The sequence below is a fragment of the Paenibacillus sp. FSL H7-0331 genome (assembly GCF_001956045.1).
On record NZ_MRTH01000001.1, the window covers coordinates 115343 to 173013 of the forward strand.

Below are 57671 nucleotides of genomic sequence, written 5' to 3' on the forward strand. Positions count from 1 at the left end.
CTTCACACGTTTCTCTCAGCCCCTCATCCGCTACAGGCTGAACGATCTGCTGGTTGAACGTTCAAGACCTTGCCCGTGTGGTTCCCTTATGACAGGTATAGAAGCTGTAGAGGGCCGCTGTGACGATTTATTTTATTTGCCTCATGCGGTAGATCAGGAGCTTGTTCCCGTATTTCCCGATCTGATTACTAGAACAATCATGGGTGCTGCTCCCACTGCCGTCGCTTATCATATTGTGCAGCTTGCTCCCGACCGGATCGAGCTTTCGCTGGAATTCGCTGTCGACACTTCTACCACGATGGATTTCATATATTCGACCGTTCAACTAGCATTAGAAACCTTATTTATCCGGATGAATTGCAAGAAACCGAACATCCACATGACTCCCTACGAGACCATAGTACCTGGAACAAGAAAATTACGCCGGGTGGAAAGGAGATTCTCCGTTGAATCCAGCCATTCAAATCTATAATCACGAAACCATTCATCAGCTGCAATGGCCCGACACTGAGCAAGGAGGTTATGCTAAACGGTATCTACTCCCAATACTAAGTCATTCTCCTACAGCTTTCATAGAAAATGTGACAACGAAGCTTTGGGTTCTCCTTATCGATAATATCGTAATTCCCTTTACTGTTAATGATCAGGAATACGATAATTGCTATGTGTGCTCACCTTATACTCACTATGTCACCTATGCCAAGCAAGAGCTTGCCTTGCTGCAGCAGCCTGTAATTGAGACGATTCTGGCAGCCCTATTGAATACAGTAGGTTTTGGATTACGATTAGGACGGATCAATCAAACAGTCCATATGAACAATTGGCTTCTATCTACTAATTTGTACGTAAATTTGACCAGCCTCCAGCTTACGGCTATTGTCGATTATATGAGTAAACGTTTCCCGACTCATTCACTAGCCTGGCGTTCACTGAACCCTACAACAACTTCTGCACAATTAGAATCATTAGCAAAGCAGGGCTGTAGAATGATCCCAAGCCGGCAAATCTATCTGTTGCCTACGGATCAAATGGGTGGCTTACCCTCCAAGGCACGATGGCTCATCAAACGCGATTATAGCTTAATCGAAAAAAATGGATACGAATTGATAAGTCCGGATGAACTCAAAAAAGCCGATATGTCCAGACTGAGAGATCTGTACAATGCACTTTATCTGGATAAATATTCACGCTGCAACCCTTGGTTTAGCGAACGTTTTCTGGATTTGGTCAGACAAGAACAATTATTAAACCTGTATGCACTTCGGCATATCGAGTCGGGACGCATCGATGCGGTGCTTGGTTATTTTAACCGCGAGGGGATTATGACGACTCCCGTCTTTGGTTACGACACGCAGTTGCCTCAAGCTACAGGACTGTACAGGATGCTCTCAGCCGTGCTTATTCGATTGGCTCTGGAACATGGCTATCTGCTGCATGAAAGCTCTGGAGCGGCTCAGTTTAAGCGTAACAGAGGCGCAACTGCCGACATTGAGTACACGGCAATCTATGATCAGCATCTCCCAGGCTATCGGCGTTGGGGCTGGTCCCTGCTCGGTAGTGTGCTTAATAGAATTGGTGTCCCTATCATGAAAAAGTATAAATTTTAAAGGAAGGGGTCTAGAGCTATGAACACCTCAATCCATTCACCTGCTGACCATCCCTCCTCGATTCCTTCGTCTGAGCCTGTTATCCTGGTAACCGGTGCTTCGAGCGGCTTTGGCCTATTAATCTCAATCACTATGGCCAAAAAGGGTTATCGTGTCATTGCTTCCATGCGGGACCTGAGCAACCAAAGCCAGTTGATGGAACAAGCAAGAGCAGCCAAAGTAGAACTGCTGATTGACTGTGTACAATTGGATGTAACTGACCATAGGACAATATCAGAGGTGATTAACGAGACTATGGAGCGCTATGGCCGAATCGATATTCTCGTCAACAATGCTGGTTTGGCGATAGGTGGTTTTATTGAGGAGGTGCCTATCGAGGCTTGGCGGCAGCAAATGGACATTAATTATTTTGGCTTGGTCGCCGTTACCAAAGCTGTACTGCCCTATATGCGCCAGCAGCGAAGTGGGCATATTTTTAATATTAGCAGTGTGAGCGGGCGTGTCGGTTTTCCAGGGTATGCCCCCTATGTTGCCTCCAAATTTGCCGTTGAGGGTTTCAGTGAGGCACTCCGTCTGGAAATGCAGCCCTTCGGCGTGCAAGTCGTACTTATTGAACCCGGGGCGTATCCAACAAGTATTTGGAAAAAAGGCTTCGATTCGATACACACTTCTCCCCATTCACCCTATCAGGATCAGTTGGACGCCGTGCTGAATTATTCCAAAAGTACTCTCAATAATGGTGCCGATCCTCAAGATATTGCTGATGCCATTGCTCGGATTTCGAGATTGCGTCGTCCCAAACTACGTTATGCAATGGGAAAAGGAGTCCATTTCTTGCTGTTCAGTAAAGTACTGCTCCCCTGGAACTGGATTGAGTCATTCATGCTAAAGTTACTGAAAATAAGAAAAGCTCCTGACCGGAGCCTATAGGGGGAAGAAACACAAAAAAATGACTTCGATCAACTCGAAGTCATTTTGCACGATAACCTTATTTATCGTTATTGTTTTTCCCACGGTTACGTAAGAAAGTCGGAATATCCAATTGATCACTTGAAGGTTGGGAACCAAATGGACGTAAATTGTTAACACGGTTATCAACGGGTTCGGATGCCTGCGAAGACATTCCCGAAGGCTTACGCACAGGAGGCTGTGCCGTTGCTTTATGCTCAAAACCTGTTGCAATTACAGTTACCATAATTTCTTCCTTGTACTTCTCGTCAATCACGGCACCAAAAATCATATTGACTTCCAAATCCGCAGCTGAGGCTACAATATCCGCAGCTTCATTAACCTCGTACAAGGAAAGATTGGCTCCACCCGTAATATTCATCAGAACCCCACGCGCACCTTCAATCGATGTTTCGAGCAAGGGACTTTGAATCGCCTTTTTGGCAGCTTCAGCTGCACGATTCTCACCTGTTGCCACACCGATTCCCATCAAAGCAGACCCACGCTCCGTCATGATCGTCTTGACATCCGCAAAGTCCAGATTGATCAGCCCCGGTACAGCAATCAAATCCGAAATCCCTTGAACACCCTGACGCAGCACATTGTCAGCCTCACGGAACGCTTCGAGCATCGGTGTTTTTTTGTCTACAATTTCCAGCAATCTATCGTTAGGAATAACGATCAGGGTATCAACCTTTTCTTTAAGAGCAGCAATTCCTTGCTCAGCCTGAGCTGCACGCTTTCTACCTTCAAAAGTAAAAGGACGTGTAACTACGCCTACCGTCAGCGCACCGCATTCTTTGGCTATTTCGGCGATTACGGGTGCAGCACCTGTTCCCGTTCCTCCGCCCATACCCGCAGTTACGAACACCATATCGGCGCCTTTCAGTGTATTCATTACATGTTCTCTTGATTCCTCAGCCGCTTTCTTGCCAACATCCGGATTAGCCCCCGCGCCCAAACCGCGTGTCAGTTTATCGCCGATTTGCAGCTTGTGATCGGATTTGGAATATTGAAGTGCTTGCGCGTCGGTGTTTACCGTAATAAACTCTACACCCTTGACTCCGTTTTCAATCATTCGGTTAACGGCATTACTTCCTCCACCGCCAACACCAATTACTTTTATTTTTGCAAGCTGGTCCATGTCCATATCAAATTCAAACATAGCTGTTATTTTCCTCCTCATTGAGCTTCACTAGCTCGAAATCCCATCTAAATAAATTCGCTCAGCCAATTTTTGAAACGCTCCATAACCGAAGGTTTGTTCTCATTATTGCTAGCTGCAGCTGGTTTTTTAGTTACGGATTTCTTAGCCGAGCCTGCCGATTGTTTCGTAGTTCTCAAATATTTGCAGGCATATTGTATGATTCCTACGCCGCTAGTGTAAGAAGGATCACGAACGCCGATAAAATCAGGCACGGCAATACGTACGGAAGTAGCTAGCTCAGATTGAGCAATCGCCAACATACCCGGCATCGAGAGTGTTCCGCCCGTAAGCACATAACCTCCTGGTAACTCCATATACCCAAGACGTTGTACCTCTAAACCAATTAAATGAAAAATTTCTTGAACACGAGGCTCAACGATATTTGCCAAGTCAATTTGGGAAAACTCCTTGTCCACATTGCTTCCAATCCGATTTACCTTAAATACTTGATCAGCAGCTGCATCCTCGATGACAGCACAGCCAAATTTAAGCTTAATTTTCTCGGCAATATCCGCTTGTGTCCGCAGACCTATGGAAATATCATTCGTTATATACTCACCGCCGATAGGCAAGGTCGAAGTAGCTACCAAATTGTTTTGTTCAAAAATAGCAATCGTCGTTTGTCCCGCTCCAATATCTACGAGCACGGTACCGACTGCTTTTTCGTCTCTGGATAAAGACAGGTGACCTGCAGCCAAAGACATCAGGATAAGTCCGGAAACCTTTACTCCGGATTTTTCAACTACACGAAGTAAATTATGTATAGCTGTCTTCGCTCCAGTAATGATGGTTGCTTGTACTTCCAAACGAACACCAATCATACTGCGTGGATCATGAATTTCATCTAGACCATCAACCAAGTATTGATTAGGAACGACGCCAATAATTTCCCTTTCAGGAGCTAAAGGAATGACTTTGGCTGCTTGAATCACACGCTCGATATCTTCGTCTCCAATTTCGCGATCTTCATTGGATACGGCTACAACGCCGTGACTGGTTTGTAAAGAAATATGACTCCCGGAAATCCCAACGTAAACCTCTGTTATTTGAATACCTACCATTCGTTCTGCATGATCGATCGCATTGCGAATCGATTGAACGGTTTGGTCAATATCGACAATGGCTCCTTTGCGAATACCTTCCGAGTCGGCTGATCCAACTCCTATTATATTAATGGCGCCGTTAACGACTTCGCCAATAATAGCACGAACTTTGGATGTACCGATGTCCAAACTAACAATGATGTCATTGCTGCTCAACCCCTTGGCACCTCCTGTGGCTTAAAATTGATTTGAGCTTCATTTTTTTGAGTTTGATTTGATAATTAATTGTAAATTAACGAAATGAAATCTTCTGTACTTATTCAACACGATTGGGATTTTCCCTCTTTTTCAAAAAAAATTCATTAGTTAGATTGATAGAGTATAAAAATACCCACAAAGATCATTCTATCATTAATCGTTCAGAATGAGTAGAGTGAATAGAAGCATTTTCTCTTATTTTCTTACCCTTAAGTCCTATTTGCTGGCTTTAAGGACGTTTTTGTGTGTCTTTAGGTACATCTTTTTTTGAATCATTTGGAGCAGGTGTAATGGATTGCGTTTTTTTGTCGGTTTTACTTGTATCTTTACCTGCTGCTGCTTTGGAACCTGACTTCGAAGCGTCTGCTGGCGTATCAAACGGTGCATGAGTATCAGCTTCGAGAAGCTTGAGTACGCCTGTATTGATTTTATTTTCCTTTAGATTTGCAATGTAGGAGTCTAAATATTGAAGCTTGTCCGGTAAATAACTAATAACCGTAATCACTTCAAATTTGGAACGCGTATACATTTTAATTCGATCTGGATAGGATTCTGTAGGATCTGGTTTAATTTCAGAAATATCCGCTAAATAAGATGGATCCAAGCTGGCAATAACCTGACAGAGCTTGAGCTTCAGAGGGTCACTATCAGCCCACCCTGAAAGAATCGGCTTATCCAGAACAAAGTTCGTTTGCGTACTAATACTGACCACACTGCCATCCGCCAAAATAGCCTGAGGTTGATTGTTTGGATCAAACTGATAGGCGACCTTGGGAAATTCATGAACCTGTATATGAATTAGTCCGGGAAAATGCTTACTCACCTCTGCCGACTCTACCATTTTTAAAGCTCTGACCTGCTTCGCAATAGTGGCAGAGGATTGTGAAAAAAAGTGATCGCCGTTCTTAACAGTAATAGCTTGTCCAATAGCTTCGGGAGCTAAAAGCTCCTGCCCTTCTATTTCGATTTTGGTGATTTTGCTCAAGGAGGACTGGAAAAACAAGACGCAGAGCAACGTTATAAAAAACAGGAATAAAAACACCAGCAGCCTTTTACTGCCTCGGCCTCGTACCTTAGGCTTCTTGATGACAGGTAATCTTTCTTCTGCTTGCAAAGGGTAACCTCCTAAGGACTTTCCTGTGGGAAAGCCTACTTCGTAAGCATAATCTTGGTTTTCCTTCAGGAAAACTAACTTCGTAGGCATTCTTTCAATTTTATCCGAAATCCTATGAGAGGACATGCTTTCACTATGTAAACCGCCGAACATCTCCGTTCTGCTAACAGAAGAGGGATATTTCAGCGGCAATGGTCATAATAATCATAGACAGTGATTATTCCGTTGGTACAGGTGTTGTTCGAAGAATGTTGGCACCCAGAGAGCTCAACATATGCTCAATCCGATCATAGCCTCTATCAATATGATGAATCTGTTCAATGATCGTAGTTCCATGAGCGGCCAGGCCTGCTATAACGAGCGCTGCTCCAGCCCGTAAGTCGGTAGCTTCTACAGTAGCTCCATATAATCTCGGTACACCCCGAATAAATGCTGAATTCCAATCAACCCGAATATCAGCTCCCATGCGAGCCAGTTCAGCCACATGCTTGAATCTTCCTTCAAAAACAGTTTCCTTGAGGATACTTAAACCATCTGCCAATGAAAGCAGCACCATAATCTGTGATTGCAGGTCTGTCGGAAATGCAGGATAGGGGGATGTAATAATTCGCTCTATCGATTTGGATCTTGCGAGACAGCTTACGTTCATTATATCACCGTTAATCGTGATTTGAACACCTGCACGCTTTAGTACGTGGATGGCTGATGTTAAATGTGCAGGGCATACATTTTCCAATGTGATGTTTCCCCGCGTGACAGCAGCAGCAATCATAAGGGTTCCGGCTACGATTCGGTCGGGAATAATACGATAAGTACATGGGGTCAGCACCGATACCCCTTCAATCGTGATCGTGTCAGTGCCAGCGCCTATAATCTGGGCACCCATGGCGTTCAGGAAATTTTGCAGATCCTGAATCTCCGGTTCTCTGGCCGCATTGGAAATGGTCGTCATGCCCTTGGCCATAGCTGCAGCCATCATAATGTTTTCTGTTGCTCCGACACTTGGAAAGTCAAGTGCGATCTCAGCGCCTATTAACTCTTTTGCCGTACAAATGATGGTATTCCCGCCAGTTTCCTCAATCGTTGCTCCTAAAGCGGCAAGTCCCCGCAGGTGTAAATCTATTTTTCTTTCTCCTATGGCACATCCACCTGGCTGATAGACTTGAACACGACCAAAGCGTGCCAATAAAGGGCCCATCAAAAAAATCGAAGATCTCATCTGGCTCATCTGGCTTTCCGGGATGTGATAGGATTGTGCTGTGGATGAATTTACGGTTACCGTATCACCTTGATGCTCCGTACGACAGCCCAGTGCGCGAAGAATGCTCAGCATGACCTGTATATCTGACAAATCGGGTACGTTCAATATGCTAAACGTTCCTTCTGCCATCATGCCTGCTGCTAATATGGGCAGCGCCGCATTTTTCGCACCATGAATTTTGATGGCTCCCGACAGAGGTCTCCCACCTTCGATAACCAACTTTTCCAAAGTCCCACCTCCGATTTACCGCTCCCCCACCACCAGAACCTCGGTAACCAGCTTTACGCCATAAGCTTCCATGACGCACTGCTGAACATGTTCGATGAGGGTGAGCACGTCATGAGCTGTCGCTTGCCCCGTGTTGACAATGAAATTGGCATGCAGCGGTGAAACCTCGGCTCCACCGATCTTGAATCCCTTGAGACCCGCCTCTTCAATCAATCTCGCTGCAAATTGCCCAGGTGGATTGCGGAACACACTGCCTGCACATGCCAGTTGCAGCGGTTGTGTACGTAAGCGGCGTTCCTTGTAAGAAGCCATCGCTTCTGCAATCTCCTTGCGATCCCCTGACTTCAGTCCGAATACGGCTTCAATGATAATACCCGGCTGATGATGCAAGAGTGAATGTCGATAGGTGTATTCAAAATCGGCCATCTGCATGGTGACCAGCTCTCCTGTCGAAAGCAGCACTTCAGCTCTTAAAAGTATGCGTGACACATCAGATCCGTGAGCTCCGGCGTTCATATAAATGGCGCCTCCCACTGTCCCTGGAATGCCTCCAGCGAACTCCAACCCGGTCAAACCTTCCTTGCCGGCCATGACGGACAGCTTGATAAATGAATAAGCCGCTCCGGCATAAACCGTCTCACCCTCAAACCGCAATGTCTCCAGAGCGGGACCCAGCTTAATAACAACGCCGCGAATCCCTTTGTCGGCAATGAGCACATTGGAGCCGCGACCGAGAATGGTCCAGGGAATCTGATGGGCATGCATCAGCTTCACGGCATCAATTAGCTGCTCACGGTTGCGGGGGATTAGCAGAATATCGGCTGGCCCTCCGATTTTCCAAGTGGTATGAGGGGCAAGGGGCTCGTTCAAAAAACATTTACCGAACGCACCGCTTTGCAATAACGAAATGACCTGTTGCATGGGAAAACCTCCTTCACAGAACTCCGGGCTTCGCAGGTAACGGCTAGCTGCCGCATTCGCAAAGAACAATTCAGTAAGCACCTCTGAACCCTATATAGGCTTGCGCTAGCTGTTTGCCGCTTCACCGAGTGTCTGTCACGGTTATAGTGTAGTTTATGTAAGATCGGATAGAGTGTGACAAATGCCCAGATCGTTTTGTCAATCTGTAGCATGAGCGGCCTTCTTGATGAGTTTAATAATAGCGTCGGTCCCATTAATATGCTTCGCTTCTTTAGCTTTTTCTACATATTTCTCTTGATTTAAATGGAGAAGCTCAATACTCTGGATTAATGTATCAGCGGTTAATTGCTCTTCAAACAAAATTTCACCGTACCCCATAGATTGAAACGAGCCTGCATTTAAAATTTGATCTCCCCGGCTTGCTTGCTTTGTCAATGGGATGAGCAGCATCGGTTTTTCCAATGCCAAAAATTCAAATATGGAGGTAGCTCCTGCCCGGGATACGACCAGATTCGTCATGGCGAGCACATCTGGCAGATCCTCATTCAGATATTCAAACTGCCTGTAGCCTCTTCTGCCTTGGAAAGCCTCATCCACATGGCCTTTACCGCACAGATGAACGATCTGATAGCTCTGAAGCAGCACATCCAGTGCAGCTCGAACAACACTATTGATTCTCTGAGCTCCCAGACTTCCTCCCATGACAAGAAGAATCGGTTTTAGCTGATGAAAGTCGCACAGCTGCAGGCCCTTCATCGCATTGCCAAGTAAAATATGCTCACGAATCGGTAAGCCCGTACAAATCGCTTTGTTCCCTTTAATATGCTTGAGAGACTCTGGAAACGTCACACATACCTGATCAGCAAAAGGCAGCGAAATTTTGTTGGCAAGACCGGGTGTCATATCTGATTCATGAATAATAATAGGAATCCGGTTCAGCTTACTGGCCAATATGACAGGAACGGAAACGAACCCACCCTTGGAGAAAACAACGTCAGGTTTCAACTTTCGTAAAAGCCTATAAGCTTGACCAACCCCACGAATAACATTAAACGGGTCCTTCATATTTTTGAAATCAAAATATCTGCGCAGCTTGCCGGATGCAATCGGATGAAAAGGGATTCCCTCTTGACCGATAATTTCCCGCTCAATTCCCTGCTGCGAGCCGATATATTGAATATCCCAGCCCTGCAGCTTCAGCTTCGCGATAATAGCCAAATTGGGCGTCACATGGCCAGCTGAACCGCCTCCGGTGAATACAATTTTCTTCATAGCTTTCACTCACCTCGCATAGCGGGAAATATTAAGTAAGATACCAATGGAGGTCAGCATCAGTGTCAAGGATGAGCCTCCGGCGCTGATCAACGGCAAGGTAATACCAGTTACCGGAAACATCCCGATCACAACGCCAATATTGATGATCACCTGGATAGCAATCATTCCGACGATGCCCGTTGCAAGCAGGCTTCCAAACATGTCTGGAGCCGTAATCGCAGTACGCATTCCACGCCACAGAAGCAGCAAAAACAAGATCAGCACACAACCGCCACCTATGAAACCAAGCTCCTCAGCAATAATTGAGAAAATAAAATCGGTTTGCGGCTCCGGCAAGTAACTATATTTTTGCCTACTCATGCCAAGTCCGAGTCCTACAAAGCCTCCAGGCCCTATAGCATATAAGGATTGAATCGCCTGATATCCTGCCCCAAGCGGATCCGCCCACGGATCCAGAAATGCTGTAATCCGCTGCAAGCGGTAAGGAGCAGCGATAATAAGTCCAACGAAGCCAACAAGCCCAGCCATGCCCAAGTAGGACAAATGCAGCAATCGGGCACCTGACGCATAAATAATGAGCAGCGCTGCACCCATCAGCACGACTCCGGTTCCAAGATCCGGCTGCAGCATAATAAGCCCAAACGCCAAACCGACCAAGCCTAGTGGGGGCAAAAGTCCTTCCGTGAACAAGGCAATCTTATTTTGCCGATCGGTCAACAGCTTGGACAAGAATAAAATCATACCCATTTTCATAAACTCAGATGGCTGAATACCAAAGGAGCCAATCCCCAGCCAGCTTCGCGCGCCTCCCCGAACAACACCTACACCGGGTATTAATACCGCAGCCAGCATCACAAAGCACATGATCAGAATCAAACGGGCATGCTTTTTCCACAGTCCATAATCAACGTTCATCGTGAACAACATCGCCACAACACCGAGAACAGCGAACAAGAGCTGCCTTTTTAAATAATAGTACCAGTCACCGAATTCATGAAATGCCAGCACAGCGCTGGCACTGTAAACCATTACCACGCCAATTGTCAATAGAATCAACGTGCACATAAGCATTAGCATATCCGGAGCAGACCGCGATTTCACCATAAGTGCCACCTCTTACCCAGTAAAATGGTAGGGTAGGCTTGTATACCACCCTACTTTACAGGGTATGCACAGACTGCTTAAACATGCTTCCTCGCTCTTCATAGGAAGTAAACATATCCCAACTGGCGCATGCGGGTGATAGCAGCACAACATCTCCTGGCTTCGCCATGGCTGCTGCCTCGCGTACGGCTTCCGCAATAGCATCCTTCGCTTGCTTGCCAGTATCGACTATTTTGATCCGACTCATGCCTGCCAGCTTGGCAATTTCCACAATTTTATACTTCGTCTCTCCAATTGCGACTAATCCCTTTACCCGCTCCTGGAAAATCTGAAACAGTTCCATATAATCAGAGCCCCGATCCAACCCACCAGCTATTAGAATGACGTCCTGTTCAAAGGACTCAATGGTCCGGATCGTAGCTGTAGAATTCGTTGCCTTCGAATTGTTATAAAAAAGCACCTCATTGTGCGTTGCCACATGCTCCAGACGATGCTCTACGCCACGGAAATTTCTAAGCTCTTCTGCAATGACAGCAAACGGTACATCGAGTGTCAATGCTGCACATGCGGCAGCAAGAGCATTTTCCACATTAAAGCTGCCCGGAATGCCGATGTCCTTCACCGCAATGATCGGATGAACGATTCCATTACGATCACGATAAACAATATGCTTGTCCTCTGACCCCTTCGATTCATTGTGCAGATTCGTTACTTCTTGCTCAACCGCACCGTGTGCCTGTACATAGACACCATAATCCAGCTTCTCTGTCATGGAAAAGAGCAGCACCGATGCTTTCACCTCAGAAGCCAAACGGCGGCAAATCGGATCATCCCAATTCAATATGGCTGTATCCTCTGCAGTCTGATTAGCGAAAAGCTTGGCTTTGGATGCGATATAATCTTCCATCGAGCCATGATAGTCAAGGTGCGTTTCGTATACATTTAATAAACAAGCGATCTTCGGATGAAAATCCTGTGTACCCTTTAGCTGAAAGCTGCTTAGCTCTACGACCATATGGTTATCCGGCTCTGCCTCAAGTGCGGCTTCAGTCAAAGCACGCCCAATATTGCCTGCTACAATCGGCTTTAAGCCCGCTTTCTCCAGCATAAGGCCGATCCATGTCGTAGTCGTCGTTTTACCGTTAGAGCCTGTTATGCAGATCATAGGTGCCGTACATACCTGGTAAGCAACCTCAACCTCTGTAACAACCTCAATTCCAAGCTGTTCAGCCTTTTTCATTGGTTCTATCGTATAGGGAATGCCCGGATTTTTGACAATCAGTCTCACATCCTTATGGATCAAGGACTCGGGATGACCTCCGCAAATAACAGAAATACCCAGAGCCGTTAATTCATCGGCCTCAGGGCACTGGTCACGCTCTTTTTTATCATTGACAGTCACAATAGCTCCAAGCTCATGAAACAGCTTGGCAACAGCTACGCCGCTAAGCGCCAAGCCAAGAATTACTACCTGCTGATTACGATATGCCTGCGGATGCTTCATTTGCTATAACACCTCATTTATATAAAGTCCAATTGCTGCCAATACAATGCCAACTGTCCAAAATGTAACGACTACCCGCCACTCTGACCAGCCAACCAATTCAAAATGGTGATGGATCGGACTCATTTTGAATACGCGTTTTCCCCTTGTTTTAAAGGAAACGACTTGAATAATAACGGACAGCACCTCGACTACGAATACGCCGCCGACCACTATTAACAAAATCTCCGATTTCGTCAGCACTGCCACAAGCGCTAATCCACCTCCGATACCCAGTGACCCGGAATCCCCCATGAACACTTTCGCAGGATGTGTATTAAATACAAGGAAGCCTAGTACCGCTCCAACCATTGCAGCGCAAAAAATCGCCACATCCGGCAGTGTACTGTTCATGGCTATAATGGCATAAGCACCAAATGCCACTGCACTGGTTCCTGCAAGCAGCCCGTCAAGACCGTCGGTGAAATTCACCGCATTGGATGTTCCAAGCATCATCACTGCCACGAATGGGAAGTAGAGCCAGCCCATTGAGATTGTATAATGAAGAAATGGAATTCGAACATCCGTGCTGAACCCCAGCTTGTAGAGCAGGATACAGACAATTACAGATACAATCAATTGTCCAAGCAGCTTTTGTCTGGCAGTGAGTCCCAACGAACGTTTCAAAATAATTTTTATATAATCGTCCATAAATCCAACCAATCCATACCCTAACGTGGCGACCAGCAGGATGACCATCTCCGTGCTAGTGTCAGCAAAACGCAATACCGCTAACGAGAGCGCCAGCAAAATAATAATGCCGCCCATTGTCGGTGTTCCGGCTTTTTTCAGATGTCCCTGAGGACCATCTGTCCGAATTTGCTGACCGAATTTCAGCCTCTTTAATAAAGGTATGCATAATGGCCCCAAAATGACGGCAAGTAAAAAAGATGCCCCCAATGTAATCATGACCACGTTAAAATCCACAACCATTACTCCTTCCCACCCTCCGAGTGGAGGGCTCCATAGGGCCTTGCCCTCTGGACACCTTTTTTCATATAAACTAGATAACATAGAGCTGTCGCTCTTTGAACTCACTGCTTCATTGCATAGAGCTGCGCTCTTTGGACTCACATTTTTTGCTGCCGCAAAGGGGGATTACCCTCCCAAACCCTCCCTATAAGGAGGGCTCCAAAGGGCGCTGCCCTCTGGACTCCCTTGCCGTATGAAGACTGCTCTGTTCTCGGGCCGCTTTGTTCCTATGGAACACGCTTGACTTGGGAGTTGGATTTACGATATTGGCAGACTTTACTTTATTCGGATCGCTTTCGTCCCTTCGGGACACGCTTAACTATTGGAGTTAACCTTGTTCAGAAAGCTCTTAGCTGTGAGTATCATTGTTCATATGCGCCTTTAGAAGATTACTATGTTTATTAACCAATGTAAAGCGTATTCCGTAGAAACGAAAGTCTCTACACCTATCTAATGAACGTGAAGTAGTTTTAACCCCTTTTAATGTGTGATCGACCCCTACTCTCCAACCCAAGCGTGTCCCGCAGGGACGAAAAGCGCTCCGAGAACACCGATGTCTCTGTTTCATCGCACCCCTATCTCCCATCCCAAGCGTGTCCCGCAGGGACGAAAGCGCCCCGAGAACACAACAGTTCGCGTACCAACCAGGGGAGTCCAGAGGGCCAAGCCCTTTGGGGCCCTCCCTACAAGGGAGGGTTTGGGAGGGTTAAATAATCCACGATTTGTTCCAGCTTCATTCCCCTAGACCCTTTTACAAGCACGACATCGTTCGGTGTGGCGTAGTTTGCAATTGCATGTGCGAGCTGGCTTTTATCGTCAAAATGCGTTACACCTTCGGGGTTATAGACACGGGCAGCTTGCTCCGCTACATGCTTGGTCAATGTCCCATACGTAAAAACACGATCTATTTTGTTGGGGTCAAGCATTTGACCTATTTCCCGATGAAATTCAACCTCTCGTTCACCAAGCTCCAACATGTCGCCCAAGACAACGATTTTATGAGTGTAGCCCTGAAGCTCTTGTAGTAAATGAAGAGCCGCCTTCATCGAAGACGGACTTGCATTATAAGCATCATTCAAAACTGTCAGTCCTAACGGAGTTTTCGTAAGCTCGATACGCATTCCCGTCATTACGCTTGCTCGCAAGCCTTCGGCAATAACAGCATGCGGAATATCAAAGTACATACCGACCGCTAGCGCAGCAAGTGCATTTACCACATTATGCGAGCCAAGCACGGGAATGTAAAAATCGATGTCTAATCCGCTAATCTGAAAGTGAGTTCCAGTCGCATCCATGAGGACACGCTCAGGTGTAAAATCATTTTCTGGCCGAGTTCCGAAGGTGACTGTGTTGAAATCTAATCCTTGCTCCGTGCCACGATGCTGCGCCCATTCTGGTAAAACCGCTTCGATCAGCGGATCATCACCGTTATATATCAACGTGCCCCCTGTCTGCAAGCCTGCTACGATTTCCGTCTTTGCTCTCGCGATTTCTTCTCGAGTACCCAGTTGCAGCAGATGAGCTTCGCCGATGTTTGTAATAATAGCAATTTCCGGTTCGGCAAGCTCAGACAAGAACTGGATTTCACCACGATTACTCATCCCCATTTCGAGTACAACGATTTCGGTATCCTCCTCTAACTGAAGAAGAGTGAAGGGTAACCCGATATGATTGTTATAATTACCAATCGTTTTGTGCACCTTATACGTAGTCGCCAAAACGGATGCCGTCATATCCTTTGTCGTTGTCTTTCCATTGCTTCCAGTAATCCCCACGATTCGCACATTCAACTGCGAGAGATAGGATTTTGCCAGTGTTTGCAGAGCTGCCAATGTATCGTCAACAAAAATTAATGGAACGCCAACTGGAGGATGCTCGTGATCATTTTGCCATAACGATGCAACCGCCCCTTGGCTCATAGCCTCTTCAACAAATCGATGTCCATCGAAAGACTCACCTATTAAAGGCACATAGAGATTACCCAACTGAATGGTGCGGGTATCTTTGGAAACCCCGCTAATCTGCATATCAATTATGCTGATGTCGCTGCTAGCAATACCTTCACACATCGCTGCGATCTGGGAGTAAGTACGTTTAATCATGGCTTCTTCCCCTTATCGCTTCTTTGGCAACCAGGCGATCATCAAAATCATGCTTGATCCCGTTAATATCCTGATAGGTTTCATGACCCTTGCCCGCTATCAATACAACATCTCCTGGAACAGCGTTGGCAATCGCAAGATCAATAGCAGCTCTGCGGTCAGCTATAAGCTGATAGCGTTCGCCTGGAAAATCAACTTCCAGAAGCCCTGGTACAATATCTAGCAAAATACTTTGCGGATCTTCCTTACGCGGGTTATCAGAGGTCACATATAAATAATCACTGTACCGGGCAGCAACTTTGCCCATAACAGGTCGTTTAAGGCGATCCCGATCACCGCCACAGCCGAAGACGCAATGAATCTGACCTTCTACAAATTGGGAGATGGTAGATAGTGCATTTTCCAAACCATCCGGTGTATGGGCGTAATCAACAAGAACCAGAAAGTCCTGCCCCTCATCCACAACTTCCATCCGCCCTTCAACAACAGCAATCGATTCCAGACTCTGCTTGATAGCTTCCAGTGAAATACCTTCTAGCAGTGCTGCTGTTATAGCAGCCAAACAATTATACACATTGAATTCACCAACAAGTGGAGTATGCAAATCAACGGTTCCAAGAAATGTCGTACAGCGGAAACGAGTCCCTTTGGAAGTGATTTCAATGGCATCAGCCCGTACATCCGCGTTCTGCTTGATCCCATAGGTTATGATTTGTGCAGCAGTCAGCTTGATGAAATCCTCACTTGCCGAATCATCGGCGTTAAGCACCGCGTAACGCTGCTCTTCCGGAGCCGCCGAAAACGCATTGCCAAGTCCCGAGAATAACAACCCCTTTGATGCCTTGTAGCTTTCCATGGATCCGTGATAGTCCAGATGATCCTGGGTTAAGTTCGTGAATATCGCAGTTCGAAAGCTGGTGCCCTTCACCCTTCCCAAATCAAGACCCTGGGAAGTTACCTCCATGATGCAGAACTCGGTATCCACTGCCTGCATCTCAGCCATAATACGCTGCAGATTCAAGGACTCCTGTGTATTCGTTCCATTATTGGGTATCGTCCTGTCACCTATTTTTACTTCAATGTTGCTCATGAGTCCAGTCGAATGTCCTTGACTGCTCAAGATTTTTTCCAACAGGTAGGTAGTCGTGGTTTTACCATTCGTGCCTGTTATACCGATGACTTTCATATTGCGGCTTGGATATCCATAATAATGATTGGCGATTAATGCCATGGCGTAACGTGAATCCTTAACAATCAGCTTAGGGATATCGACATCGACATCATGCTCAACAACCAAAGCAACCGCTCCTTGCTGAGCGGCCTTGGCTGCAAAAAGATGTCCATCATCAACTAAACCTCGAATGCAGAAAAATAAATCACCCGGCTGTACCCGCCGGGAATCCATTTGTAAGCCGCTGAATACCGTTTCTTCATCACCGTCAATACGGCTAACCGCAAGCTGCGAAGCCAGTTCGTTCAGCTGCATGAGCTTCCCTCCATTTTTTACACATGGTATCTATTATGGACAAAAAAAGTGCTGCTGAAAAGCCTCTTTTTTAAATTGTCGTTATTTAATTACTTACTTGAGGAGGAGGGGCAGTTTCCGATAAATAAATGCGGATCGTAGAGCCTTGCTCCAGCTTGGCACCTGCCTTCGGAACCTGATTGACCACATAGGAGCCAACCCCTGATTTGGCAAGCAGGAAGTTCGAATTCAGATTTTCATATATATCCGTAATGCTCATTCCAATAACATTGGGAACCTCAACCAAACGGGTATCGCCATATACGTATTTCTTCTCCATTTGGTCCTTTCGCTCAGGCACCTGCATATAACGAAGAGTGTCCTCCATAATACTTTTGACAAGAGGAGCTGCTATCAAGCCACCGAACTGAAGTCCTTGCGGATTATCCACGGCGGCATAAACAACAATTTTGGGATCATCGGCGGGTGCAAACCCTATAAAAGAAACGATATGATCCGTTGCGGAATAACGGCCATTAACAACCTTTTGAGCTGTTCCGGTTTTCCCGCCAACCCGATAGCCTTCAATAAATGCATTGCGTCCGGTTCCGTTTGCAACCACACTTTCCAGTGTTTCTCTAACCTGCTTGGAGGTCGCCTCCGATATAACCTGCCTGACCAGCTGCGGTTGTACCTGATCAATCATTTGACTGCTGCCCGGCTGATACCAGCCTCTCGCAACAAATGGTTTGAAAAGCTTCCCCCCATTGATCGCTGCCGAAACCGCTGTAATCTGTTGAATTGGAGTTACCGATACCCCTTGGCCAAATGCTGTCGTAGCTAATTCGACCGGGCCGACACGCGACATTTTGAACATAATTCCATTCTCTTCGCCACCAAGATCAATCCCGGTTTTGGTACCAAAGCCGAACTTCGAAATATAATCGAACAGCTTTTCCTTACCAAGCCTCTGGCCCATTACAACAAAACCCGGATTGCATGAGTTTTCTACGACTTGCAAGAAGGTCTCGCTCCCGTGACCGCCCCGTTTCCAGCATCGCAATCTCGCACCGGCAACCTCAATGTAGCCAGGATCATAAAAAGATTCGTTCAAATTAACCTTTTTCTCTTCTAAAGCAGCTGCCAATGTAATAATTTTGAAAGTCGAGCCAGGCTCATAAGTCATCCAGATCGGCAGATTACGGTCATAGCTCTCTTTGGGAAACTCACGAAAGCTGCCGGGGTCGTAACCGGGTCTTCCTCCCATCGCCAGGATTTCACCGTTATTCGGATCCATCACGATAGCAATTGCATGCTCCGCCTGATATTTCACCATGGCCTGATCAAGCTCGCGCTCCAGTACGGATTGAATATGGCTATCCACAGTCAGCTGCAGATTCATCCCATCGCGTGGTTTCACATAAGCGTCTGTTGAATTTGGCATTTGCCTGCCTGCTGCATCAGCCAAAAATGATATGCTTCCACCCAATCCGGTCAAAGGTTTATCATATTTTAATTCTATGCCCGTTAGACCTTGATTATCAATGCCGGTAAACCCAAGAATATGTGCGGCAAGTTGTCCAAAAGGATAGTACCGCTTATTGTCCTCTGCAACCACGATACCCGGAAGATTCAGAGAACGAATTTCCTGAGCCTTTTCCTGAGTAATCTTCCGGCCTCCCGGTTGGATACGTACAATTAATTGCCTTTGTGTAATCTGTTTAAGCAGCGCCTCCTCGTTCAGCTGAAGCGTAGAGGCAAGCTGGGCTGCTACAGACTTGGCATCTTTGATTTGTGCCGGAATGGCCATTACCGTTGGTGAACTGATATTATAGGCAAGCTGTACCCCGTTTCGGTCCAGAATCTCACCCCGTTTGGCTGCAAAAGGAATATTGCGGCGCCACGAATCCTCAGCTTTTCCGGATAACTCCGGTCCTAACCATATTTGAACAAAACCAAGCCTTATGATTAAAGCTATGAACAAAAAAGTGCCAATAATAAGTGCCACAAATAGTCGACGACGAACCGTAGTTTGAGTTGCTTTCATGACTGTCCGTTCCCCTCCTGAAATAAATCTGGGACTGCTTCATATCCAGATTATTCAGGACAAACCGTGGTTAGAACAAGCCTACCTCGCTGGAGGGTCGTTTTTTTTGGCAGAACCTTCATTAATCTTGGTCGATTCTGCCGTTTTGACGGGATTATTGGGTTTGACTGATGTTACCTTCTTATCCGTCTTTGCTGGCGTAGTAGCAGCTGGTGCAGCAGGAGCTTCCGCATCAGAAGACGGGCCCTGCAGCAGTTCGCTGTATGGCTTAAGCTGCAAAACAAGCTGCCTGGCATCACTGTCTCCAGCTAACGATTGAGATGAAACATAGCCCTCGCCTACGGATTGACACTTCACTTTAATAAATGTACATACTTCCAGAGCATCCCGTAACGATTTGCCTGTCAAGTCTGGAATTGGCAGCTCGCCGCCTTCTTGCAGTACCACATAAATTCGTTGAGCAGAGCTGATATCGGTCCCGACCGGTGGTGATTGTGCGATAACTTTACTGCCTTTTCCAATGCTTTCGACGATTACACCAAATTTATTCATCACATTTTTAGATTTCTCAACGGTTTGGCCAGATAGATCGGGCATCAACATATCTTCAACCTTCTCCGCTGCTTTCATTTGCTGGGTATTGGAAGGCACGCCCAAATAACGCAGGGTCTGCGAGACAATTTCTTTAAAAGCTGGAGGTGCTACCTCACTGCCCCGATGATAATCGCCTCCGAGATCCGGTTCATCCGCAATAATCGTTACAAGAATTTTCGGATTTTCCACAGGCGCATACCCTATAAAGGATACAACCCACTTGCCATCCGCATAGCCTTTACCGCCAGGTTCAACCTTGTTGGCTGTTCCCGTTTTTCCTGCGACACGATATCCCTCGATAAAAGCATTACGTCCTGTTCCGATAGCCTGATCGCTAACCACCTGCTCCAGATATTCGCTTACCTGCTTGGCAGTTCGCTCGGACACAACCTGCCGAATCACTGTTGGCTCGAAGGTCTGAATCACTTCCTTGGTCTTCGGGTTCACAATGTCTTTCACTACATGCGGTACCATCAGCTTACCGCCATTGGCAATCGCTGCATATGCCGATGTTTGTTGTATCGCAGTTGTCGTCAAACGTCCTTGACCATAAGTAGCCGTTGCATAATCAGAAGGGTATTTCATCGCTACGATACCAGGAACCTCCCCTGGAAGATCAATCCCTGTTTTAGCTCCAAAGCCAAAATCTTTGATATATTTCTCAAGCTTTTCCTTACCTAGCTTCTCATAGCCAAGCTTAACAAAAGCGACATTACTTGAGCGCTTTAATCCATCCAGATATGAAATTTGCCCCCATCCGACAATATTATGGTCATGTAGGATCCGCCCTGGCACTTGAATAGCCCCCGACTGATACTTATCTTCGGGAAAGAACAAGTTTTCTTCAACGGCTGCAGCCAATGTGACAATCTTAAAGGTCGAGCCTGGCTCGTATTGAGAGGCCACTGTATTATTGATAAAATCACTTTGGTTTTTGTTGTCCCAGTATTTGTTGGGATTAAAATCAGGAGTACTCGCCATCCCCAAAACTTCCATCGTTTGCGGATCAACGGCTATTGCCGTCAAGCTTTTAGGGTGATACTTGGCATTCACTTTCTCGAGCGCGCTTTCAATATAGAACTGGATATTTTTGTCGATGGTGAGTCTAACGTTGCTGCCATCCACAGCAGGCTGGTAATTAACCTTGGCATCCGGAAGTTCGACTCCGGTTCGATCCTTTTCATAGCTCCTGTTTCCGGGAATACCTTTAAGAAAGCTGTCAAAGCGAGACTCCAGTCCTGTTAAAGCTTTACCCTCTTTATCCGTATAACCAAGCACATGAGAGGCAAGCTTGCCGCCTGGATAAAACCGTTTTTGTTCCTTTTGCAGATAGATCCCGACATTCTTTACGTTTGTCTGATTTTTGAGCGTCTCCACAAAGGTTTTAACCTGTTCGGCAACCTCTGTATCAATTTTCCAGCCCTCATTGCGAATTTCTACTTGTGTCATCAGGGTCATCTGTTGTGTCTTTTCATCAAGCCTTTTTTTGTTTAGCAGCGTTCGAATCTTTTCTTCTAAAACCGATATAGCTGCCGGATCATCCGATGTTTTTAACAAACCTGCCAAGCCTTTAACGACACTCTGCTCCAATTGGTATTTTTGAATAATAATCGGGTTCAAAGCAATCGTATAGGCAGGAGAATCCTCGGCAAGTACCTTGTCATTGCGATCCACAATCGCTCCTCTGACAGGGCGAAGCACATCCTCCTTGGCCCATCTCTCCTGGGCTGATGTCAGTAAACCGGCACCCTGCACGACCTGAACCCAATATAATCTGCCTACTATTGCAACAAAAAAGAGGGTGAACAACCCTCCAATGAGTAATGATCTGAGCTTTACTTTTTTTGTCATTTCGACTCCTCTCTCCCATTCATATCATAGATGATTAAGGGGCGATATCCGTCGTTTTTTGATTCACTGCAGTCGCATTAGATGGAGCTTTTGGTTCTTTAAGGGACACTTTGCTAATCTGTTTGTCTTCAGGTGGGACCAAACCAACTTTGGTAGCTTCAGTTCTTAGACGATCCGGACTCGATAAAGCTTCCACTTTATGCTTTAACACACTATTCTCCGCCTGCAGCTTTTGAATGTCGGTCTCGAACTTCAAAATCTTTGTGTTCATTTCATAGATTTGCGCATAGCGCCAAATAATCAGGCTAGCCACCGCTACGCAGACTAATACAGTGAATAAATAGAGAAGCTTCTCCTGAACCGGAAGTGATCTATTCCGGTAAACGACCCTCTTGGTTTCCTTAACTGTAACCTTTTCTTTCTGTGCGGGACGTGGTTGAGTTGCCGAACTTCCGTGCATGTATGCAGGCATTGAGATATTTCCTCCTTCACTAAGTAAAGTATTTGATATAGAAAACCTCTATCGAGGCCCATTCGACGTAAATTTGAGCAGCAGCTTTTTCATGTTAACCCTGGCTATGTAGTTTTTCAGCGATTCTTAGCTTGGCTGAACGCGATCTGGAGTTTTCATCCAGTTCTTCAACACTAGCTTCTATAGGCTTACGGTTAATAAGCTTCACAATCCCTTTGGTACCGCACACACATATCGGAAAATCACCTGGACATGTACAACGCTCGACATATTTGGCAAAGGTTTGTTTGCAAATTCGATCTTCCAGCGAATGGAAGGTGATGACTGCCACTCTACCTTCAGGCGCCAAGCAGCGAATCGATTGCTCCAACGCTTCTTCAAACACACCCAGTTCATCGTTAACAGCTATACGCAAGGCCTGAAAGCTGCGTTTGGCTGGATGAGGTCCATTACGTCTTGCTGCTGCAGGGATACCTTCCTTTATTAGCTCAACAAGCTGACCCGTCGAATCAATAGGACCTTTAGCTCGTGCCGCAACAATCTTTCCGGCAATACGCCTTGCAAATTTTTCTTCTCCGTATTCAAACAAAATACGGATGATTTCCTGCTCTGGCCAGTCATTAACAATCTCTCTTGCAGTCAATTTCGCAGTACGGTCCATTCTCATGTCCAGCTCAGCATCATGGTTGTAGCTGAAGCCTCGTTCTGCTTCATCCAGTTGGGGAGATGAAACGCCCAGATCAAACAAAATCCCGTCAACCTGCGGCTGGCCGCTTTTCATAACTCGAGAATCGAGCTTCAGCTGTTCCTCCAAAAAACGAAAATTACTTCGCACAAGCTTGACCCTATCCATCAGAGGCGCAAGTCTTTCTTTGGCATTATCCAAGGCTGCATCATCCTGGTCAAAAGCGATCAATAACCCTTCGCTGCTCAAACGAGAAGCAATTTCGTAGCTATGTCCAGCACCGCCTAGTGTGCAATCCACATAAATGCCATCTGGCTTAATATTCAATCCTTCTACAGCTTCTTGCTTCAATACAGTAATATGATGAAACATCGTTACCCTCCTAAGAGTTTTGCTTGGCAAAACTTTCTTCGTAAGCGTTACTGAGTTTTGCGCAGCAAAACATACTTCGTAAGCGTTACTGAGTTTAGCTAACAAAACTTACTCCGTAAGCATTACTGAGTTTTGCATAACAAAACTTCGTAAACATGGTTTGTTTTCAATGGCTAGAGATCGAAGTTAAAATCAACAAGCTTTTCGGCTATTTCGTTGAAGGAATCGCTCGATTGCTGGAAATAGTTTACCCATATTGGCTTGCTCCAAATCTCAACACGATTGGAAACACCGATAACGACGCAATCTTTATCCAATTTGGCATATTCAACAAGGTTATTTGGCAAATTAATTCTGCCCTGCTTATCCAATTCACATTCTCCGGCACCGGAGAAAAAGAACCGACTAAAGGCACGGGCGTCCGACTTCATGAGTGACAAAGATTTCAGCTTTTGCTCAAGCACCACCCATTCTTCCATAGGGTATACAAATAAGCATTGATCCAAGCCTCGAGTGACAATGAAGGTTGTTCCAAGGGATTCGCGAAATTTAGCTGGCACAATGATACGACCCTTTTCATCGATGCTGTGCTGAAATTCGCCCATGAACATATACCTTCACCCCTTTTCACCACTTTACCCCACTTCCCACCACTTTGTATAGTTTAATTCTCTAGAAAAAAGAAAAATCCTGCTTATTAGCAGGATGACCATAAATTTTTTTATTTATGATTTATCTTCTACAGTGCTATCCTGTGACAAATCAGGCTGCACTTCCCCATTTTCTTCTGTAAGCTTTTTACGAATTTCCATCATTTTTTTCTTTCTGGAGCGCCTCACAACGACAATCGGGAGAAGAATCAAAAAGAGAACAAGGGCAACAGGCAGCACCGCGGCTGCAGCAACAATGAGCCATTCAAAAACAACCGTCAGAACGACAGCACTTTCATTTAGTGCGGAAGCCATTCGTTGGAACAACGGTCCGCGGTCATTAGCCTGAATAACGGCGGCTGATCCCAGCTTCTGGGCAAGCCTGACTTCAATCGTTGAGTACGATACATTTTGCTCCAGGTATCTCATCCGGCCCTTAATGCGTTCAATTTCCTCCTGAACTTTGCCCAGCTCATTGGAAAATGCCAATAACTCGTCGGTTTTCGATGCCTTTTCCATAAATGCGATCAATCGGCTCTCTACCACCTGCTTGGCCTTCAGTCTGGAGGTCAGATCGACGAATTCCTCGGAAACATCTTGTCCCTGCATATTTTTTTTCGCAGACGGATTAATTGTTTCCAACTGCTTCATTAAGGATTGAAAGCCGTTCGCAGGTACCTTGATGATGAACATTCCGCTTTTTTCATAATTATTTTCATTCTCATTGAATTGCAAAATGTAACCGCCCGCCTGGCTCACTGCGGACTCGATCTTTGCCTGTGCTTCCTCATATTTATCAACCTGCATCGTTATATTCGCTTTGTAAATAATTTTCCGTTCGACTGCGATGTCACCCAAGGCATTTCCGTTGAAGCTGTCGGCTGGTTTAGCTGTACTCGCTTTTTCCTTTGCCGCCGAGTTCGTGTCCATCATGGCTGGTGCCGCCGCGTCACCTGCAGGTTGAGCTGCAAGCATATCCGATTTTTGTTCCGTCAAAGCGCTCGAAGCAGCTCCCGGTGCGGAAGCGGTGGATTCGCCTTTCTCTCTGGCAGCCGAGCAGCCGCTCAGCAGAACAACCAGAAGTGCAGCCAGGATCCAGTGTTTGGCCCTCATCTTCTTCAAGCTCTTGTCTTGATTTCGTTCCATTCAGATTCCCCCCATATTTGTTTTGGAATCAAAGCAACATCACTTCGCAATAAGTACCGCGAGCCTAGTTATCTTCTAAACGTGGGAGAATGTGGGTTTGTTGCACTCTGTTGGATATTCAAAAAAATACATCGAGTTCCAATTAAAAAGAGGCCCGCAGGCCTCCATTTCAAATGTATGAACCATCCAACCTGAAAACAGCTTCCAAGCTGCTCACCAAGGATCGTATATCTTAGCCTACTTCCTTCAGAAAACGATACTGTGCTTGAATTAAACCATAATAGATCCCCTGCTGCTTCATTAAATCATCATGATTTCCCTGCTCCATCAACACACCATGGTCCAGCACAATAATGTTGTCGGCGTTACGAATTGTCGAAAGACGGTGAGCGATAATAAAGGAGGTCCTGCCAGCAAGCAGCGTTTTAAGTGCCTCCTGAATTTTCAGCTCGGTTTCGGTGTCAATACTGGCAGTAGCTTCATCCAGAATCAGAATACGTGGGTCGGCAAGTAGCGCTCTTGCAAAGGAGATCAGCTGTCTTTGACCCATGGATAACATGTTACCCCGCTCCTGCACCTCCGTATCGTAGCCCTGCGGCATATCAACGATAAAATCATGCGCACGAACAGCCTTCGCTGCAAATTCCACCTCTTCGTCAGTCGCATTCAGCTTGCCAAAACGGATATTATCACGAATCGTGCCCGAAAAAATAAAGGTGTCCTGAAGCACAATCCCCACTTGCGAGCGCAAGCTCGAAACCGTCACATCACGAATATCGTGTCCATCAATCGTAATACTGCCACCCGTGCTATCATAGAACCGGCATAAGAGATTGATGATGGTGCTTTTGCCAGATCCCGTATGACCAACTAATGCAATGGATTGACCTGCTTTTACACTGAGATCGATTCCCTTCAGCGCTTTGCGGCCTGGTTCATACTCAAATTCAACCTGCTTCAATTCAATATCCCCGAGAACGTTTGGTAGTTCTTTGGCATTTAATGCTTCAGGTACATTGGGCTCTTCGTCGATAAATTCGAAAATACGCTCAGATGATGCCATAGCGATCAGCATTTGTGAATACATTTGCCCCAGACGGTTGATAGGCTCCCAGAAGAATCCAATATAAGTGGCAAAAGCAACAAGCAAGCCAACTGTAATTTCCTGGGATTGAATCAAATGCGCTCCGAACCAGAACAAAATACAATAGCCAATCGCTCCCGTTACTTCGATAATAGGGTTAAACGACTGATTGAGCGTTGATGCCCGATTCCACGACTTATGATTGCTTAAATTCATATGATCAAAAAAGGACATGTTCTCTTTTTCCTGCGCAAATGCCTGAGTCACCTTAATCCCTTGAATACATTCATTCAAATGGGCATTGATCCGGGACTGCTTGGATTGTACAACCTGCCACGAACGCCGGATATGCACCCGAAGCTTGGTGGAAATGAAAAACATGATCGGAACCGTTACAATAATCGCCGCACCCAGCTTGATATTGAAATACAGCAATATGAAAATAATACCGACCAATTGTACACAATCCATCAAAAGGTTGACGACACCGTTCGTGAATAAATCCTGCAAGGAGTTCACGTAGTTCGTTATACGTACCAGGATAGAGCCAGCCGGACGTTTATCGAAAAACTTGAAGGAAAGCTTCTGGATATGACTGAACAAATCGTGCCGCAAATCATAAATCACTTTTTGTCCAATCTGATTCGTAAATCGAATCCGGTACGTGTTGGCTGCCCACTGAATGATGTAGAGGAGCAGCATTCCGCCCACACACTGAATCAGCAGCTTAGGATCGCCTCCCTCACGCAGCGCATTATCGATAGCATAAGCAATCAGCAGCGGATTAAACAGCTTCGTCAGTGCTCCGACAATCATCATCGTGATAATAACAGGAAGAATTTGTTTCGAGTAAGGCTTCAGATATTTGCCCAGCCGTTTGACCTGTCCCCAATCAAATTCTTTATCCAATACTTCATCATCCTGATAGACGAAGCGTTGGCCTGTTTGCTCATCCATCCCGCTTGCCGTTGTTGATTTGCTCTCTTGACTCACTGCGTATACCCCCCATTATGTTGACCCGTTGCGGCTGCCTGGCGAATCCCTTGTGCTTCGTCATGAATATAAGTTGGTTCCAGTTTCATGCCACCTTCCGGCTCTACCTCCTGCGGTTGGTCAGCAAACTGGATTTTATACGTTTCTAAATAACGACCTTCCTGCTGCATAAGCTGCTTGTGTGTTCCTCTTTGGACAATAACGCCTTTGTCCAGCACAATAATTTCATCGGCATGCCTTAATGAGGAAATGCGGTGGGCGATAATAAAGGTCGTACGGCCCTTCATCAGCTCTTGAAAGCCCTGCTGAATCTCATGTTCCGTTTCCATATCCACAGCACTTGTGGCATCATCCAAAATCAGGATTTTAGGATTTTTGAGCAGGGCACGTGCAATCGCAATTCGCTGCTTTTGACCCCCGGAAAGCCCCATCCCCCGTTCGCCAACAATCGTATCGTAGCCGAGTGGCATTTCCATAATAAAATCATGTGCTTTGGCCAGTCGTGATGCCTGGATAATCTGTTCCATGGACACATTTCTTACCCCATAGGCAATATTGTTCAGTATCGAAGAGGAGAACAGAAACGTTTCCTGAAATACAATCGCCATATGCTCACGCAGGCTTTCCAATGTAAGATCCCGAATATCACGGCCGTCAAGCGTAATGGAGCCTTCTTTGACGTTATAAGCTCTTAGCAGCAGTTGTATGACAGTCGATTTACCTGACCCTGTTCCGCCGAGTAAGCCTATAACCGAGCCTGCTGGCGCATCGACATTAAAATTCCGCAAAGCGGGCTGTTGGTCGGTATAAGCAAACGATACCCGGTCAAACCTCACATGTCCCTTTACTTGATCAGCCTGCAGCGTCACCGCGTTATCCTTGTTCTTCACATGCACGTATTGATGTAGGATTTCCAATAACCGCTCTCCAGCTGCCTTCGATTGGGTGAAGTTATTAATATGAAATCCAATTTGCCACATGGGCCCGATGATATACCACATCAAGCTGAAGAAAGCGACAAGTTCTCCCAAGGTGAGACTGCTGTTAATGACCATCCAACCACCGACACCCAGCAGGATAACCACACTTAAATTCGCAAACAATTCCATTAATGGAAAGTATTTTGCCCAAATGCCTGAGGTCGTCACGTTATTCAGCTTGTAATCTTCGTTACGTTCAGAAAACTTTTCGATTTCATAAGGCTCTCTGGCAAACGACTTGACCGTACGTACACCGGTAATATTTTCTTGTACGGAAGTGGTCATGTTACTCATCGATTTACGTACCGAACGGAAAGCCGGATGAATTTTCCCTTCAAAACGAATAGCCGTAAATACGAGAAAGGGCATTGAAATCATCGTAATCAGTGTCAACTTCCAATTGATCGTCATCATCATAATGGAGCCAAAGGTAAGCATCATCACCACATTTAATATTTGCACAAAACCAAATCCGATAAAATCGCGCACAGCCTGCAAATCGGCCGTTAGCCGCGACATCAGGTCCCCTGTTCTTGCTTTGTCATAGTATTGAAAAGATAAGTACTGCAGTTTCTTGTACAATGCATTTCGGAGATTAAAGGCGGTATGGTTACCCAGCTTTGAGCTAAACACACCATGCATAAATTGAAATAGCGCTTTACAGGTAATGACACCGACCACAACCAAAGAAAGGTATGGCACCGCTGAAAACTGCTGTTTCGCAATCACATCGTCGATCAGATACCGCAGCAAATTCGGATAAACCAGTCCCAGCGCCGTGGCTGTCATCAGAGACAAGATCGACGCCACCAAAAATCTTTTTTCTGACCAATAATACTCCTTTAACTGCTTGAAAACTTCCATGTTACCCTCCTCAGGTTGTGCTGCTGCAAAACGGCATTCTAAACAAAGCAGTCCGAGAACGACCACCTTTGTAAAAATGGCCTTCGATTGGACAAGCTTACAATCGAAAGCGTTTGCTTTTTTAAGCATCTTAACACCATCCATAGAGAGCGGCAACAACCCCTTTTCTCATAATAGTCCTTATACTTAGAAAAACCCTCGAATCCCCACAAAATAGGGAAACAATCCACTTATCTCGCCCAAATAATACCTAATTTCGCCATATGTAAACCCTTTCACGAAATAAGCAAAAAGCAGCTGTTCTTCTTCGAACAGCCGCCATTTGCCGAACCCTTATTTTAACGTATTATTCAAAAAAAGCAGTCAGCTGGGTATGCGTTTTTTGCAGCGCTGCGACATCAACAGGCATTTCCAAAGCATGCAATTGGCCCTGTGCATATTCCTGCAGCTCTTGACGGATATGTTCCGCTAATGCCTCGTACCAGATTTTCAATTGTCCACTATAAGCAGCATACAGCCAGGTCGTCTGTCCTGTCATGTAAACCGTTAGCGGTGCGTTAAGTGCTGCCTCCAGCTCTTTACGCAAATTCTGCTTACCGTCACCCTCAAAGAAATGCTTCGCATTTTTGTAAAAGCCAGCAACCCATTTGTGCTGTATAGATTCGGCTCGGAACGCTTCGGCGCCCTGCGGCGTCTCAAATGCGCTTGCCTCATAGTCCGAAGGCTGGAATGCGGCCAGCTCTTGGCCAAGACCCTGCAGCCACTGCTGTCTTCTTTTTGCGGCGCGGTTATGAATGGCATTTTCAATCCTTAGGGTAATAGCCAGTACCTCCTGTGAAAGATCGAATGCAATCATCTGCTGCAAATCATTCCATGCGGAACCGGCAATAACCAAGGCGCTCCGCCCTTCCTCACGAAAGACAGCCGGATTAAAGGCGAGATTAAACAGCTCTCCAAAGCGGTACGTAGCCCGTTGCTTAACATAATATAACAGCTCTTCAATCTCCTTGAGCAGTTCGCGCTCCTCTGCTTCCGTTCCCTGATTTCTCAGCATGACATCCGCTTCACCTAATGCTTTGCGAATCGCAGTCGCACGTGCCTGACGTCCCTGTTCATCGCTCTGTGCGCTCACAATCCACTGCTGGAGCACATCGGCAGCACGCAACAGATCGGCCTGACCGGAACGAATCGCAATATCGGTCAGCTCACCCAATGAGAAACGGACAAAATCCTGTTCAAAAGCAGAGATCCCGGAAGCCTGCACGGTTTCTTGCTCCTGAGCCAGCTTACCTTCCAGCGCATAGTAGCTGGACATCGGATAAATCCGCGGGTGACGAATACCGTGCTGCTGCAAATTGTTAGATACATGCGTAACGACACCCTCCAGCTCTTCTCCCGAAGATGCCAGATCGGCAGCATTGACGATAAAAAACATTTTATCCAGCTCAAAGCTGTCCTTAACACGGCCCAACTGCAGCAAGAACTCCCGGTCCGCATGAGAAAACGCATGGTTATAATAAGTAACGAATAGGATGGCATCGGCATTTTTAATATAATTAAAGGCAACACCCGTATGTCTGGCATTGATCGAATCGGCCCCAGGCGTGTCTACCAGAACGATACCTTGATCTGTTAATGGATTGGAGTAATACAGCTCTATCAGCTCAACAAAGCACGATTTGCTTTCGTCAGCCGCATACAGACCGAACTGATCGGCATCTACGCGCAGCTCACTGCCCAGATCGGACTCGACAGCCCCCCAGCCCTTCTCCACAGCTTTCAGGAACGTATAGTGCGGCTTACCTTTGGCTGAAACGCGGTCCGCGGATAACCCACGAATGGCCGACAGGCTCTCAGGCAGGCTTGTCGTATGAATGCCGAGCATTTCCAGCGAAAAACGAATGTCATCCGCAAGGCTATCGCGGCTTTTCATCCGTACCTTGGCCGTACCATGCGGCCAGCCGTTCTCCGGCTCCGGTGGCATGATCTTGTTGATAGCTGCCGTCGTCGGATTCGGCGACACCGGCAGTACACGTTCGCCGATCAGTGCGTTGGCGAACGAGGATTTACCGGCGCTGAAAGCGCCGAACAGCGCAATCGTGAAGCGGTTGCGCTGCAGCCGCTCCGCCTTCTCCTGCAAGGAGCGGCTGATGCTTTGCAGCGGCGCCAAGCCCGCGAGCTCTTGCGCGCCGGCGGTTAGCCGCTGCGCCGCGCTCTGCAGGCGGGCGCGATGCCCGCCCTGCGCGAGCGGCGCTGCGCCCTCGCGCGTGGCGCGGCCGCTGGCGGCGGCAACAGCCGCCAGCGCTGCGCGCGCACCGCCTGCGGCGTTAGCTGCAGCCTGCGGAGCTGCTGCTGCGCCGGGTGCGGCCTCGCCTGCGGCCGCCGGGTCCGGCAGCGCGGGCGCAGGCGTGTGTACTGCCGCAAGCGGCGCCGCGAGCGCTGCTGCGTAGGCTGCCTCGGCTGCGGCCAGCCGCTCGAGCTCGCGCAGGCTGCCCAAGCGGCCGTTCAGCGCATCGAGCTGCTCACGCATAGCTAGCAGCTGCGGTCCCTGTGCCGCTGCCAGCATAGCCATCAGCTCATCGATCAGCTCAAATGCCCGCTTACGATAAAGCAGCTTCATTTCCGCAGCAAGCTGCTTCATATAATTTAAGGTATACTCACCGCTGAAGCCTGCCGCTGTATTGACCTGCGAAGCAATCCATTCCGACTCCACCTCAACATGAAGACGTTCTATCGTCTCCCTGATAAGATCCGCACTTACGAGGGTCCTTGTCACCTCCATCGCTTGCTCCATTCCCTTATGAAGCGCCTGCTGCAAATGACGTTCCACCTGAGTAGCTAATTGACCAGCAAAATCATGATGAAGCGCCAACAAACGACGTTCCACTTCCTTCGCTGTTTTCGCTGCTCCTGCAAACAATCCCACCTTAAAGCCAGGTTTACGGCTGTTCAGGTATTCTTGAGCCAGATCTCGGGTAACAGCCGGTGTTATATTGGCATTGTCCAATAAAACGGTCGTATCTTTACGTAATACAGTCCGCAGCTCCTCAGGCTTGGCTACAGCAAGCGCAGTTCTTTCACTTATATCCAGCCATTGCAGCTGTGCAGATTCCAGCTCTTCATCAGCAGCTAACTGAGCACGCAGCTGCTCTTTAAGTGTATCGTTTCGCTCCGCTATTTTGGCAGCATGCATGTTGGCCAGATGCTGCGCGGATTTCTCCAGACTGAGAGCCGATAATGCAGCGTGCTGCTCAATAAGTCGTTCAAGCAGCCAATCGAGCTTGCCCCATTCACTATACGGGTGGTCAGGCACCTTAACCGAAGTATACAAAATACCGTCAGGCTGAATATGCCAGTTAGCAAAAGCCTCAGCTACACCTGTTCGATAGTCAGCAAAAGATAACTCCTGATCCCGATGCTTATCCACTTGATTGATCAACAAATAGAGCGGCTTGCCCCACTCCTTCATTTTTTTGGTAAAGGCAAAATTAATTTCAGACTGCACATGGTTATAATCCATCACATAGAACACCACATCTGCCAGATGCAGTGCCGATTCGGTCGCTAAATGATGAGCATCGTCCGTAGAATCAATTCCCGGCGTGTCCAGCAAACATGCATGATCACCTAAGAATGGCAGTGGATACCGCAGCTCAATCGTTTCTATCGCTTCTCCATCGCGGCAGTAGGCGGCAAGCTCGTCAAGCGGCACTTTCTGAACTTTTGGCGGCAAATCCCCCTCATGGACCCGATGGACAACAATCGCCCCAGATTCCCCACTGCTGATCCTTACGATATTCGCACTGGTGGGAATGGGGCTTGATGGCAGGAGCTGATGTCCGCACAGCTTATTAATCAAGCTTGACTTGCCTGCTGAAAAATGCCCGCAAAACGCTATATACAAACTCCCGCTCTCCATCTTTTGCAGAAGCTGTTCGATCTTCTTCCCATTTTCCTTATCATCGGTCTGCTGCACCTTCGTCAGCAAGGCACGAATCGCACTCTCCATGTTTTCTTCAAGTAAAACTCCGCTGTTCATTCTCTATCTCCCCAATGCAAAATGTTCATCTAAACAACAAAAAAAACCGAATGGCTTCGGTTTTCAGTGTACCACACTTTCAGTAGTCGGAATAAAAATTTCGAACAAATTACCATGCTGCAAAATTGTAATATCCCTGTCACGAACCTTCATAACAACAACCTCTAGCTTTGTTTTCATCCGTTCCAGGTAATTATCAGGCACTTCGCCGGACTCCATGACAGTAATGCCATCCACTTGCTTTTCTTCATTGTCAGCAAGCTTCAAATTAATGATCTTCTCATAAATATCAGAAAATACTTCAAAATCATTCGTATACACAGAGATACATTTCATATTAATCCCATCCTTATTTGGTTGCTTGGTCTCATGATTCACTTATATAGATTTCCTATTACTGACTGTTTTCATACGTTTTTTTCCTTCGCGGCATACATCCAATAGCGGACAGATGCTGCATTGAGGATTTTGTGCCTTGCAATGATAGCGTCCAAAAAATATAAGTCTATGGTGCGTATCCGTCCATTCTTCTTTGGGAACCAGCTTCATCAGCTTTTTTTCTACTTCAAGTACAGAATCATCTTCACTAGCCATTCCCAAGCGCTTCGATACTCGCTCCACATGAGTATCAACCGCGATCGCGGGTACGCCAAATGCATTCGATACGACTACATTCGCCGTTTTTCGACCTACACCTGGCAGCTCAACTAGCTGCTCATGCTTTTCCGGGATTAAACCATCATATTTCTCCAGAACCATTCTGCATAGTGCCTGGATATGTTTTGCCTTATTACGAAAAAGTCCAATGCGACGAATATCCTGCTCCAATTCATCCAACGGGACCGCCACATAATCCTCAGGACGTTTGTACTTTTGAAACAAGGAAGCCGTCACCTTGTTCACGGTCTCGTCCGTACATTGTGCTGATAGCAGTACAGCTATCGTAAGCTCAAAAGCATTCGAGTGATTCAGTTCGCAATGTGCATCCGGAAACATACTGGCCATAATATCAAGTATGCTGCGGGCTTGCTTCTTGTTCATGGAGTGGCCAACAGTCCTTTGTTTGATGATATACATTGTAGTGTACCGAATCTCGGGAAAGTAATCAATATTTAGATGGAAGAAAAACCGAACATTTATCGAATTTTTATTTTTTTAATAAAATAATCTGCAAAAACAGCTACTTGTCGAAGCATCGTTTGCAAATAAGAGCGATTACGCGTCAGCTTTGCTTGTTTAGCAGAAAGTTCCATAAGCGCTTAAATGCTTATGGAACTCTCATTACTCTTTAAGAAAGGAGGATACCCTGCTTATCGAAGTTTATTTAGCTGATCGTGCTTTATTGCTTTTCGATTTCAATAATTTTGTCGTCCAGTACATACAGCGTCACTTCTTCATTTTCGACAAATGCATTGGCCGCTACAGATGCAGTGCCTTTATGCAAGTATGCTTTTGCAAAGAAATTGTAGGTCGATTTATCTCCGGCTGCATTAGGCTTAAGCAGTAGTTGATTCAGCACATTGTCATAAGAGGCCACGGTCCGCTTGGAAGCGGTAGCCACAGTAATTTGCACCTTATCTCCTGCATCTTTAATAATTTCAACCCGATCATTAGGTTTTATTGCATTGAGTGCAGCCAGCGCTACACCGTTCTGTTTGATCACGAATTGAAGTCCTACGGGAACAACCTGCGTCGTTCCGGTCGCAAGCTCTTGAACCGTCAAGGTTCCAGTAGCTGTATCCAATGCTGTGACTTTGCCTCGAAGCGTATTTAATATCACGGCTTTTTCCAGTACATTTCCCGTGAGTGAAACCTTGACAAACTCGTCCTGTTGAATATCGGTAAAATTATGCGTCGATTTAGTAGGATTCGTAATTTTATCATTATTGTCAACGGTGAATACATTCAAAACACCACTCTCATCCTTAACACTAATCTGTCTGCTGTCTGCATTTGTTGTGATTACTTTATAGACCGCCGTCTTTTTATACAGTATTTGACTGATTACATCCTGGTTGCCATTAAATCTTCCCTGAATGGTATCTCCCACTTTCAGGTCTGTAAGCAGAGCATTTGTCTTGCCATACATATCAACCCCAATACCACTCTGTACTTTGAAGGTTGTATTTTGACCTCCACTTGTTCTTAATGTCACTTCACTTGCTGTAGTGTTAAGTTGCGTGATAGTACCTTCTACCTGTATGGTTAGCTCGATCGTAAGCACTTTATCTTTGGATACCTTGAGGTCTACTTTCTTCCCCTTCGTAAACTGTGAGGCAAAGTTGGATAATGGCAGTTCAGAACCCCAAAGTTTAAGTGCTGTATTGTCTGTTAATTTATAAGCATTGTAAGTTCCGCTATCATTAACTACAGTCAATGCCTTTAGATCAGCATCATAATTAACGATAGTGGCCAATGTAATTAAATTAATCGAACGACTGGTCACCGTTACTTTCACGATTTTTTCATTTAACAAATCAAGCTTAAGTTCGTCACCGACTTCAAGATCAAAGAAACCTGCATTAGGCAAACCATCAATCGTGACAAGTGCATTGTCGGCAATAAAATAAGCGCCCAACGAACTCCCCGGTTTATTCACTGTTAAAATCTTTTTGTCTGAACTAAGGCTGGTTAATGTACCGGTTACAGCTGTAGTAATATCAGCCTGCTTACGAATGGTTACTGCCGTTACTTCATTGGTCTTAACCTCAAAACCAACAATATCGCCTATCCGCAGCTTACTAAAATCGGATACCGTGGTACCATCAGGTAGCGTGATTGAAGTTTTCGACGAAATCGGATAGGTTTCATTTTGTCCCGAGGTTTGTTCCAGGAACGTAATCGAGTTCTGCTCCTTTTGGATACTAACCACAGTACCTTCAGCTGATTTACTTAATGGTACTTGCTTCACAATAATTTGACTGATTTTGGCATTCGGCAATAGCATATTACGTTTTAATTCAATGAGACTGCCAGCCTGGATCGTACCAATGCTTAATCCGCGCCCTTCTTTGTCCGTGACGGTTACGGTAGGGGCAAGCTCCTTGAGTACTTTGGTGCCAGCTTGATTAATGGCAACGGTCATTTGATTTAAAAATAAAGTATCCAGAGTACCTTCAAAGGACTCCATCTTTTCCTCATCATTCGTTAATTCCACATAAGAAGCGACTCCAAGTGATTGAATGATATAGACCTGATTCGTTTCCTTTAGTGTTGTTGATGGGATACGACTGTCATCCTTGGCATTATAAATAACTGTACCTACATTCAACGTATACTCACTGGACTGCCCTTTATCATTTTGAATCGTTAATTTATTATCCTTCATGCCCATTACATAGCCAATAACAACCTTATCAGAGCGTTGTGTTAATTCTTTATCCGCACGACTTAAAAAGGTTGCCATTTGTGCACGCGTGACACTGCCAGCAGGCTGGAATTTATTATCGTCCATACCGTTAACAATTTTCAATGAGACAGCTGCATTCACATAACCAACGGCCCACGAAGAGAAGTCCTTGGCATCCTTAAACGTGGATGCATTCGCGGCTTGCTGCTGAGCTAATGTTTCTTTGCCAATGGATCTGATAACAATTTTGGCCACCCATTCCCGTGTTGCGGGTCTAGAGCCCCAAGCTGTTTTGTTAGTGCCAAGGCTTTCCGTTTCTTCCTTGAAATTGATAAGTCCTTTATCCAGCGCATAGGCGATATAAGGTTTGGCATAGCTGTCAACCACAATTCCACCAAGCACGGTGTCTGTTTTAATTTTTAACACTTCATTTTCAAGACCCATTAAACGTAACGCCATAATAATCGCATCCTGTTGGGAAACAGAATTATCAGCACGAAATTCTGCCTTTTCGTAGCCTTGAATGATTCCAAGCGCGGCTAACTTGGTAATATGCTTAATAGCCCAGTGCTGTGGACTTACATCTGAAAACTGGGTAATTGTTGATGCCGAATTCGAGGAGCTAGATGTAGTTGAAGTTGAAGGTGGTGTGATTACAGGATCGGCAGCATAAGCTGGACTGCTCAGGATTACCGATAATGCCATCAAACCGGCAGTCATTTTTTTAATAGACAAATAATTGTGCTTGTTGTTCATGCAAGTTGTTCCTCCCGGCGTATGTGGATAATAATTCATTCATTATGTTTTATACTTAACGCTTAATAGGATGCGGTAGATCCATATGCCCCATTAAGCTTTCTACCGATTTGCCATCTACCAGAACCTCAATATTATTAATTTCCGAGAATTGAAAAATAGTTTTTTTCAAAGCTTGAAGCAGCAGAGCCTCACCACCTGAACCAAGTCTTGCCTCGGGAGCCATTGTAACATTGATCGTAAGCAGTCCACTTTTGGCCGCTGCCGAATGGAACGTAAAACCTTTGAATAGCGCAATATTTTTACTATCAGAGCTCATGCTCAATGCTTTAAGCGCCGCCATATATTTCTCATCATCCTGTTGATAGGATATATTCGTTTCCTGTTCAACAAGCTTTTCTCCAGACTCATCACCATAATAAGCTTTAATTTTCAATTGTTTATTGTTGTCCTGAGCAGGCGTTGCCTGTGGTGTAGCTTGGGATGGTGCCGATATTGGACTACTGCTTGTAACCTGTGGTTTGCTCATTGCAGGACTTGCCAAAGGTTGTTCTGCTGGTGACTTGGCTTGTCCGCAAGCTGACAGCAGCCCCAGCATGCCAATACCAATGATTGTATTCCTGAGTAATCGGTGTTGCATTGTCGTTACCCACTCCCTAATCCAGTCTCAATTGCTGTTTAATACCCGCCACAATCGCTGCTGCCACCTGATTTTGAAAAGTTTCCTGAAACATCGTATTCTCTTGGGCTTTATTAGACAAAAAACCAAGCTCCAGCAGGAGCGAAGGCATGGTCGTATTTTTAATAACATGAAAATCTTCTTGCTTCACCTTTCGGTCTTCAAATCCACTAGCTTTCAACAGCTTTTGATGCATTTGTATGGCGAATGGCAGGCTTTGTTCAGTGTAATAATAGGTTTCAAGTCCATTCACTTCTTCTTTGCCTAATATTGAATTTCCATGAATAGACACAAACAGATCAGCTTTGGCATCATTGGCGATAGACACACGGCCAGGCAGCTCAACAAATGTATCATTTTTACGAGTGAGTATAGCCTCAATTTTCGGCTCTTTGGATAGTAAATTATATACTTTTGTTCCAACTCCCAGCACAAATTCCTTCTCATGTCTGCCTGTAAAGGAAACAGTTCCACCATCCTTACCACCATGACCAGGATCAATAACAACCGTATATCGTTCTTTGGCAGGAGATAAAGACCACACCAGTTGGGTACTCGAACTGCTAGCAGAATCCTTGAAATCTATCTTTTTGTTTAAATCTATGATTATTCTAACGATAGATGATTCTTTGGAAAATAGCAAATAGCGAATTTGAGAGACAGCCGCATTTTTCTCTGTAATTGTCCCTTCACCATTGGAATTCAGCTTGAGCCCGGCAGCCAACTGCCCATTAGGTATATCAATTTGAACTCGGTTTGGATTCGCTGTAGTTGTGACATCAGGAATGGCCTTGCCTCCACTTGTTTTCACAACAAACTGGTCACCCTCCATCGAGATGGATTGGATTACAGTTACAGCTTCAGGCTTTTTGGCGCCAGCCTCTACACTTGTCGTAGTATAAGTAGGCGGTTGATTAGGATTGGCAATTACCGGTTTTGTGCCAGCATTAGATGAATTAGGCTCAGGTGATTGCGCGGATGGTTTATCCTTGGATGAATCTACCGATTTACTTCCATCAGCACCTAGTTTTTCCGAAGGCTTGTCGGTCGCTTTACCGTCCGGCTTGCTCGAAGGCTTTTCAATTGTTTTATCATCCGGTTTGATAGAAGGCTTGTCCGTCGTTTTATTGTCCGGCTTATCCTTGGAGATATTGTCAACTGGCGTCGGAGCTGTTGTCGTCCCTTTGTTATCGCTTTCTTGATTGAACAGAAAAACAGAACGCGTCAGATCATCCCAGGTTACTTTAATTCCCATCTGCTCGCTAATAAACCGTACAGGCAGCATGGCATTGCCATCTACGATCGAAGGCGCTGTATCCAACTGAACAGCTTTGTTATTTACATAAACTTCCTTTTTATCAATAAACATTTGAATACTGATATTGGACTTATTAACAGTCACTTTACGGATTTTCTCTTCCCATTGTACCTTCGAGCCTAGTGATTCGGCAATGATTCTGACGGGTACCATTACTTTATTATCCTTGTTAATAAGTGGTGCCACCTCAGTAGTTAACTGTTTGCCATCGAGAAATAATTGGAGCGGCTGCGACTCCGTAGCATAGCTCATCATCGGTACAAGAAGGAGAGACAATAGCAGCATGGAAAACAACGCAGTAATAATTCTCATTCTACACCTCAACTCATTTTATGTATGTATATTTGTTCTATAAGGAAATTGGAATTTCCATTGCTACTTTTGGCAATTTACGACACTTAATTAGACTGTGAAAATTTAAAAAAGTTTCGTGAACTGACAAAATAAGCCCAAAGCTGCAGGCAGCGCCTGTATACTTTGGGCTTATGTAATGATTTTGTTTAGTTCGCGATATGAACCTTGGCCTGCTCCAACAGCTGACGAAATTGATCTCCTGAAAGCGTTTCTTCCTTCACAAGAATATGCAAGGACTGTTGAAATACGACTCTATGGTGCTCCAGTAATTCTCTTGTTCTCACATTAAGCTCGTCCAGAATCGCCGAGTTTTCTTTCATTAATTCTTCTTTAGTCACCATTTCACGATCTATGATACCAAGCTTTGTCAGACCTGAATCCATCATGGTTCTAACCAGGTGCAGCGCCTGCTCAAAGTCATTCCGTGACCCCGTGCTGCGCCCACCATAAAACATCTCCTCTGCAACCGCGCCACCCAGAGCGATAATAATTTGCTGCTCCAGATTTTCTTTTGTATACAAATATTGGTCCTGCTGCGGATTATGGCGAACATATCCAAGCGCCTTCCCACGTGGACTAAGTGCTACCTGGGATACCGAGCCTGGACGAACCGCCTCAGCAGCGATCGCATGCCCCAATTCATGGAGGGCAACCCGATCACGCTCTTCCTTTGTTGATTCTCTATCGGTTTTCTCACCGAGCATCACTTTATCCACTGCCTGAGAGAGATGGCTTTGATCAATCGTAATGGCTTCCTGACGCATAGCGTAGATCGCGGCCTCATTCATCACACCTTCAAGCTGAGCCCCTGAGAAATGGAACGTTTCTTCCGCAATCTGCTCCAAATTGACTGTATCAGCAAGAGGTTTATTTTTGGCATGAATATTCAGGATATGCAGTCTACCCTTTTTATCCGGCAAGTCCACTTCAATATGACGGTCAAAACGACCAGGACGCAGTAAGGCACTATCCAGCATCTCCTTACGGTTGGTTGCCGCCATAATCAACACCCGCGGCGTAGTCGTCGTATGAATACCATCCATTTCGGTCAGGAGCTGGTTTAATGTTTGATCATATTCACGATGCTGTCCACCATCCCGCTTGCCTCCGATAACATCAATTTCATCGATAAACACGATGGCACTTTCTTTATTTTCTTTTACTGCGCGGGCCCGTGCTTCTTTAAATAAATCACGGACTCTGCTGGCACCCACACCTACATACATTTCAACAAACTCACTGCCGGATGCAGCCATAAATATCGAGTTCGTGTAATGTGCGGCTGCTTTGGCCAATAGCGTTTTCCCGGTTCCGGGAGGACCTGTCAGCAATATCCCTTTCAACGGTCGAATACCCAGCTTGGCAATCTCATCATGCCTGATCAGGAAATCAAGAGCTTCCTGAAGCTCTGTCTTGGCGCGCTGTTGACCTCCAATATCGTCAAAAGTCATATAGCTCGGTGTCACATTACGCGATTTGCGTTCGGAACCACCTATTCCCATGCTGGCACCGCGCATCCGGTTCATATAGAATAGGGCTCCCACTATAATAATCATAAAAATAAGCGGAATAGCGTTTATTCCTATAAAAACGAGGAACAATAACAATACGGGCACAAAACCAATAATGATTTCTTTATATATTTTATCCATTTGTCCACACTCCCATTTTGGCAGACGTACGCGGAAGCATTAAATATTTGCTTTTATCACCATCTGTCAAAGATATATACACATACTTGTCGTCCATTTCCGTAGCAACCTTTAACCCTTCAGAATCAAGGGCACGAGCCTGTAATGTTTTGGGGATTTGTGTATATTGCTTGGTTTCCATAGCCTGAGCAACATCGAACAAAGCGGAAGACCACCATTGATCCATTCGTGGTGTCGATTCATTCGTTACTTTCAGCTTTAATTCTTTTTTTCCGATCAAGCCGGAGCCTTCATTCTGAATTCGGTTATACACCTCGCGAAGACTTGTCCCGGATGCAAGCTTTAATTCTATTAAGGCAGCTTCACTTGAAATACGAGTTTGTACATGCTCTACACCAGGAGTGCTGCTTACAATTGCAGACAAAGGATTTTCCATCGCAAAGCTCTGGTAAGCAAACCATCCGCCGAATAGTAATGTAGCTGAAATTGTAACACTAACTAATAAAGGCAATAAGCGCAGCTTCATAAAAGCAGTCAGTCCCCTTTCCAATCAAGATTCTCAGTCAACCTGTACACTATTAGTATATCACATGTTATATACTAAGTGAGAGCTAAACTAGTTGGAAATTCGAATACATTACTATAAATGTAACAAAAAAGCCGCACTTTATATGATAGAAGTTACCCCCCTATAATTGTGCGGCATGAGCAGTTATTGAATACTTAGACGGTACGTATCGAGCCAGGTACCATCTTTAAACAAATAGTAATCGTAATAATAGCGGTCAGGATTGGTTTCTTCAGCAGCGATTTTATAGAACACTTCCCACACGAGATTGCCATTCCACACACCAGGCACCATACGCTTGATGTTGGCAGTTGGCTGGCGGCTTAAAGTTAGCGCCTTTGCTTTTTCAGCATCGATTCCATCAGCAGCCATTTGTGTGAAAATTTGATCCTCGCCTACCCAAACCACCAGCTTTTGGCCTATCTTATCTTCCCCATAGATGATCGTATATGGCTGTTCTCCAACAAATCTCTCCACATTGGTAACTTGTGCCAAAATCGTTTTCTGGTAAGCAGTTTGCACCGCATTACGTTGAATCTGCCATTCTTTTTCTTGAATCGTATTATAGAAATATACGCCGAGAAATAACAACAAGGCTGCAACGAACACCGCTGCTGCTGTTATTTTAATCTTCATTGCACCGAAGCTCCAGTTAATCGTTCAAAGCAGCTTTGAGCGTCGTAGAGTATTTTTTCTTCATCAAGGGTTAAGCATACGCCGTCTTTCACAATTCTCTGCCCATCAATCCACACATCGCTGACATCTTTGGCGGAAGCCGAATAAATGACATGAGATACAAAGTTGGTTTTCGGGAAAAAGTGTGGTTGATCAATATCCAGAGCGATGAAATCAGCTTTCATCCCAGGCTGAAGGGCACCAACGTCTTCCAGCCAAATGGATTTAGCTCCATCCAACGTTCCCATCCGGATAGCCGCTTCAGCAGGAACTGCTACAGGGTCTCCGCTCACACCTTTATGAATCAGAGCCGCAAGACGCATTTCTTCAAACATATCCAGGTTGTTATTGCTAGCAGGACCATCAGTTCCTAATGATACCTTAATTCCCTTACGGAGCAATTCGGGTACACGTGCCACACCGCTTGCCAGTTTTAGATTGCTTCCTGGATTGTGGGATACCCTAACATCATATTGGGCCAATACATCTATCTCTTCATCTGTCAGATGAACTGCATGAGCAACAATGGCCGGTCTGGAGAAAAGTCCAAGCTTGGCCAAATGAGCTACAGGTCTTGCTCCGTATTGTTCGACGTTTTCCTGAACCTCACGTGCTGTTTCGGACATGTGAGTATGGATCGGCAATTGAAGCTCATGAGCTACTGCTACGATTCGTTCAATATAATCTGGAGGGCATGTATAAGGAGCATGTGGAGACATCATCGTTGTGATACGCCCGCCAGCTTTGCCATGCCAATCCAGTGCAAATTGTCTTGCCTCTACCAGCTTAGCTGTTTGAACGTCAGGAGGACACAATCCAATAACACCACGAGTCAGGACAGCACGCATTCCGCTTTCCTCGACAGCTTTCGCGACTTCATTCATATGATCATACATATCTACAAATGTAGTCGTTCCGCCTTTAAGCATTTCCAGAATGGAGAGCAGTGTGCCTGAGCGCACATCGTGAGCTGTAAATTGTCCTTCCATGGGCCACATTTTCTCCTGCAACCACACCTGTAATGCGAGATCGTCACCATAGCCGCGCAGCAATGACATCGCAGCATGGTTATGAGTGTTAACTAAACCCGGCATAAACAGCTTCTTGGACCCGTCAATACGCTCGTCATACAGCTCAAGAGGCTGTGGAAGATCTTCTCCTATGTAAGTAATCAAATTATTTTCAATGGTCATATAGCCTTGAATAATTGGTTTTTGCTCATTTAATGTTAGAAATACACCATTCGTTATGATTGTTTTTGTCATTGTCACCCGAATCCTTCCTCGCATTTAGCTTCAACTTTTACTGTACAACTTCAAAGTTTTAAAATCAAGTATTGAAGACCCTCGCAGCCAGATAACCGTTTACATAAATGAACTTTCATGAACATATCTTGAATTGGATAAACTATCATTGCATTCCGTTACTGCTATATGGTATTTTTAATTTTGCGTGAATTTTAATCGCCAAAATTCTACATAATGAATCTAAATACTTCGTATATTATTAATTTATTGTTAATATAGAAGTCAGTTCGCTTCGCATCACTCATTTTATGTTCATAAATTTATTTTTTCTTCACAAAACTCAAGTACATGCTTACGAAGTCAGTTTTGCTTCACAAAACTTTAAGTACATGCTTACGAAGTTAGTTTTGCTTCACAAAACTCTAAGGAGGCTATTCCATGCTTTTCGCCAAAAAAAATGATGCGGATTTCTTGCAACTGCTCGTGAAATCTTCAGAGAACACGCTTGAGGCCGCCCAAATGTTTCGCACTGCGGTTATGGGAGATCAACCACCCGCTTCCTTCTATCCACAATTAAAGGAATTGGAACACAAAGGTGATCAAATCACGCATCAAATTTACAAGGGTCTTAATAAAGTGTTCATTACTCCCATCGATCGTGAAGATATTATGGAACTCGCATCCAAGCTTGATGATGTTATAGATGGTATTGAAGCCTCCATAGCGCGTTTTGATTATTTGAATATTAATATAAGTGATAATTATATGAAGGAATTTTCAGCCGTAATCGTTTCCAGCTGCCAGCATATTCTCGATTCGTTCAAATTACTGTCCAAGAAAAAATATTTACAAATCAGTGAGCACACCGTACAAATCAACTCACTTGAAAATGATGCGGACCGTTTAATGCGTGAAGGCATTCGAGAAATCTTTATGAACCCCAAAGATCCCTACCATGATTTCAAGCTAAAAGAAATCTATGAGCGTCTTGAAGAAACAACCGATGCCTGTGAGGATGTAGCCAACATTCTGGATAGCGTCATTATGCGTTATTCGTAAGCTGTGTGAAATCGCTAGGAGGAAATTATGTTAACTACATTAATAATCATTGTTGCTTTGGCGCTCATCTTTGATTTTATCAACGGGTTTCACGATACAGCCAATGCGATTGCTACATCTATCTCTACCAGGGCCCTGACACCCAAATTCGCAATCATCTTTGCATCCGTTTTAAATTTTATAGGTGCGATATATTCCTCCGAGGTTGCCAAAACGGTAGGTGGCAAGGTGGCTAATCCGGCAACCATTCCGCATGGCGTCGAAATTTTGATCGCTGCACTGCTAACAGCTATTATATGGAACCTCATTACTTGGTACTACGGGATTCCTTCCTCATCATCGCACACCTTAATCGGAGCTTTGGCAGGCAGCGTTATATCCGGTGCGGGCTTTGCAGCTTTAAACTGGAGTGGCTTCAAAGAAATTGTCATTATCCTGGTCCTTTCGCCAATCATCGCCTTCGCCACAGGCTTTCTGATCATGTGGATCATTCGAAAGCTTATCATTGTAAATGGCAATCAATCGCGATCCAAGATGAATCGGATGTTCCGTTTTTTTCAAATCTTTTCTGCTGGACTTCTCTCGTTGTCCCATGGTGGCAACGACGCACAAAAAGCAATGGGAATTATGGTGTTTGGACTTGTTACTCTTGGCTACCAGACGGATCTGGATGTACCCTTATGGGTCAAAATTTCTGCTGCAACCGCGATGGGCTTAGGTACTTCCATTGGTGGCTACAGAATCATCAAAACGATGGGCAGCCGTCTGTTGAAGATTGAGCCGATCAATGGCTTCGCATCCGATTTGAATTCATCGATCATCATTCAAACCTCAACTGCCATTGGCATGCCGTTATCGACCACACATGTTATCTCTTCCTCCATCATAGGAACAGGTACGGTCATGAGATTTCATGATGTTAAATGGGCTACTGTTAGTAAGATGGTTATGACCTGGATTATTACCATTCCGATCTCGATGATACTTTCATTTCTTATTTACAAAATCATTGCTTTATTTGTATAGATCTTCTAACTGCTTAAACATCACAAAAAGACCGTTCAAAAGTTTAAAGCTTTTGAACGGTCTTTTTGTGGATTATCATTTTCATACAGGAGCTAAAACTCTTGTCTACGCCCCTTACTCTTCATCCAGATAATAAGCAAGGCTTTGCAGCTCCGTAGTGAAATCAGCATGATGAACTCGAATCTCATTAGGCACCTTAATAATGATCGGAGCAAAATTAAGAATGGCTTCTACGCCGCCATCCACAAATTGATTAGCTACATTTTGTGCTTCAAAGGCAGGAACGGTAATGATACCGATCCTCACCTGCAGACTTCTGATGGTTTCCTTCAGCTCTCCCATAGGCTTAACCTTGAGATTGTTAATGGATTCACCAATCTTCGATTCATGGGCATCAAATATAGCAACAATTTTCATATTATCCCTCAGGTAGGCGTTATAATTGCACAGCGCCCTGCCCAAGTTACCCGCTCCAACCAATGCGACTGGAATGACTTTATCCAACTTCAGAATTTGGCGAATTTTTTCTATCAGATAATCTACATCATAGCCGATTCCTTTTTTCCCAAATTCACCAAAGTAAGCCAGATCCTTACGGATTTGAGCAGGATTCAGATCAAGCTTCTGACCCAAATCCTGTGAAGAAACGGTGTGCACACTTTTTTTACTGAGTTCATTCAAATAGCGTAAATACACAGGGAGTCTTCGAACAACTGCTTCCGATATTTTGATCGTTTTCATACTTCGCTTTCTCCCATCCATTGCTTAATTCTACCCACTAGCTGATTCGTAGGCATATGTTCGATTTTGGGTCCGGGTAGCGAATACAAAAAGTATTTTCCGTAGGTCGAATCAATAACACGCGTATCGTAAATAATGACAATACCTTTATCCTTGGCCGTACGAACGAGACGTCCAAAGCCTTGCTTGAAACGAATGACTGCTTGTGGAACCGATAATTTCATAAAAGGATTCAAATTCAGTTTCTTCAGATTCTCCATCTTTGCTTCGACCAAAGGATGGTTCGGTGGTTGAAAAGGCAAACGCACAATGGCCAGACAAGTTAATGCATCACCGGGAATATCCACACCTTCCCAGAAGCTGCTCGTTCCGAGCAATACACTGGAAGGACTATTCTGGAACAGCCGCGTCAGCTTACTGCGGTTACTGCTATCTACACCCTGGCCTAATACACCTATACCGAATGGACTCAGCTTCTCTTTTAAAGCCGCGTGGGTTAGCTTCAGCATCCGGTTGGATGTAAATAACACCAGCATACGTCCCTTCGTTTCCAGGGCTACTTCCGCCAGGGACTGAGACAAATTGTCCAGAAAATGCTTATCACCAGAGTTGCTGCGTATGCTGGGAAAATCTCTTGGTATCGCAACCAGCGCTTGCTGACGGTAATTGAATGGCGATTGCAATTGGACCGTTTTCAGCTTGGCCTCGGGTTCATTGGTATTCAAGCCTAACTGTTCACATGTATAGTCAAAGGACTTGCCAACTGATAGTGTCGCCGAGGTCATAATCACACTATCCTTGGCTTCGAAGAAATGCTCCTGAAGCATAGGACTGACATCTACAGGTACACTAATAAGCTGAATGGACTTACTCTTGCTTGTTCCCGCTTCAAGCCAGTATACATAGTTATCGTCGGTCAAAGCCATAAAAAAATGAAGATTGTCTCTCAGCCTATACAGTTCCTTCACCGAACCGCTAATGTCGGTCACCAAACCCTGTACATCCAGTACTTCCTGCTGATCTTTTACTTCGTTGAGCACTTTATCCAGCTTTTTCAAAATTTCAGTCAGCTTTAAATACATGTTCTCTTCCAGTACAAGAAGCTTATCCCAGCTTGGTGGTTTGTCATCCTTTTTAAGCCGATAAACCAATTGTCCGCCTTCGGTTTGCTGGGAAGGGTCAGAACGGGTTGATACCAATTGAAAGAGCAAATCTGTCAATTCATCCCATTCCTCTTTAATCTGCAGCAGAACAGGAAGCATCGCATCTAGAATCTGACTCCACGCAAGCCCCTTTTCGCCGTCTGCCCTGCTCAGCTTTGAGCTTAATATGGGAAGTTGTCCATTACGACTATCCTTGTAAAGCCACCACAAAGTACCGACAAAAGCACCGTATACGACTTCGATACCCAGATGCTTGCTAGCCACCTCTTCAAAATGATGCGCTTCATCAATGACCAAATGCTTGTAGCTTGGAAGCAGCCGACTTTCTGCCTTCGTATCTGTAAACAGCATCGAATGATTCGTAATAACCAGGTCTGCATTGCTAGCATTGTTGCGAGCCCGGTGGTAAAAGCATTTTTTAAACCACGGACAGGCACGATTCAGGCAGGAATCCGAGTCGCTCGCAACCGAATGCCAGAACTGTGTACCTTTGCCACTAAAATGAAGCTCTTCATCATCGCCATGTTCGGTTTCACTCAGCCACACCAGCATTTGTCCCGCCGTCAGCCGATCTTCCTTGCCATGCTCAAAATCCTGCTGGCCCATCTTGGTCTCAAATTTGCGCAAGCATAAATAATGGCTTCTTCCTTTGAATACGGCAGCACGAAAGCCGACTGGAAATAAATCCATTAACAGCGGAATGTCTCTTTCCCTGATCTGCTCCTGCAAATTGATTGTATGCGTACTAACGAGCATTTTTTTGTCATGCTTTAGCCCGTAAAACAAGGATGGTATTAAGTACCCCAGCGATTTACCTGTGCCAGTACCTGCCTCGATCATCAGATGCCGCTCCTGCTCGAACGCAGCTTCAACCTCGGCCAGCATAATCTCCTGTGCTTCACGATCCTCATAAGCTGTAAAGCGTTCCTTGAGCGCTTGTTTCAGCTGAGCAAAAAATACTGCGAAATCATCAGGCAACGTTAATAAGTCTTTCTCTTCCCGAACCGAATCCTCTTCGCCCCAGTCCTTGACTGCAAGAGTAAACTGTCGATAATTTTGGCCGGCCGGCTCTTCGTCTCCCGCAAACATTTCCTTGAACATAATCATTTCGCGCACAAACCAGCCAAAGTCGGTCGTAACTTCATCAAATACCATCGATAAGCGCTGCAGTGTAAGCAGAGACAATTCCTGGAACCGCTGCAGACAGCGTATCCATAATAGCGCAGTAACCTCTGCGTCACTATCTGCTTGGTGCGGTCGCTCATGCTCAATACCGAAGCTGTTACATACCATACTTAACTGAAAGCTGGATAGGGATGGAAACAACACACGAAGCGCATCAATTGTATCCAGTACTTTACCATCAAACGCAAAATATCCATGCTCATCCAAAGCTCGTTGCAAAAATGACAAATCAAATGCAATCGCATGACCGACCAGTACACAATCCTGCAAAAGAGGCACCATACGGGCCATGACCGTATCCAGCTCGGGCGCATCTTTAACCATTTCATCATCTATGCCTGTTAAAGATATTATAGAAGAAGGTATACTGATCCCTGGATTTACCAGAGAAGTATACCTGTCCGTGATGGTATCATCTACTATTATGACGAGGCCAACCTGAATAATGCGGTCCGTAGTCTGGCTCCCGGTCGTTTCAAAATCCAAAACCGCGAATTTCATTACTCTTCAGATACTCCTTCGTTCTTGTTTCTTTTAAGCATACCAATACTCATCCAAAAAGGGAATAGAAAAATTACCAATAGAAATCAAGCTGTCCTTTTTTTTCACTGCATAATCCCATTTCGAGAAGAGGCTCTACACTGGATGGGTCCGATTGAAACGCCAAATTGAAGTACTCGGAGGCCTTGTCTACATTCTGTTCATGCATTTGAATACAACCCATCGCACTGCAGGAAATAGCTTTGATTTGATGATTGTGTGTGCATTGGGATAAGAAAATAAAATGACCGTAGCTGTCGGATATGTCACCTTTTTGCAAAAAGCTCATGGCTAAATACAGTCTCGCCAAGGTGAAGTCCGGCTGCTCACGAACCAATACCGTGAATTCCCGGATTGCTTCGCTGAACATCATCAGCTTGTAATAGCCCTGCCCCCTTACAAACTCGGCTGTGCGTACGTCACCCAATTCCGTCTTCATTCCGTCGGTTAAAGCCGCTGCTGGCTGCTGGTCCCTGTAAAAACATGCAAGCTTCTCCTCAAACAGCAGCCACTCTTCAATAAAAGTGTCACTCATCGTTTTGAGCATATGCAGCTTTTCCTCAAGCTCCTGTTTGTGCACACCTGCTGCCGCCTTATAATACACAGCAACTTCATCGAGCATTTCATTCATTGAGGTAAAAAGATGTTTGAACATAAGCGCATCCCACCTTAAGCTTTGAGCATACCCTCATTTTTCGCTCGAAAGCCTCTTTTCATTCGTTACAGCACGGTGGAATGAATTTCTTCCTTAAGAACGCTGATAACCTTATTATTTTCGCCCATAATGGCTATACTCGGCGTATGCTTTCTGGCTTCCTCGTCAGACATCATCACAAAGGATAAAATAATGACTGTATCACCAGGATGTACCAGACGTGCCGCGGCCCCATTCAAACAGATCACGCCTGAGCCGCGTGGACCCGGAATGACATAGGTTTCAAAGCGCGCACCATTGTTGTTGTTCACAATCTGTACCTTTTCATTAGGAAGAATATCGATCATATCAATTAAATCTTCGTCGATGGTAATACTTCCGACATAGTTAAGATTAGCTTCCGTAACGGTAGCGCGGTGTATTTTGGATTTCAGCATAGTTCTGAACATAGTTGTTAACCTCCTGGTTGTTGCCGCTTATCGATGTAAGCTATTCCTGCAACTGGATAATTACATTGTCAATCAGTCTTGTTTTCCCAAAACGGACAGCCAAAGCGATAATCGCTTCCTTCGCATCTTTCATACGTTCTATCGGCTCCAGATCAGGGTAAGCCAGTATTTCCACATAATCGATATCCGCTAACGGCATTTCCTCAATTTGCTTACGTATCGCTTGTTGCAGCTCTGATGCGGGCAAATTCCCACCCGTTTCGATAACCTTCTGCTCCACCTGCTTTAACGTACGTGAGAGCACGAGAGCTTGCTCGCGTTCCTCAGGCTGAAGATAAACATTGCGTGAGCTCATCGCTAATCCATCCTGCTCACGAATGATCGCACAAGGCACAATTTCGACCGGCATATTTAAATCGGTAACCAGCTGTTTAATAACTGCTACCTGCTGGGCATCCTTCATGCCAAAAAAAGCTGCATCGGGCTGGATGATTTGGAACAATTTCGTCACGACGATGCCAACACCGTCAAAATGCCCTGGACGCGATGCGCCGCACAACCGTTCAGTAACCCCTGACACCAGTATTTGCGTCTTGCTCGGCCGCGGATACATTTCAGCCGTTGAGGGGCTAAACACAATATCTGTACCTGCTGCCTTCGCCAGCGCCAAATCACGTGCTTCATCCCGCGGATAACGTTCGAAATCCTCATTTGGACCAAATTGCAGCGGATTGACAAAAATACTGAGCACGACAATATCACATTGCTGGCGTGCCGCTTGAAGCAGACTTGCATGACCTTCATGGAGAAAGCCCATCGTTGGTACAAATCCGATACGTATGTTGGGCTTCTCAGCTCTTAAGTTGCTTATTGTATTCCGCAAAACTTGTATTTGATGTATGTGCTCCAACCTAGTGCCTCCCTCTATTTGCTGCTGCCATACAGAACAGCGGCAACTTCTTCATCCATATGATAAGTATGCTCGCGTGCAGGGAAGCTGCGGTTCTTCACTTCAGCTACATATTGCTTTAACCCGCTGCGGATCGCTTCGCCTGTTTCCGCATAAACTTTGACAAATCGTTTGGGCGCTATATCCGATCCATAGCCCAAAGCGTCATGGAATACGAGAACCTGCCCATCACATTGTGGACCAGCACCAATACCGATAGTTGGAATGGAAAGCTGCTCCGTGATATGCGCGGCTAGCTCCTCGGTTACAAGCTCAAGTACAATAGCATAAGCACCTGCTTGCTCCAAAGCCTTAGCTTCATCCAACAGCCTACGGGCTTGCTCCGAGCTTTTCCCTTGAATCTTGTAGCCGCCAATTTGATGGATCGACTGTGGCGTCAAACCAATGTGCCCCATAACCGGGATACCTGCCCTTGTACAGGCTGCTACGGCTTCTGTGATCTCCAATCCGCCTTCCATCTTCACCGAGTTGGCTAACCCTTCCTGCATAATACGAGCTGCATTACGAAGCGTAGTATCCAGGCTGCCATGATACGTCATGAATGGAAGATCCGTCACGACAAAGGTAGACGTAGCCGCGCGCACAACGGACCGCGAATGATAAATCATATCGTTCAATGTGACTGGAATCGTGGATTCATATCCCAGAACGACATTACCCAAGGAATCACCAACCAGGATAGCATCAACACCTGCTTCCTCTGCCAATCGTGCAGAAGGATAATCGTAAGCCGTTATCACAGATATCGGATTACCATCTTGCTTCATCTTTTTAAATTTCGTAACCGTGTTCGCTTTACGTTTCTCCATGTTAACACCTGCTTCCTGTAGCTTAGGTTACCACTATCACAAACAAAAAAACCTTTCAGCCAAGGATAGGCAAAAAGGTCACATGAACTAACATCATATGATCCTTCTGTCTCGGTCCGTTAGGCTCAGAGCAGAATCCGACATATTCCATAAAGCTTTTCAGTTGTTAAACGATTCCATTCACAATAATCAAAAGCAGGTTTGTGAGTGCAATTCATCACTGATATCGCCTCATATTAGCTTCATTATAACAAATTTTATATCCAACGAACAGACATTATTTTTGCCGTGAACCAAATTCCACATTACTTGAATACCATTTGGTCAGAGACCCATCGGCAAGACGGACGACGAGGGCTCCTGCATCATCAATGCCTTCTGCCGTTGCCTCGATCATGCCTTGTGGTCCTTGAGAACGAACAGCACAGCCAAGTGATACATTAAGTGCTTCCCACAACAGCTTTACAGGCGCAAAGCCCTGCTCATGATACAGCTCGTACAAAGTCTCCAGCTCCAGTAAAAATTGGCATAACAGCTGCGTACGATCAACCTGTTGAGCTGCTTCTATCGATAAAGATGTTGCTACCGACCTTAATTCTTCAGGAAAATCATCCGAATCCAGATTCACACTAATTCCGATCCCTGCTATGACGTGCTGCAGCTTCTCTTCATCGGCACTGGATTCTAACAGGATACCACTAATTTTTTTACCTTCGATTAACAAATCGTTTGGCCACTTGATACCAACCGGAAGCGAGGTAAGCTTACGAATCGATCTGCATAATGCGACGGCTACCAGAAGCGTAAGCTGAGGGGCAAACTGGAGTGTAATCCGCGGCTTCAACACCAGACTCATCCATAACCCTTTTCCTTTGGGAGAATGCCATTTGCGTCCCATTCTGCCGCGACCGGTCGTTTGATGCTCGGCAATGACAAGCGTACCCTCTTCTGCACCTTCAAGTACCATCGAATGCGCCAACGTATTCGTGGATTCAACCTCATCATAATACAGAATCTTGCGTCCTAATACACGGGTTTGCAGCTGCTCCATAATATGCTCGATATCCAGCTTGTCCGGTTTACTTATGAACCGATAGCCCTTGCGCGGAACGGCTTCGAAGACATATCCTTCCGCGCGTAAACGCTCAATATGCTTCCATACCGCGGTACGGCTGCATGCGAGCTTGTTGCTCAGCTCTTCACCGGACAGAAATACATCCGGATTACTGACAAATAATTGTATCAATTGCTCATTTATATTCATACAGATGTACCGCTTCCTTACAGATTATGATATTTGACGAATCGCACGGCTTCAGCAATAAGCAGACCTGTTTCATTCGGCAATAGCCCAAGCGCCGTTTCCTGTAATAAATGACTGAGAACCTCTGTAACCCATGGTCCCGGTGGCTTATCCATATGTGCGAGAAGCTCTTTCCCCCCGACCTGAAGCAGTTTGAGACTGTCTACGATCAAAGCCTCGAGCCATTCCTTCCCGTGGCTAAGCATGATAGCACATGCCTCAACAGTGAGGCCATGACTCTCCATCCACCGAGGCTCGACAGCCAGAATATCATAAAGTGTCAGCCATGCCGCTTTACCGTAAGTCAAGGCGCCGAGTTTCCATAGATGTTCAAGCTTTTTCTCAAGAGCAGGTTCTTGAACATATTCATCCTGATTCAGGAGCAGCCCTTCCCTAAGCATATAGAATGCAGCTGCCGCCTTATAAACCCGTTTTATCTGATCCACAGAGAAGGTGAGTACTCTCATATCTGCTTCGATCTCAGCCGCATTCAGACCGATTGACAAAAATAAATAGGTCCATCGTGCATCCGATTCCAATAGCAAATGGATAGCAGTCGGCATATGCTCCCGATCCAACTGAGCCAGCTTTAAGGCTTGCTTCGTTTCACGGAGAATGCCGCTCGAAACCAGCAAACCAAGTGCTTTCAGCGGATCTACTCCTGCAATCATCCGTTCCAGCTCCATGCGTACCCGCTCCATTGCGATATGCTTAAGAAGCAGGGAACGCTCACACAAAGCCTTCCACGTTGCTGCCTCCACCTCCAAGCCATATTCAGCGGAAAATCGGATACAACGAAGCATACGCAGCGCATCCTCTGTAAATCGTTCCGAAGCGTCACCCACACAGCGGAGCAGCCCGTGCTCCATATCAGCTAAACCACCAAACGGATCAATTAAATTCCCATGCTGATCCAGCGCCATCGCATTCATCGTAAAGTCACGCCGCTGCAAATCCTCATGCAAACTGTCAATAAACTGCACCTTGGCAGGACGACGGAATTGCTCATATGCCGCCTCTTTACGAAAAGTAGTTACCTCATAATGATGAGCTCCAAGGACAACCGTTACCGTGCCGTGCTGCAGTCCTGTTGGGATTGTGCGTTCAAATAGATCCAGCACCTGCTCGGGCTTGGCAGAGGTGGCAATATCATAATCCTTGACGGGCCGGTGCAGCTGCTTATCGCGAACACAGCCGCCAACCAAATAAGCCTCGTAACCCTGCTCCTGCAGCTTCGTAAGAACGGTATAAGCCCCTTGCTCCATGATTCCCTTCATTCCTTCACTTAACAGTTTATCGGCCTTAGCTTAATCCCATCCGGAATCGGAAGTCCAAGTACACGATAATACATTTCTTCATATTGTCTGGTTATGAGATCATTACAGAACGTGTAGCGTGCCCGATATAAACAGGCTTCTGTGACCTTCTCATATAATGCCGAGTCTGTAAGCAGTTGTTTCGTGTAATGTGCCATTTGATCAATATCACCGATGTCCGCCAAAAACCCGGATTCTCCATGAACGATCAGTTCTGGAATTCCCCCTGTATTGGACGCAACGGTAGGTACCCCACAGGCCATGGCCTCCAGTGCTACCAAACCAAAGCTTTCCTTTTCCGAAGGGAGCAGCATCACATCAGATAATGATAGCAATTGAGCCACATCATCCTGCTTGCCGCAAAATGTAACCCGATCCAGTAAGCCCAGCTCTTTTACCCTGCACAATACTTTTGATAACTCCGGACCTTCTCCGACAAATAACAGACGACTGGGTACATCCTTGGATACTTGGTTGAATATTTCTACAACATCGGTTACCCGCTTCACAGGTCGAAAGTTAGAAATATGTATTAATATTTTTTCATCAGGCTGGGCAAATTCTTTACGCAGCGCCGTCACTTCTCGTGGGTAGTACACTCGTTTATCAACAAAATTGTAAGCCAAATCAATCGGCTTATCTATAGAAAGCAGCCTGCGCGTTTCTTCAATCAAATCCTGCGACACTGCGGTCACAGCGTCACTCTGATTAATAGCATACCGGATTAAATCACTTAACGACTCATCCTGCGCCAGCACAGTAATGTCTGTTCCGTGCAAGGTAGTCACAACCTTCAAATGATCACCGACCATCTGTTTGGCCAATAAAGCACATACCGCATGGGGGATGGCATAATGAACATGCAGCAAATCGAGACCTTCGAGTTGGGCTACTTGCGCCAGCTTACTTGCTAGTGATAAATCATATGGAGGATATTTAAACACATAATAATCGTTAACTTCTACCTCATGATAAAAAATATTCCGATCAAATTTACCGAGACGAAATGGCATACTATGTGTGATAAAGTGGACCTCGTGGCCTTTTTCAGCCAACAGCTTGCCGAGCTCTGTTGCTACAACTCCTGAGCCGCCCAACGTCGGATAACAGGTAATACCAATTTTTAGACGTTCCTTCATGGGACTCCCTCCCTTACGTGTAAATTGCAAGCTTGTGTATGAATTAAAATTGTTGAATGAGATAAGGTACCTTCGTGACGAAACCTTCCGCAAAAGCGACCATGCGCTTCTGGCCTAACATATGATCCTTCGCGATGATTCTTTCCAGATAGCCCTGGTTGAGTGGTGTGTGGACATAGTCATTGTGACTCCCAACCGTTTCAAACTGGGAGCGATAGGCTTGCAGAGCCTTCATTTTTTGCTCATGTACTCCGGAAATGTCAACAAGCAAATCAGCTTCGAAGACATCATTAATAAAGTAAAAATATAGGGCTTCTACTGTATGTGCCTCTGTTTCCGGTTCATAACGTCGAAGCTTTGCATTAAATACCGCCTCTTGAACCAGCTTACTGCAGGCAATATGATCGGGATGACGATCTTCCCAATAAGGAGCAAATACGACCCGCGGCTTATGCTTGCGTATTTCTTGTGTTACTGCTGCAACATTCGATGCATTGACCCATAAACCACGGTCCGGGAGTCCAAGATTACTACGCTCAGCCAGCCCCAGTGCACCCGATGCCAAATTCGCCTCTTGCTGACGAATTTCTACAGTACCGTTGGAGGACATTTCTGCGTATGTCAAATCACAGATACCTACGCGGTAACCTGCTGCTGTATGCTTGCAAATGGTTCCTCCCATTCCGATTTCCGCATCGTCCGGGTGTGCACCAAAGATGAGCATGTCCAAGGATGAACTCATTAGAGTTCACCTGGCTTATATTTGTGTACTAATTCACGCCAAGCAAAATCCCCGCGCTCAAGCGCTTTGACCAAAATTTCCGCGGTCGCAATGTTCGTTGCGCATGGAATTCCTTGCACGTCGCACAAACGAAGCAGCGCAGTAATGTCAGGCTCATGCGGCTGAGCCATTAAGGGATCGCGCAAAAAAATAATCAGATCCATTTCATTCGTTGCCACCATAGCACCGATTTGCTGGTCACCGCCAAGTGGTCCTGACATAAAACGGTGAATGGAGAGCTTCGTAACATCCATAATTCGAGTGCCCGTTGTTCCTGTTGCGTATAAAATATGATTCTCAAAAACCGTCTCATAAGCGATGATAAAGTTCACCATCTCGTCCTTTTTACGGTCATGTGCAATCAATGCGATATTCATCTCAATAAATCTCCTCTGCGACTTAATCTATAAAATGCTCAAATCCGTAAACAATACCCGTGAATTCCATCACTTTGTTAACGGCTACCTTGACTCCCGGCATATAACCTGCACGATCATAAGAGTCGTGTCTGATTTTCAAGGTTTGGCCAAAGGCTCCAAAAATAACCTCCTGTTGGGCAAACACTCCAGGAAGACGTACACTATGTATGCGAAAACCGTCATATAATCCGCCGCGCGAGCCTTCGATCGTTTCTTTTTCATTGGGATTTCCTTGACGCAATTCTTCTCGGCTTTGTGAAATCATCTCGGCTGTTTTAACCGCAGTACCTGAAGGCGCATCCAGCTTCTGATCCCCATGATACTCGATAATTTCCAGATTCGGCATATATTTAGCCGCCTGTGCAGCAAACTTCATCATCAGTATAGCCCCAATTGAAAAATTAGGTGCTATAATACCACCAATTCCTTGTGCTTTACACTGCTTGTCAAAATCTTCAATATCCTCAGGTGTGAAGCCGGTCGTTCCAATAACAGGACGCACTCTATATTTAATAGCCAAGGCCGTATTAGCGACCACGGAATGAGGTGTTGTGAAATCAACTAATACATCAGGCTTACCTTCTACAAGAGCCAACTCCAAATCATTCGTGATCTTAATACCGCACGGCTCAAGACCGACGACTCGGCCTGCGTCCATCGACGAGTCTGCGGAGTGGCTAATCGCAGCTACAA

General features: G+C 45.6%; 46 protein-coding genes (2 of these 46 running past the window's edge). 5 read left to right on the top strand and 41 right to left on the bottom strand.

Annotated features, from left to right (window positions below; translation table 11 throughout):
* The 3 genes in view from BK127_RS00535 to BK127_RS00545 are tightly spaced (at most 18 nt apart) and all read left to right on the top strand, a layout consistent with a single transcriptional unit that may run on beyond the window.
* On the top strand, positions 1 to 472 hold the 3' end of the coding sequence (locus BK127_RS00535) for a F390 synthetase-related protein (protein WP_076227456.1). Its footprint begins 878 nt before the window's first position; 472 of the gene's 1350 nt are visible here — the last part of the coding sequence; its start codon lies off the left edge, out of view; it ends in the stop codon at positions 470 to 472.
* Positions 447 to 1607, top strand: coding sequence for a GNAT family N-acetyltransferase (locus BK127_RS00540; RefSeq protein ID WP_076227458.1), 1161 nt, complete (start codon positions 447 to 449; stop codon positions 1605 to 1607). Before BK127_RS00535 ends, BK127_RS00540 begins: the two co-directional genes overlap by 26 nt.
* Positions 1608 to 1625: 18 nt before the next feature.
* Positions 1626 to 2537: an SDR family oxidoreductase gene (locus BK127_RS00545; RefSeq protein ID WP_083688956.1), complete on the top strand. Its 912-nt coding sequence runs from the start codon at positions 1626 to 1628 to the stop codon at positions 2535 to 2537.
* Between the two features lie 58 nt (positions 2538 to 2595).
* Here the strand turns inward: BK127_RS00545 and ftsZ are convergent, their stop codons facing one another.
* The 29 genes from ftsZ to BK127_RS00690 form a co-directional block, all read right to left on the bottom strand.
* Positions 2596 to 3720: a cell division protein FtsZ gene (gene ftsZ / locus BK127_RS00550; protein ID WP_076227460.1), complete on the bottom strand. Its 1125-nt coding sequence runs from the start codon at positions 3718 to 3720 to the stop codon at positions 2596 to 2598.
* 47 nt (positions 3721 to 3767) lie between these two features.
* Positions 3768 to 5021 carry a cell division protein FtsA gene (ftsA, locus tag BK127_RS00555; protein WP_076227462.1) on the bottom strand — a complete coding sequence of 418 codons (1254 nt, stop codon included), beginning with the start codon at positions 5019 to 5021 and terminating at the stop codon, positions 3768 to 3770.
* 271 nt (positions 5022 to 5292) lie between these two features.
* The gene (locus BK127_RS00560; protein WP_076228335.1) at positions 5293 to 6177 is read right to left on the bottom strand and encodes a cell division protein FtsQ/DivIB; all 885 of its coding nucleotides are present in this window, start codon (positions 6175 to 6177) and stop codon (positions 5293 to 5295) included.
* Positions 6178 to 6394: 217 nt separating this feature from the next.
* Positions 6395 to 7666 (bottom strand): UDP-N-acetylglucosamine 1-carboxyvinyltransferase, encoded by a 1272-nt coding sequence (murA, locus tag BK127_RS00565; RefSeq protein WP_076227464.1) that lies wholly within the window; start codon positions 7664 to 7666, stop codon positions 6395 to 6397.
* Between the two features lie 15 nt (positions 7667 to 7681).
* On the bottom strand, positions 7682 to 8587 hold the full coding sequence (murB, locus tag BK127_RS00570) for a UDP-N-acetylmuramate dehydrogenase (RefSeq protein ID WP_076227466.1): 906 nt from the start codon (positions 8585 to 8587) through the stop codon (positions 7682 to 7684).
* Between the two features lie 198 nt (positions 8588 to 8785).
* Entirely contained in the window at positions 8786 to 9859 is a 1074-nt protein-coding gene (locus BK127_RS00575; protein WP_076227468.1) for an undecaprenyldiphospho-muramoylpentapeptide beta-N-acetylglucosaminyltransferase, read from the bottom strand.
* A 9-nt stretch (positions 9860 to 9868) separates the two neighbouring features.
* Positions 9869 to 10966, bottom strand: a complete 1098-nt coding sequence (gene spoVE / locus BK127_RS00580) for a stage V sporulation protein E (RefSeq protein ID WP_076227470.1) — start codon at positions 10964 to 10966, stop codon at positions 9869 to 9871.
* Positions 10967 to 11021: 55 nt separating this feature from the next.
* Positions 11022 to 12470, bottom strand: coding sequence for a UDP-N-acetylmuramoyl-L-alanine--D-glutamate ligase (gene murD, locus BK127_RS00585; protein WP_076227472.1), 1449 nt, complete (start codon positions 12468 to 12470; stop codon positions 11022 to 11024).
* 3 nt (positions 12471 to 12473) lie between these two features.
* Entirely contained in the window at positions 12474 to 13436 is a 963-nt protein-coding gene (gene mraY / locus BK127_RS00590; protein WP_076228337.1) for a phospho-N-acetylmuramoyl-pentapeptide-transferase, read from the bottom strand.
* 728 nt (positions 13437 to 14164) lie between these two features.
* Complete coding sequence (locus BK127_RS00595) at positions 14165 to 15583, bottom strand: UDP-N-acetylmuramoyl-tripeptide--D-alanyl-D-alanine ligase (protein ID WP_076227474.1); 1419 nt, start codon at positions 15581 to 15583, stop codon at positions 14165 to 14167.
* Positions 15576 to 17069: a UDP-N-acetylmuramoyl-L-alanyl-D-glutamate--2,6-diaminopimelate ligase gene (locus BK127_RS00600; RefSeq protein ID WP_076227476.1), complete on the bottom strand. Its 1494-nt coding sequence runs from the start codon at positions 17067 to 17069 to the stop codon at positions 15576 to 15578. Before BK127_RS00600 ends, BK127_RS00595 begins: the two co-directional genes overlap by 8 nt.
* Positions 17070 to 17154: 85 nt before the next feature.
* Positions 17155 to 19095: a stage V sporulation protein D gene (locus tag BK127_RS00605; RefSeq protein WP_076227478.1), complete on the bottom strand. Its 1941-nt coding sequence runs from the start codon at positions 19093 to 19095 to the stop codon at positions 17155 to 17157.
* Positions 19096 to 19176: 81 nt separating this feature from the next.
* Complete coding sequence (locus BK127_RS00610) at positions 19177 to 21540, bottom strand: penicillin-binding transpeptidase domain-containing protein (protein ID WP_076227480.1); 2364 nt, start codon at positions 21538 to 21540, stop codon at positions 19177 to 19179.
* A 34-nt stretch (positions 21541 to 21574) separates the two neighbouring features.
* A complete protein-coding gene (ftsL, locus tag BK127_RS00615; protein ID WP_076227482.1) occupies positions 21575 to 22012 on the bottom strand; it encodes a cell division protein FtsL in 438 nt (145 codons plus the stop codon).
* Positions 22013 to 22106: 94 nt separating this feature from the next.
* Positions 22107 to 23069, bottom strand: coding sequence for a 16S rRNA (cytosine(1402)-N(4))-methyltransferase RsmH (gene rsmH / locus BK127_RS00620; protein WP_076227484.1), 963 nt, complete (start codon positions 23067 to 23069; stop codon positions 22107 to 22109).
* A 173-nt stretch (positions 23070 to 23242) separates the two neighbouring features.
* Complete coding sequence (mraZ, locus tag BK127_RS00625; RefSeq protein ID WP_076227486.1) at positions 23243 to 23680, bottom strand: division/cell wall cluster transcriptional repressor MraZ; 438 nt, start codon at positions 23678 to 23680, stop codon at positions 23243 to 23245.
* A 114-nt stretch (positions 23681 to 23794) separates the two neighbouring features.
* Complete coding sequence (locus BK127_RS00630; RefSeq protein WP_076227488.1) at positions 23795 to 24865, bottom strand: DUF4349 domain-containing protein; 1071 nt, start codon at positions 24863 to 24865, stop codon at positions 23795 to 23797.
* Positions 24866 to 25097: 232 nt separating this feature from the next.
* Positions 25098 to 26906 carry an ABC transporter ATP-binding protein gene (locus tag BK127_RS00635; protein ID WP_076228340.1) on the bottom strand — a complete coding sequence of 603 codons (1809 nt, stop codon included), beginning with the start codon at positions 26904 to 26906 and terminating at the stop codon, positions 25098 to 25100.
* A 32-nt stretch (positions 26907 to 26938) separates the two neighbouring features.
* A complete protein-coding gene (locus BK127_RS00640; RefSeq protein ID WP_083689010.1) occupies positions 26939 to 28786 on the bottom strand; it encodes an ABC transporter ATP-binding protein in 1848 nt (615 codons plus the stop codon).
* 346 nt (positions 28787 to 29132) lie between these two features.
* Entirely contained in the window at positions 29133 to 32825 is a 3693-nt protein-coding gene (locus tag BK127_RS00645) for a dynamin family protein (RefSeq protein WP_076227490.1), read from the bottom strand.
* Between the two features lie 63 nt (positions 32826 to 32888).
* Entirely contained in the window at positions 32889 to 33161 is a 273-nt protein-coding gene (locus BK127_RS00650; protein WP_076228343.1) for an NAD/NADP transhydrogenase alpha subunit, read from the bottom strand.
* 42 nt (positions 33162 to 33203) lie between these two features.
* On the bottom strand, positions 33204 to 33866 hold the full coding sequence (gene nth / locus BK127_RS00655; RefSeq protein WP_076227492.1) for an endonuclease III: 663 nt from the start codon (positions 33864 to 33866) through the stop codon (positions 33204 to 33206).
* A 298-nt stretch (positions 33867 to 34164) separates the two neighbouring features.
* The gene (locus tag BK127_RS00660) at positions 34165 to 36930 is read right to left on the bottom strand and encodes an S-layer homology domain-containing protein (protein ID WP_076227494.1); all 2766 of its coding nucleotides are present in this window, start codon (positions 36928 to 36930) and stop codon (positions 34165 to 34167) included.
* Positions 36931 to 36985: 55 nt separating this feature from the next.
* Positions 36986 to 37570: a GerMN domain-containing protein gene (locus tag BK127_RS00665; protein ID WP_076227496.1), complete on the bottom strand. Its 585-nt coding sequence runs from the start codon at positions 37568 to 37570 to the stop codon at positions 36986 to 36988.
* A gap of 16 nt (positions 37571 to 37586) precedes the next feature.
* Positions 37587 to 39239 carry an N-acetylmuramoyl-L-alanine amidase family protein gene (locus BK127_RS00670; protein ID WP_076227498.1) on the bottom strand — a complete coding sequence of 551 codons (1653 nt, stop codon included), beginning with the start codon at positions 39237 to 39239 and terminating at the stop codon, positions 37587 to 37589.
* A gap of 188 nt (positions 39240 to 39427) precedes the next feature.
* Complete coding sequence (locus tag BK127_RS00675) at positions 39428 to 40933, bottom strand: AAA family ATPase (protein WP_076227500.1); 1506 nt, start codon at positions 40931 to 40933, stop codon at positions 39428 to 39430.
* Positions 40926 to 41459, bottom strand: a complete 534-nt coding sequence (locus tag BK127_RS00680; RefSeq protein WP_076227502.1) for a hypothetical protein — start codon at positions 41457 to 41459, stop codon at positions 40926 to 40928. The genes BK127_RS00675 and BK127_RS00680 overlap by 8 nt, the downstream gene beginning before the upstream one ends.
* Positions 41460 to 41645: 186 nt before the next feature.
* Positions 41646 to 42137 (bottom strand): cell wall elongation regulator TseB-like domain-containing protein, encoded by a 492-nt coding sequence (locus tag BK127_RS00685; RefSeq protein WP_076227504.1) that lies wholly within the window; start codon positions 42135 to 42137, stop codon positions 41646 to 41648.
* Positions 42134 to 43441, bottom strand: coding sequence for an amidohydrolase (locus BK127_RS00690; protein ID WP_076227507.1), 1308 nt, complete (start codon positions 43439 to 43441; stop codon positions 42134 to 42136). Before BK127_RS00690 ends, BK127_RS00685 begins: the two co-directional genes overlap by 4 nt.
* A gap of 420 nt (positions 43442 to 43861) precedes the next feature.
* Between BK127_RS00690 and BK127_RS00695 the strand changes: the two genes are divergently transcribed.
* A complete protein-coding gene (locus tag BK127_RS00695) occupies positions 43862 to 44482 on the top strand; it encodes a DUF47 domain-containing protein (RefSeq protein ID WP_076227510.1) in 621 nt (206 codons plus the stop codon).
* A gap of 27 nt (positions 44483 to 44509) precedes the next feature.
* Positions 44510 to 45508 (top strand): inorganic phosphate transporter, encoded by a 999-nt coding sequence (locus tag BK127_RS00700; RefSeq protein ID WP_076227512.1) that lies wholly within the window; start codon positions 44510 to 44512, stop codon positions 45506 to 45508.
* 114 nt (positions 45509 to 45622) lie between these two features.
* Here BK127_RS00700 and BK127_RS00705 read toward each other — a convergent pair whose 3' ends face one another.
* From BK127_RS00705 to dapB, 12 genes are all read right to left on the bottom strand, one after another.
* A complete protein-coding gene (locus tag BK127_RS00705; RefSeq protein ID WP_076227515.1) occupies positions 45623 to 46249 on the bottom strand; it encodes a redox-sensing transcriptional repressor Rex in 627 nt (208 codons plus the stop codon).
* Positions 46246 to 49098, bottom strand: coding sequence for an ATP-dependent DNA helicase DinG (gene dinG / locus BK127_RS00710; protein ID WP_076227517.1), 2853 nt, complete (start codon positions 49096 to 49098; stop codon positions 46246 to 46248). The genes BK127_RS00705 and dinG overlap by 4 nt, the downstream gene beginning before the upstream one ends.
* 73 nt (positions 49099 to 49171) lie before the next feature.
* Positions 49172 to 49792, bottom strand: coding sequence for a tetratricopeptide repeat protein (locus BK127_RS00715; protein WP_076227520.1), 621 nt, complete (start codon positions 49790 to 49792; stop codon positions 49172 to 49174).
* A gap of 65 nt (positions 49793 to 49857) precedes the next feature.
* Positions 49858 to 50241, bottom strand: a complete 384-nt coding sequence (gene panD, locus BK127_RS00720) for an aspartate 1-decarboxylase (protein WP_076227523.1) — start codon at positions 50239 to 50241, stop codon at positions 49858 to 49860.
* A gap of 40 nt (positions 50242 to 50281) precedes the next feature.
* Positions 50282 to 51151, bottom strand: a complete 870-nt coding sequence (panC, locus tag BK127_RS00725; protein ID WP_076227525.1) for a pantoate--beta-alanine ligase — start codon at positions 51149 to 51151, stop codon at positions 50282 to 50284.
* A 14-nt stretch (positions 51152 to 51165) separates the two neighbouring features.
* Positions 51166 to 52020, bottom strand: coding sequence for a 3-methyl-2-oxobutanoate hydroxymethyltransferase (gene panB / locus BK127_RS00730; protein WP_076227527.1), 855 nt, complete (start codon positions 52018 to 52020; stop codon positions 51166 to 51168).
* 277 nt (positions 52021 to 52297) lie between these two features.
* Positions 52298 to 53284: a biotin--[acetyl-CoA-carboxylase] ligase gene (locus BK127_RS00735; RefSeq protein WP_179097339.1), complete on the bottom strand. Its 987-nt coding sequence runs from the start codon at positions 53282 to 53284 to the stop codon at positions 52298 to 52300.
* 17 nt (positions 53285 to 53301) lie between these two features.
* Complete coding sequence (locus BK127_RS00740) at positions 53302 to 54600, bottom strand: CCA tRNA nucleotidyltransferase (RefSeq protein ID WP_076227529.1); 1299 nt, start codon at positions 54598 to 54600, stop codon at positions 53302 to 53304.
* 8 nt (positions 54601 to 54608) lie between these two features.
* On the bottom strand, positions 54609 to 55778 hold the full coding sequence (gene bshA, locus BK127_RS00745) for an N-acetyl-alpha-D-glucosaminyl L-malate synthase BshA (protein WP_076227531.1): 1170 nt from the start codon (positions 55776 to 55778) through the stop codon (positions 54609 to 54611).
* A gap of 43 nt (positions 55779 to 55821) precedes the next feature.
* Entirely contained in the window at positions 55822 to 56520 is a 699-nt protein-coding gene (gene bshB1, locus BK127_RS00750; protein ID WP_076227533.1) for a bacillithiol biosynthesis deacetylase BshB1, read from the bottom strand.
* A complete protein-coding gene (locus BK127_RS00755) occupies positions 56520 to 56936 on the bottom strand; it encodes a methylglyoxal synthase (protein WP_076227535.1) in 417 nt (138 codons plus the stop codon). Before BK127_RS00755 ends, bshB1 begins: the two co-directional genes overlap by 1 nt.
* 22 nt (positions 56937 to 56958) lie before the next feature.
* Positions 56959 to 57671, bottom strand: the 3' portion of a protein-coding gene (dapB, locus tag BK127_RS00760; RefSeq protein WP_076227537.1) for a 4-hydroxy-tetrahydrodipicolinate reductase. The gene runs 91 nt beyond the window's last position; the window shows 713 of its 804 coding nt (coding positions 92–804); the start codon falls outside the window, past its right edge; it ends in the stop codon at positions 56959 to 56961.

What these genes read in the sequence shown, in the direction of transcription:
- ftsZ (WP_076227460.1), bottom strand. Translation starts at nt 3,720, where the DNA reads ATGTTTGAATTTGATATGGACATGGACCAGCTTGCAAAAATAAAAGTA.
- mraZ (WP_076227486.1), bottom strand. Translation starts at nt 23,680, where the DNA reads ATGTTCATGGGCGAATTTCAGCACAGCATCGATGAAAAGGGTCGTATC.
- murD (WP_076227472.1), bottom strand. Translation starts at nt 12,470, where the DNA reads ATGAAGCATCCGCAGGCATATCGTAATCAGCAGGTAGTAATTCTTGGC.
- BK127_RS00635 (WP_076228340.1), bottom strand. Translation starts at nt 26,906, where the DNA reads ATGGATGAGCAAACAGGCCAACGCTTCGTCTATCAGGATGATGAAGTA.
- bshA (WP_076227531.1), bottom strand. Translation starts at nt 55,778, where the DNA reads ATGAAGGAACGTCTAAAAATTGGTATTACCTGTTATCCGACGTTGGGC.
- BK127_RS00595 (WP_076227474.1), bottom strand. Translation starts at nt 15,583, where the DNA reads ATGATTAAACGTACTTACTCCCAGATCGCAGCGATGTGTGAAGGTATT.
- BK127_RS00705 (WP_076227515.1), bottom strand. Translation starts at nt 46,249, where the DNA reads ATGAAAACGATCAAAATATCGGAAGCAGTTGTTCGAAGACTCCCTGTG.
- rsmH (WP_076227484.1), bottom strand. Translation starts at nt 23,069, where the DNA reads ATGTTTCATCATATTACTGTATTGAAGCAAGAAGCTGTAGAAGGATTG.
- BK127_RS00715 (WP_076227520.1), bottom strand. Translation starts at nt 49,792, where the DNA reads ATGTTCAAACATCTTTTTACCTCAATGAATGAAATGCTCGATGAAGTT.
- BK127_RS00575 (WP_076227468.1), bottom strand. Translation starts at nt 9,859, where the DNA reads ATGAAGAAAATTGTATTCACCGGAGGCGGTTCAGCTGGCCATGTGACG.
- BK127_RS00665 (WP_076227496.1), bottom strand. Translation starts at nt 37,570, where the DNA reads ATGCAACACCGATTACTCAGGAATACAATCATTGGTATTGGCATGCTG.
- BK127_RS00675 (WP_076227500.1), bottom strand. Translation starts at nt 40,933, where the DNA reads ATGGATAAAATATATAAAGAAATCATTATTGGTTTTGTGCCCGTATTG.
- BK127_RS00700 (WP_076227512.1), top strand. Translation starts at nt 44,510, where the DNA reads ATGTTAACTACATTAATAATCATTGTTGCTTTGGCGCTCATCTTTGAT.
- BK127_RS00690 (WP_076227507.1), bottom strand. Translation starts at nt 43,441, where the DNA reads ATGACAAAAACAATCATAACGAATGGTGTATTTCTAACATTAAATGAG.
- BK127_RS00660 (WP_076227494.1), bottom strand. Translation starts at nt 36,930, where the DNA reads ATGAACAACAAGCACAATTATTTGTCTATTAAAAAAATGACTGCCGGT.
- BK127_RS00545 (WP_083688956.1), top strand. Translation starts at nt 1,626, where the DNA reads ATGAACACCTCAATCCATTCACCTGCTGACCATCCCTCCTCGATTCCT.
- panB (WP_076227527.1), bottom strand. Translation starts at nt 52,020, where the DNA reads ATGGAGAAACGTAAAGCGAACACGGTTACGAAATTTAAAAAGATGAAG.
- BK127_RS00630 (WP_076227488.1), bottom strand. Translation starts at nt 24,865, where the DNA reads ATGGAACGAAATCAAGACAAGAGCTTGAAGAAGATGAGGGCCAAACAC.
- BK127_RS00680 (WP_076227502.1), bottom strand. Translation starts at nt 41,459, where the DNA reads ATGAAGCTGCGCTTATTGCCTTTATTAGTTAGTGTTACAATTTCAGCT.
- BK127_RS00755 (WP_076227535.1), bottom strand. Translation starts at nt 56,936, where the DNA reads ATGAATATCGCATTGATTGCACATGACCGTAAAAAGGACGAGATGGTG.
- BK127_RS00605 (WP_076227478.1), bottom strand. Translation starts at nt 19,095, where the DNA reads ATGAAAGCAACTCAAACTACGGTTCGTCGTCGACTATTTGTGGCACTT.
- BK127_RS00610 (WP_076227480.1), bottom strand. Translation starts at nt 21,540, where the DNA reads ATGACAAAAAAAGTAAAGCTCAGATCATTACTCATTGGAGGGTTGTTC.
- bshB1 (WP_076227533.1), bottom strand. Translation starts at nt 56,520, where the DNA reads ATGAGTTCATCCTTGGACATGCTCATCTTTGGTGCACACCCGGACGAT.
- BK127_RS00670 (WP_076227498.1), bottom strand. Translation starts at nt 39,239, where the DNA reads ATGAGAATTATTACTGCGTTGTTTTCCATGCTGCTATTGTCTCTCCTT.
- panD (WP_076227523.1), bottom strand. Translation starts at nt 50,241, where the DNA reads ATGTTCAGAACTATGCTGAAATCCAAAATACACCGCGCTACCGTTACG.
- BK127_RS00645 (WP_076227490.1), bottom strand. Translation starts at nt 32,825, where the DNA reads ATGAACAGCGGAGTTTTACTTGAAGAAAACATGGAGAGTGCGATTCGT.
- spoVE (WP_076227470.1), bottom strand. Translation starts at nt 10,966, where the DNA reads ATGGTGAAATCGCGGTCTGCTCCGGATATGCTAATGCTTATGTGCACG.
- BK127_RS00740 (WP_076227529.1), bottom strand. Translation starts at nt 54,600, where the DNA reads ATGAAGGGAATCATGGAGCAAGGGGCTTATACCGTTCTTACGAAGCTG.
- murB (WP_076227466.1), bottom strand. Translation starts at nt 8,587, where the DNA reads ATGCAACAGGTCATTTCGTTATTGCAAAGCGGTGCGTTCGGTAAATGT.
- BK127_RS00735 (WP_179097339.1), bottom strand. Translation starts at nt 53,284, where the DNA reads ATGAATATAAATGAGCAATTGATACAATTATTTGTCAGTAATCCGGAT.
- dinG (WP_076227517.1), bottom strand. Translation starts at nt 49,098, where the DNA reads ATGAAATTCGCGGTTTTGGATTTTGAAACGACCGGGAGCCAGACTACG.
- BK127_RS00650 (WP_076228343.1), bottom strand. Translation starts at nt 33,161, where the DNA reads ATGAAATGTATCTCTGTGTATACGAATGATTTTGAAGTATTTTCTGAT.
- BK127_RS00685 (WP_076227504.1), bottom strand. Translation starts at nt 42,137, where the DNA reads ATGAAGATTAAAATAACAGCAGCAGCGGTGTTCGTTGCAGCCTTGTTG.
- BK127_RS00640 (WP_083689010.1), bottom strand. Translation starts at nt 28,786, where the DNA reads ATGGAAGTTTTCAAGCAGTTAAAGGAGTATTATTGGTCAGAAAAAAGA.
- ftsL (WP_076227482.1), bottom strand. Translation starts at nt 22,012, where the DNA reads ATGCCTGCATACATGCACGGAAGTTCGGCAACTCAACCACGTCCCGCA.
- BK127_RS00695 (WP_076227510.1), top strand. Translation starts at nt 43,862, where the DNA reads ATGCTTTTCGCCAAAAAAAATGATGCGGATTTCTTGCAACTGCTCGTG.
- BK127_RS00600 (WP_076227476.1), bottom strand. Translation starts at nt 17,069, where the DNA reads ATGCAGCTGAACGAACTGGCTTCGCAGCTTGCGGTTAGCCGTATTGAC.
- nth (WP_076227492.1), bottom strand. Translation starts at nt 33,866, where the DNA reads ATGAACAAGAAGCAAGCCCGCAGCATACTTGATATTATGGCCAGTATG.